This is a genomic window from Streptomyces sp. NPDC014894 (assembly GCF_043080985.1).
Taxonomy (GTDB): domain Bacteria; phylum Actinomycetota; class Actinomycetes; order Streptomycetales; family Streptomycetaceae; genus Streptomyces.
The window spans coordinates 519045-576202 of the sequence record NZ_JBIBWD010000002.1 but is presented as its reverse complement, the minus strand read 5'-3'; the positions used below and the strand labels follow the sequence as shown (position 1 = coordinate 576202).

Annotated in this window: 48 protein-coding genes and 1 pseudogene (2 of these 49 cut by a window edge); 27 read left to right on the top strand and 22 right to left on the bottom strand. The window is 73.3% G+C overall.

Going from position 1 to position 57158, the window contains the following annotated elements; genetic code table 11:
* The 3 genes from ACF089_RS06530 to ACF089_RS06520 form a co-directional block, all read left to right on the top strand.
* A protein-coding gene (locus ACF089_RS06530) for a TetR/AcrR family transcriptional regulator (RefSeq protein ID WP_392022656.1) crosses the window boundary here: on the top strand, positions 1-860 show its 3' portion. The gene continues 310 nt to the left of window position 1, outside the view; the window shows 860 of its 1170 coding nt (coding positions 311-1170); its start codon lies beyond the left edge, outside the window; its stop codon occupies positions 858-860.
* Positions 861-968: 108 nt separating this feature from the next.
* The gene (locus tag ACF089_RS06525) at positions 969-1340 is read left to right on the top strand and encodes a hypothetical protein (RefSeq protein WP_392022653.1); all 372 of its coding nucleotides are present in this window, start codon (positions 969-971) and stop codon (positions 1338-1340) included.
* A gap of 431 nt (positions 1341-1771) precedes the next feature.
* Complete coding sequence (locus ACF089_RS06520) at positions 1772-2437, top strand: DUF6461 domain-containing protein (protein ID WP_392022650.1); 666 nt, start codon at positions 1772-1774, stop codon at positions 2435-2437.
* Between the two features lie 462 nt (positions 2438-2899).
* Here ACF089_RS06520 and ACF089_RS06515 read toward each other — a convergent pair whose 3' ends face one another.
* Positions 2900-4153, bottom strand: a complete 1254-nt coding sequence (locus ACF089_RS06515; RefSeq protein WP_392022647.1) for a serine hydrolase domain-containing protein — start codon at positions 4151-4153, stop codon at positions 2900-2902.
* Positions 4154-4861: 708 nt separating this feature from the next.
* Here ACF089_RS06515 and ACF089_RS06510 point away from each other — a divergent pair.
* Positions 4862-5824 (top strand): DUF4232 domain-containing protein, encoded by a 963-nt coding sequence (locus ACF089_RS06510; RefSeq protein ID WP_392022644.1) that lies wholly within the window; start codon positions 4862-4864, stop codon positions 5822-5824.
* Here ACF089_RS06510 and ACF089_RS06505 read toward each other — a convergent pair.
* The 5 genes from ACF089_RS06505 to ACF089_RS06485 form a co-directional block, all read right to left on the bottom strand.
* The gene (locus ACF089_RS06505; RefSeq protein ID WP_392022641.1) at positions 5821-6813 is read right to left on the bottom strand and encodes a hypothetical protein; all 993 of its coding nucleotides are present in this window, start codon (positions 6811-6813) and stop codon (positions 5821-5823) included. The genes ACF089_RS06510 and ACF089_RS06505 overlap by 4 nt on opposite strands.
* Positions 6814-6924: 111 nt before the next feature.
* Complete coding sequence (locus ACF089_RS06500; RefSeq protein ID WP_392022638.1) at positions 6925-7764, bottom strand: SDR family NAD(P)-dependent oxidoreductase; 840 nt, start codon at positions 7762-7764, stop codon at positions 6925-6927.
* A gap of 294 nt (positions 7765-8058) precedes the next feature.
* Positions 8059-8484, bottom strand: coding sequence for a winged helix-turn-helix transcriptional regulator (locus tag ACF089_RS06495; protein WP_392022635.1), 426 nt, complete (start codon positions 8482-8484; stop codon positions 8059-8061).
* Positions 8485-8630: 146 nt separating this feature from the next.
* Positions 8631-9665, bottom strand: a complete 1035-nt coding sequence (locus tag ACF089_RS06490) for an esterase/lipase family protein (protein WP_392022632.1) — start codon at positions 9663-9665, stop codon at positions 8631-8633.
* Positions 9666-9846: 181 nt separating this feature from the next.
* Positions 9847-11142: a PucR family transcriptional regulator gene (locus ACF089_RS06485; protein WP_392022629.1), complete on the bottom strand. Its 1296-nt coding sequence runs from the start codon at positions 11140-11142 to the stop codon at positions 9847-9849.
* Between the two features lie 106 nt (positions 11143-11248).
* Here ACF089_RS06485 and ACF089_RS06480 point away from each other — a divergent pair, with 106 nt between their 5' ends.
* Entirely contained in the window at positions 11249-11740 is a 492-nt protein-coding gene (locus tag ACF089_RS06480) for a hypothetical protein (RefSeq protein WP_392022627.1), read from the top strand.
* 123 nt (positions 11741-11863) lie between these two features.
* On the opposite strand, the gene ACF089_RS06475 is transcribed toward ACF089_RS06480, so the two are convergent.
* Both ACF089_RS06475 and ACF089_RS06470 read right to left on the bottom strand, forming a co-directional pair.
* Entirely contained in the window at positions 11864-13735 is a 1872-nt protein-coding gene (locus ACF089_RS06475; protein ID WP_392022625.1) for a hypothetical protein, read from the bottom strand.
* 333 nt (positions 13736-14068) lie between these two features.
* Positions 14069-14962, bottom strand: coding sequence for a LysR family transcriptional regulator (locus ACF089_RS06470; RefSeq protein ID WP_392022622.1), 894 nt, complete (start codon positions 14960-14962; stop codon positions 14069-14071).
* Between the two features lie 230 nt (positions 14963-15192).
* Here ACF089_RS06470 and ACF089_RS06465 point away from each other — a divergent pair, with 230 nt between their 5' ends.
* From ACF089_RS06465 to ACF089_RS06410, 12 genes and pseudogenes are all read left to right on the top strand, one after another.
* Positions 15193-15936, top strand: coding sequence for an IclR family transcriptional regulator (locus tag ACF089_RS06465; protein ID WP_392022619.1), 744 nt, complete (start codon positions 15193-15195; stop codon positions 15934-15936).
* 106 nt (positions 15937-16042) lie between these two features.
* Positions 16043-17002 (top strand): annotated as a pseudogene (locus tag ACF089_RS06460) (acyl-CoA dehydrogenase family protein); the annotation flags it as partial.
* A 28-nt stretch (positions 17003-17030) separates the two neighbouring features.
* Entirely contained in the window at positions 17031-17228 is a 198-nt protein-coding gene (locus ACF089_RS06455) for an acyl-CoA dehydrogenase family protein (protein ID WP_392023410.1), read from the top strand.
* Positions 17225-18496 (top strand): CaiB/BaiF CoA transferase family protein, encoded by a 1272-nt coding sequence (locus tag ACF089_RS06450; protein WP_392023407.1) that lies wholly within the window; start codon positions 17225-17227, stop codon positions 18494-18496. The genes ACF089_RS06455 and ACF089_RS06450 overlap by 4 nt, the downstream gene beginning before the upstream one ends.
* 139 nt (positions 18497-18635) lie before the next feature.
* Positions 18636-19409: a citryl-CoA lyase gene (locus ACF089_RS06445; protein WP_392022617.1), complete on the top strand. Its 774-nt coding sequence runs from the start codon at positions 18636-18638 to the stop codon at positions 19407-19409.
* An 11-nt stretch (positions 19410-19420) separates the two neighbouring features.
* Positions 19421-20671, top strand: a complete 1251-nt coding sequence (locus ACF089_RS06440; protein ID WP_392022615.1) for an MmgE/PrpD family protein — start codon at positions 19421-19423, stop codon at positions 20669-20671.
* A gap of 154 nt (positions 20672-20825) precedes the next feature.
* Positions 20826-22379 (top strand): class I adenylate-forming enzyme family protein, encoded by a 1554-nt coding sequence (locus tag ACF089_RS06435; protein WP_392022612.1) that lies wholly within the window; start codon positions 20826-20828, stop codon positions 22377-22379.
* On the top strand, positions 22379-22516 hold the full coding sequence (locus tag ACF089_RS06430; RefSeq protein WP_392022609.1) for a hypothetical protein: 138 nt from the start codon (positions 22379-22381) through the stop codon (positions 22514-22516). The genes ACF089_RS06435 and ACF089_RS06430 overlap by 1 nt, the downstream gene beginning before the upstream one ends.
* Positions 22517-22670: 154 nt before the next feature.
* A complete protein-coding gene (locus ACF089_RS06425) occupies positions 22671-23810 on the top strand; it encodes an acyl-CoA dehydrogenase family protein (protein WP_392022606.1) in 1140 nt (379 codons plus the stop codon).
* Between the two features lie 30 nt (positions 23811-23840).
* Positions 23841-25706, top strand: coding sequence for an alkyl/aryl-sulfatase (locus ACF089_RS06420; RefSeq protein WP_392022603.1), 1866 nt, complete (start codon positions 23841-23843; stop codon positions 25704-25706).
* 67 nt (positions 25707-25773) lie between these two features.
* Positions 25774-27234, top strand: coding sequence for an aldehyde dehydrogenase (locus tag ACF089_RS06415; RefSeq protein WP_392022600.1), 1461 nt, complete (start codon positions 25774-25776; stop codon positions 27232-27234).
* A gap of 24 nt (positions 27235-27258) precedes the next feature.
* A complete protein-coding gene (locus ACF089_RS06410) occupies positions 27259-28335 on the top strand; it encodes an alcohol dehydrogenase catalytic domain-containing protein (protein WP_392022597.1) in 1077 nt (358 codons plus the stop codon).
* A gap of 486 nt (positions 28336-28821) precedes the next feature.
* On the opposite strand, the gene ACF089_RS06405 is transcribed toward ACF089_RS06410, so the two are convergent.
* From ACF089_RS06405 to ACF089_RS06365, 9 genes are all read right to left on the bottom strand, one after another.
* The gene (locus ACF089_RS06405; RefSeq protein ID WP_392022594.1) at positions 28822-29973 is read right to left on the bottom strand and encodes a CaiB/BaiF CoA transferase family protein; all 1152 of its coding nucleotides are present in this window, start codon (positions 29971-29973) and stop codon (positions 28822-28824) included.
* Between the two features lie 119 nt (positions 29974-30092).
* On the bottom strand, positions 30093-31250 hold the full coding sequence (locus ACF089_RS06400; RefSeq protein WP_392022591.1) for an acyl-CoA dehydrogenase family protein: 1158 nt from the start codon (positions 31248-31250) through the stop codon (positions 30093-30095).
* A gap of 172 nt (positions 31251-31422) precedes the next feature.
* Positions 31423-32226 (bottom strand): SDR family NAD(P)-dependent oxidoreductase, encoded by an 804-nt coding sequence (locus tag ACF089_RS06395; protein WP_392022588.1) that lies wholly within the window; start codon positions 32224-32226, stop codon positions 31423-31425.
* 33 nt (positions 32227-32259) lie between these two features.
* Positions 32260-32649 carry a MaoC/PaaZ C-terminal domain-containing protein gene (locus tag ACF089_RS06390; RefSeq protein ID WP_392022585.1) on the bottom strand — a complete coding sequence of 130 codons (390 nt, stop codon included), beginning with the start codon at positions 32647-32649 and terminating at the stop codon, positions 32260-32262.
* Positions 32646-33104 (bottom strand): MaoC family dehydratase N-terminal domain-containing protein, encoded by a 459-nt coding sequence (locus ACF089_RS06385; protein WP_392022582.1) that lies wholly within the window; start codon positions 33102-33104, stop codon positions 32646-32648. The genes ACF089_RS06390 and ACF089_RS06385 overlap by 4 nt, the downstream gene beginning before the upstream one ends.
* 2 nt (positions 33105-33106) lie before the next feature.
* A complete protein-coding gene (locus ACF089_RS06380) occupies positions 33107-34294 on the bottom strand; it encodes a lipid-transfer protein (RefSeq protein ID WP_392022581.1) in 1188 nt (395 codons plus the stop codon).
* A 226-nt stretch (positions 34295-34520) separates the two neighbouring features.
* Positions 34521-35612 carry a glutamate--cysteine ligase gene (locus ACF089_RS06375; RefSeq protein ID WP_392023406.1) on the bottom strand — a complete coding sequence of 364 codons (1092 nt, stop codon included), beginning with the start codon at positions 35610-35612 and terminating at the stop codon, positions 34521-34523.
* Between the two features lie 482 nt (positions 35613-36094).
* A complete protein-coding gene (locus ACF089_RS06370; protein WP_392022579.1) occupies positions 36095-37408 on the bottom strand; it encodes a helix-turn-helix domain-containing protein in 1314 nt (437 codons plus the stop codon).
* Positions 37409-37413: 5 nt separating this feature from the next.
* On the bottom strand, positions 37414-37566 hold the full coding sequence (locus ACF089_RS06365) for a hypothetical protein (RefSeq protein WP_392022577.1): 153 nt from the start codon (positions 37564-37566) through the stop codon (positions 37414-37416).
* Positions 37567-37883: 317 nt separating this feature from the next.
* Between ACF089_RS06365 and ACF089_RS06360 the strand changes: the two genes are divergently transcribed.
* The 8 genes from ACF089_RS06360 to ACF089_RS06325 all read left to right on the top strand — a co-directional run bounded on the left by ACF089_RS06360 (position 37884) and on the right by ACF089_RS06325 (position 49382).
* On the top strand, positions 37884-38879 hold the full coding sequence (locus ACF089_RS06360) for a DUF3068 domain-containing protein (RefSeq protein WP_392022575.1): 996 nt from the start codon (positions 37884-37886) through the stop codon (positions 38877-38879).
* Between the two features lie 464 nt (positions 38880-39343).
* The gene (locus ACF089_RS06355; protein ID WP_392022573.1) at positions 39344-40708 is read left to right on the top strand and encodes a glycosyltransferase family 4 protein; all 1365 of its coding nucleotides are present in this window, start codon (positions 39344-39346) and stop codon (positions 40706-40708) included.
* 6 nt (positions 40709-40714) lie between these two features.
* Positions 40715-41515, top strand: coding sequence for a class I SAM-dependent methyltransferase (locus ACF089_RS06350; RefSeq protein ID WP_392022570.1), 801 nt, complete (start codon positions 40715-40717; stop codon positions 41513-41515).
* The gene (locus ACF089_RS06345) at positions 41512-45834 is read left to right on the top strand and encodes an alpha-(1->3)-arabinofuranosyltransferase family protein (RefSeq protein ID WP_392023404.1); all 4323 of its coding nucleotides are present in this window, start codon (positions 41512-41514) and stop codon (positions 45832-45834) included. Before ACF089_RS06350 ends, ACF089_RS06345 begins: the two co-directional genes overlap by 4 nt.
* Positions 45831-47204 carry a condensation protein gene (locus tag ACF089_RS06340; protein ID WP_392022568.1) on the top strand — a complete coding sequence of 458 codons (1374 nt, stop codon included), beginning with the start codon at positions 45831-45833 and terminating at the stop codon, positions 47202-47204. The genes ACF089_RS06345 and ACF089_RS06340 overlap by 4 nt, the downstream gene beginning before the upstream one ends.
* Positions 47205-47467: 263 nt before the next feature.
* On the top strand, positions 47468-48145 hold the full coding sequence (locus tag ACF089_RS06335) for a class I SAM-dependent methyltransferase (RefSeq protein ID WP_392023402.1): 678 nt from the start codon (positions 47468-47470) through the stop codon (positions 48143-48145).
* Between the two features lie 3 nt (positions 48146-48148).
* Positions 48149-49114 (top strand): hypothetical protein, encoded by a 966-nt coding sequence (locus ACF089_RS06330; RefSeq protein ID WP_392022567.1) that lies wholly within the window; start codon positions 48149-48151, stop codon positions 49112-49114.
* Positions 49101-49382 (top strand): Trm112 family protein, encoded by a 282-nt coding sequence (locus tag ACF089_RS06325; protein ID WP_392022565.1) that lies wholly within the window; start codon positions 49101-49103, stop codon positions 49380-49382. Before ACF089_RS06330 ends, ACF089_RS06325 begins: the two co-directional genes overlap by 14 nt.
* A gap of 37 nt (positions 49383-49419) precedes the next feature.
* On the opposite strand, the gene ACF089_RS06320 is transcribed toward ACF089_RS06325, so the two are convergent.
* On the bottom strand, positions 49420-50280 hold the full coding sequence (locus ACF089_RS06320) for a GAF domain-containing protein (RefSeq protein ID WP_392022563.1): 861 nt from the start codon (positions 50278-50280) through the stop codon (positions 49420-49422).
* A gap of 426 nt (positions 50281-50706) precedes the next feature.
* On the opposite strand from ACF089_RS06320, the gene ACF089_RS06315 reads away from it, so the two are divergent.
* Together ACF089_RS06315 and ACF089_RS06310 are read left to right on the top strand one after the other, a co-directional pair.
* The gene (locus ACF089_RS06315; RefSeq protein WP_392022562.1) at positions 50707-50877 is read left to right on the top strand and encodes a hypothetical protein; all 171 of its coding nucleotides are present in this window, start codon (positions 50707-50709) and stop codon (positions 50875-50877) included.
* Positions 50874-51272: an STAS domain-containing protein gene (locus ACF089_RS06310; RefSeq protein ID WP_392022560.1), complete on the top strand. Its 399-nt coding sequence runs from the start codon at positions 50874-50876 to the stop codon at positions 51270-51272. Before ACF089_RS06315 ends, ACF089_RS06310 begins: the two co-directional genes overlap by 4 nt.
* A gap of 47 nt (positions 51273-51319) precedes the next feature.
* Here ACF089_RS06310 and ACF089_RS06305 read toward each other — a convergent pair whose 3' ends face one another.
* The 4 genes from ACF089_RS06305 to rutA form a co-directional block, all read right to left on the bottom strand.
* Positions 51320-52573: a cytochrome P450 gene (locus ACF089_RS06305; protein WP_392022558.1), complete on the bottom strand. Its 1254-nt coding sequence runs from the start codon at positions 52571-52573 to the stop codon at positions 51320-51322.
* Positions 52574-52934: 361 nt separating this feature from the next.
* The gene (locus ACF089_RS06300) at positions 52935-53483 is read right to left on the bottom strand and encodes a GNAT family N-acetyltransferase (RefSeq protein ID WP_392022556.1); all 549 of its coding nucleotides are present in this window, start codon (positions 53481-53483) and stop codon (positions 52935-52937) included.
* Positions 53484-53680: 197 nt separating this feature from the next.
* Positions 53681-55747, bottom strand: coding sequence for a M4 family metallopeptidase (locus ACF089_RS06295; RefSeq protein ID WP_392022554.1), 2067 nt, complete (start codon positions 55745-55747; stop codon positions 53681-53683).
* Between the two features lie 597 nt (positions 55748-56344).
* Positions 56345-57158: the 3' portion of a pyrimidine utilization protein A gene (rutA, locus tag ACF089_RS06290; RefSeq protein WP_392022551.1), read on the bottom strand. It continues 296 nt past the right edge of the window; the window shows 814 of its 1110 coding nt (coding positions 297-1110); the start codon falls outside the window, past its right edge — the gene reads right to left on this strand; it ends in the stop codon at positions 56345-56347.

Here is a 57158-nt window from a genome sequence, read left to right as displayed (position 1 = left end):
ATCTGGAGGACGCGCAGCGCGCGGCGATCCTGGAGCAGGAGATCGAGGTCGTCGCGCGCCTCGTCCCCCTGCTCCGCGAGGAACGGCCGGAACTGGGCGAAGCCGAAGCCCAGCTGGTGGCCCGGGCCGTGCTCGGCGCCCTGGGCAGCCGGGTCCGCCATCGCATCGCGCTGCCGAAGCGCCGCCACGAACAGCTGATGCGGCTCATCGCCTCCGCCGCCGCGCACGCCCCCGTGCGCACGGCCGCGGCGCCCCCCGCCCGGCGTCCGGGGAGCGCCGCGTCCTCACCCGGCTCCCCCGCGCTGCGGATACCCCGGCGCGAGCAGTTGCTGACCGAGGCGATCCGGCTGTTCGACGAGCGCGGTTTCCAGTCCGTCACGATGGCGGACATCGGCGAGGCGGGCGGCATCGTCGCCTCCGGCGTGTACCGCCACTTCCCCCGCAAGAGCGATCTGCTGATCGCCGCCGTCAACCGGGGCGGCGAGCGCATCAGAACGTCCGTGGAGACGGCGCTCGACCGCGCCGCCGACCCCGGGGAGGCGCTGGAGCTGCTCCTGCGCGCCCATATCGCGGTCTCCCTCGAACAGACGCACCTCATGGGCATCCTGTCCAACGAGCGGGACCAGTTGCCCGACAGGGAGCGCACGGCGCTCCGCCGGCTCCAGGCCGACTACCTCGACGTATGGGTCCAGGCCCTCGGCGCGGTCCTGCCCGGCCGCGAGTCGGCCGAACTCAAGATCATCGTCCACGCCGTGCACGGAATGATCTACTTCACCATCCGGGTCGGCCGCACCGATCCCTGGCCCGACCTCTCCCAGCACCTGATGGACCTCGGCATGGCGGTGCTGACCCAGGAGTGACCGCGCTCCGCCCGCCGAGGGTCCGGCCGCTGATCTGAGTACGCGGACCCGGTCCGCTGAGTACCGTCCCCGATGCCGGGCGGGGACGGCCGGTGCTGGGATGGCTCCATGACTTCGAGCGCTCCCGGAATCCCCGACAGCACCAGCAGCACTCCCGAGGCCGCCGGTTGGACGGCGGACCGGATCCGCCTGTGGTCCTTCGTCTGCGCCGTGCTGCTCGCTCCGGCCGCCTGGGCCGCCTCCTTCCTCTCACTGGTGAGCGCGACCGCCTCCCGCTGCCTCACCTACGGCGAGCAGTGCCCCTCCCCGGTCCCCGACCTCCTCCTGTGGACACCGCTCACCGCCGCGGGCATCGCCTTCCTCACCGTCCTCCTCCTCCCCGAACGCACCCGCCACGCCGGCACCGCCCGGCTTGCGGCGTTCACCGCGCAGCTCGTCGCGGAAGCGTTCTTTCTGACCTTGATCGCGCTGCCGGGCTGAGCCGCTGGTACGGGTGGCGTGCCGCACGAGCACGGACCGCACCTCAGCAGGACCGGTCCCGCCGCCTCGGCGCAGCTCCTCAAGTGCCCGTTCGACGTCAGCGGCCTTCCCGCCGGCCCGCTTCTCGTCCTGCGGACGCGTCTCGCCCGGCCGCCGGACCCGGCTGTTGTCGGCGCAGTGCGGCAGGGCGTCGGGGCGTCGGGGCGTCGGGGCGTCGGGGCGTCGGGGCCCAGCGTGTCCGGGGCCATGAGTGCTCATCTCGCGGCGGTCCGGTGTCGCTTCGGTGTGTCGACGCGGCGTTCGACCGTGCCCGCGTCGACGGCGGTCGGCGCTTGGCCCTCCGTGCCCGCCGTGTGCCCGCACCGGGAACGCCGCAGCGGGCGTGACCGCACAGCGACGGGTGTGTCAGTGGCCGCTGACACGATGGGCCCATGACCTACGCGACCGCGGCCGACTACAGCTGGACACACTCCCCTTCCTCACCGTTCGGTCACGCGCGGGGCGCCGGGTACTCCCTGGTGCTGGTGCGCGGTATCGGTCCCGAGGAGGTTCTGCGGCGCGCGGGCGCCGAACCGGAAGGCGTCCGCACCGGGTTCGACGCGCTCGTCGAGGAGCATGTCGGCCTCCTGGACGAGTACGACGGATGGCCGGAGTGCACCCTCGCGGGGGCCGTCGCCGTGCCGGGCGAGGGCGGGGAATGGACCCTCGTGCTGGAGCTGGGCGGTGACGCGCTGGGGATGAGCCCCCGGTTCATGGAGGCCGTCTCCTCCGGCACGCGCGCCGTGTCCCACACCGGCAACAGCGGCAAACCCATCCACCTCTTCCACTGGTACGAGGACGGGGCCCTGCGCACGGGCTTCGAGTACCCCGCCCACTGCGACGGCGACACCCCCGACGCCCTGAACGCGCTGATCACCGTCGTCGGCCTCGTCCCCGCCGACGACGAAGCGCCCGGCGCCGACCGTACAGCCGCGTTCTTCGCCCTGGCCGAACACCTCACCGGCGTTCGCGTCACCGAGGAACTGCTGGCCGGGGCCGCGTACCGGACCGGGCTGATACCGGAGGAAGCGTACGACGAGGCCGGGCCCGGACTGTGAACCGTCCCGGGGCGAAAGGGCAGCGACTCGCGCTCGCTGCCGTTCTCGACGGCGAGCGTCTCAGCCATCCACGTACGCGCCGCCCGGCACGGCGACCCGGAGCCGGCCGAGCGCTGACTGCGTCCCCTCGCCCGGCTCCGCGCCGGCCACAGACATCCCAAGCCCCGCCGCAGCGAGGCATACCGAACAAGGGGAGCGTCATGGCCTATGCGACACAGGACGAGTGGGGAAGCCATTTCGCCGAGGGGAAGTGCTTCCGGCCGCTCGGTGAGCGCGAGCGGGCGCTGCTGGCCGAACATGTCCCGGCGCCCTGGCCGTCGTCACCGACAGCGCCGGCCGGATTCTGGTCGGGCGCTCCGCCCAGGGGGCATGTGGGAGCTGCGCGGCGGGAAGAGCAGGGGCGCTGAGGGTCTCGGGGTCGCGGCGGTGCGGGAGCCGGTCGAGGACATGTGAAGGACTTCGTTACGGTTGTGACGAAGTCCCGGTCGGCCGAGCAGGTGTTACAGCGGGGATACCTTCGGCACGTGACGCATGGATGAGCTTGTGCGCATACGTCGGCGCGGGGGATGCCGGACCGTTGTGGTCATCCCGGCGGGTCCGGTGGTCGGTTCGGCACAGGGCGTGATGGATCGCCGTGTCGGTGGCCTTCTCCACCGGGTCCCAGGCCGTCACGCGGGAGGACAGGGAGAGCGCGACGGCCCGGCGGCCGTCGTCGGTGACACCGGAGCGGGTGGCGTAGCCGGGGACGCTGCCTGGGTGGGTCCAGTACCAGCCGCCGCAGGGCAGGGGGATCCGGGCGATGCCGAGGCCGTACCGTCCGCCGAGTCGCGTGTCCACGGTGGTCCTCATCTGGGCCAGTTGCGCGGGCCGCAGCAGTCGGCCGCCCATGAGCGCCTGCCAGAAGCGGGTCAGGTCGTCGGTGGTGGTGATCAGTTCACCGGCTGGACCGGCCCAGCTGTGGTTGAGCCTGGTGGTGTCGATCAGCGGCCCGCCCTCGGTGAACTGCTCGTAGCCACTGGCGTGCGGACGCGGCAGGTACGCCCGCCGCTGGGGCGCGAAGGTGTGCGTCAGGTGCAGCGGCCGCAGGATGCGGTCGGTCACCTCCGTGGACCAGTCACGACCGGTCACCTTCTTGATGATCATGCCGAGCAGGACGTAGTTGGTGTTGGAGTACGACCAGCTCCGGTCACCGGGCTTGTGCCGCATCGCCATCGCCACCAGTCGCTCCGGCGGTATGTCGTCGTTCCGGTGGCGGCGGTATCCCTCGGCGGAGGCGAGGACCGGCAGGTCGATGGTGTAGTCGTACAGGCCGCTGGTGTGCTGGAGCAGCTGCCGCAGAGTGATCCGGTTGCCGTCGTTGCCGTTGCCCCGCACGACGCCGGGCAGCCGGCTGCCGACCGTGTCGTCCAGGGACAGCCGCCGCTGTTCGGCCAGTTGCAGCACCACCGTGGCCACGAACGTCTTGGTGTTGCTGCCCATCCGGAAGTACCCGCCCTCGGGCACCGGTCGGCCGGTTTCCAGGCCGGCCGCTCCGCTGCGAGCGGACCACTGACCGCGCGGGGTGCGCACCTCTGCCTGAACCCCGGTGACACCGGCGGAGCGGATCGCGTCCACGTCGTGCCGCAACACCCGCCCGCTCCGATCGTCCACGGCCGCGGCCGACGCGGCCGGGAGCGTCCCCGCGCCGAGAAGAACGAGAACGGCCCCCAGCGCCACGCGCCTTCCCCGGCGGCGCTCCGCGCGGGCGCCGCGCCCGCTCCACCTCACGGCATTCACGTTTACCGCACCCTCTCCTCGTCGCCTCGCGGCCACCCCTGGTCCCGAGACCACGCATGGGCTGTGTGGTCACGGCGCGTCGGGGACCGTCCACCGCTCATGCAACACCCGCCCCGGCGGGACCGGCCTCCTTCCTCGGCCCGGTCCTGCCGGGGCTCGCGTGCGACGAACGATGTACTGCCGTGTCGTACTCCACGACGATGTCGTGCCACGCGGTCGCGGCCGGCGCCGACGGGTTCCCCGTAGTCGGTGGGATCCTCCTCGGCCATGCGGCGGACGGCGTCGACGAAGCCGCAGGTCGACACATGCCCAGGCCAGCGGGCTTGCCCGCCTGCACGTTGGCGAGGAGGACGATCTGTACGCGGACCTCGTCCCCGGCCCCGGAGAAGAAGACGTACGCCGGCGCACTGTCCGTCGCCCTCCACCGGGCCCCACTCCAGCTCCAGGGAAGGGCAGTCGGCGGCGGAGAGACGGCAGCCGAGGGGCTCCTTCCCGCAGGTAGCGGAGATGCCGCGTCCGGGCCGGACTGCTCAACCGCCCGAGGGCACCCGACGCTTCACCCTCCCGCCCCTGCTTGTGACACCCCTGTGACGCGGGACTGTGACCGCCATCACTCGCGAGGGATCAACTCCCTGATGGGATAACCGGATGAGCAGACTGGCCTTCCCTCGCCCGGCCCTCGCCGTGACCGCGCCCCTGCCCGTGTCCCTGGCCGCGATCGCGTTGCTGCTCACGGGCTGTGGGACGGAGCGCCCGGACGCGGGGCGCGCCGGTGCGGGTGCGGCCGGGGCGTCGTCTGCCGCGCAGGCGGAGGACGCGGGCAAGGACGGTGTGCGGATCACCTCGTTGACCCTTCCGTCGGCGTCGCCCTCCCCCAGCCGCGGTCTCTCCGTCTCGGCCGACGATCTCGATCGCGGTTCGGACTCGGGAGTCTCGGCCGCGTACGAGGTCACCAATCGCGGCGGCGAGGCACTGACCTACACGATCGTCTTCACGTTCATGAGCGGTGACAGCGGCGCCATGGCCAACCAGACCGTGACCGTGCGCGATGTCGGCCCCGGGAAGACCGTGCGAGGCACGGTACGGGCCGGAGTGCTGCCGCCCAGCGCGCCGCGGGTGACGCGGGCCGAGGTGCTCGAAGTGACCAAGGTCCCGGCGGCTGAGGCTCCGGTCGAGGCGGGCGTCTGTCCCGCCTCCGGGATCCGGGTCAGCGCCGATCAGGGCGATGCGGCGATGGGGCTGCGCGTCGTGAGCCTGCATCTCGACAACTGCGGTACGCGCGCCTACACCGTCGAGGGCTACCCGCTGCTGGAACTCCTGGACGAGAACCGCGAGCCCGTCGACGGCGTGGAGATCCTCGACGGCAGCGGCGAGATCTCCACCGGCGCGGGGCCCGACGAACAGCCCCGGCGCGTCACGCTCGCACCCGGTGAGTCAGCGACCGCCGGCCTGGTCTGGCGCAACACGACCGAGTCCGGCGCCCCCGTGAACATCCCCTATGTGAGGGTCAGGGCGAAGGCGGACGCCGACCCCGTGACCGTGACCCCGAACCTCGATCTCGGAACCACCGGAAAGCTCGGGGTCAGGCCCTGGAAGAAGGCGGAGCGCTAGCGCGCCGGGCGGATCGTCGCTCCTCCGGGCGCGTCGCCGCGTCCCCTTTCCGGTGACCGGCGGACGGGACGGCCGTCGGGGCCGTCGGTGAGCCACGAGCCGTCGCCCAGGGGCACCACCTCGTACGGGTTGGTCGCCTCGACGGTGATTTCGCCGCTGAGCGTGCCTGTGCGCACGTCGACCAGGTGGTAGCGGAACCAGTCCTCCTCGTCCTCGCTCTCACCGCCCAGGGTGACGATCGCCGTGTCCTCGGTCAGGTAGCCGCCGCTCCATTCGACGAAGGCGTCCTCCAGGTCGTGCCCGAAGGAGTCGACCGGGAGGGTGAAGAGCACCTCCCCGCCGGGGTGTTCGTGAAAGGCGACGTCCGCCTGCCCGTGGTCGACGGTCATGAACTGCCGCCCGGACGGCGCGAGGTCGATCAGGCAGCGGTCAGACCACGGGAATGTCATGAACTCCGGGGCGCTGTCCGTGCCGGCCGTGCCCCGGAGGATGACGGAGCCGTCCTGGCCCTCGCCGATGTTGAGGTAGACGCTGCCGTCCACGGGGTGCGCGTAGTGGCCGGAGCCGTGTCCGACCGTCTCCAGTGCGCGGCGGGCGAGCACCGCACCGCTGTCGGCGTCGTGCAGGACCCACTGGTCCCCGTCCCCGCGTCCCGCCATCGCGTCCGGCCGGTAGACCCACACCGTGCGGCCGTCCGAAGACAGCGCGCAGTCGGGCCGATGGCCATGGCGTACGTCGGAGCGCGGTTCGAAGTCCGACGCCCACAGCAGGTCGCCGACGCGGGTGAGGCAGACGACGCCGTTCAGCGTCGTGTACACGACGCGTTCCAAATCCTGCCGGACCGCCGACGCGACAACCTCGTCGCCGTCCCTCGGCCGGAACACCGCGACGGGCTCCAGGGCTCCGAGGACGCCGGCGGGCGCGACATAGGCATGGATCCGTCCGTGGCGGTGACGCGTGATGACCTTCGGAATCGGCGCAGGAGTCATCCGCCGAGGCTAACGACCCGGTCGGACCGATCGAGATCCAGGGCGGCGCACCTGTCGAGCGCGGCCGCTCCGGGCCGCCCGGCCCGGCAGAGCGGTCATGCCGTCGTGCGGTTATGCGGTCAAGCGGGAGGCGAGGATGGTCTCGGTGATCTCGCGCAGTCTCGTGGCGTCCGTCTCGCTGAAGGACTGATGGCCGAGGCTGATCTCCTGCCGCTTCTTGTAGGCGCTGATCGCCTTCGCGGGCGGATCGTCCAGAAGCTCGATGATCGGCTCAATTCCTTTCGCCACCGATGTGGCTCCGATCCGTTTGGCCAGATCCACGAGCAGCCGCACCGGCTTCCTGTACTCACCGGAGAAACTGGTCGCCACGAAGACCGGATTGTAAAGGACGTACCGCACCTTGCAGCTCCTGTGCGCCTTGGCCATGCCGACACCGAGCAGATCGTTCGCGCGGCTGCCCTGCATCATGGCCTTCAGACCCGTGTAACCGTGTTCCAGCTGAAGGTCGTCCCAGTGAATACCGCCGACGGGAACGCCGGGGCCGCAGATGTTGAGCACCACCGGATTGTCGGCCGATTCGAGTCGCGGCAGCAGTTCATCGCTCAGAACGTACCGGCTGAGATAATAGAGCGCGAAGGTGCTCTCGAAACCCTCCTCCGTCACGGTCCGATCGCGTCGGAAGTGCTGGGCGCCGAGCACGAGCGCGTCCACCACGGGGAAGATCTCGGCGATCTCCGCCACAGCCCGGTACTGCTCACTCACCAGGCTCAGATCGGCCCGGAGGAAGACAGCCCGGCCGGCCGCGCCGGACCGCTCGGCCTCCGCGAGGAATTCCGCGCCCTTGTCGGGATTCCGGCCGATGATCAGCACGGACCAGCCGGAATTCACGTAATGCCGGGCCAGAGCACGCCCCATGCCGTCGGTGCCGCCGGAGACGACCATGTTCTTCATGTCACCTGTCTCTTCCCCGGACGCGGGGCGCACCCGACGAGCGGACGAGCGCGCACAGCCGAGGAGTCGGGAATCGATCGGATCCCGATGCTCTCCGGGGGCCGCTGGGCGCACAAGACGGCACATTGCTGTGGGTTACCGACAGGGAGGTAACCATCGAGGTGGGCGGGGGGTGCGGACGCGCGCCACGCCGAATCGCGCGACGGCGGAGGGGCTGACGGGGGCACAGGGCACGGCACGGGTGGTCGCTCGTACGCGAGCAGGTCGCGTGTGCGGGTCGTCGCGGGCGGCGGGTCAGCCGGGCGGCCGGGCGTCGTAGCGGCTGCGGCTGTCATGGATCCGGGTGCGATGGGCGGAGGCCCAGCGGCCGAGTGCGGCGGCCGGCGCGAGCAGGGCCGTACCCGCCTCCGTCAGCGCGTACTCGACCCTCGGCGGCACCGAGGCGTGGACCGTGCGCACCAGCAGGCCGTCCCTCTCCAGCCGGCGCAGGGTCAGCGTCAGCATCCGCTGGGAGATTCCCTCGGCCGCCCGCCGCAGTTCACCGAAGCGGAGCGACCCGTCGCGGAGCTGTCCCAGCACGATCAGCGTCCACTTGTCACCGATGACCCCGAGGATCTCGTGGACCTGCCGGCACGCCTCCTGCTCGGACTGCCCCTCACCGTTCAGCCACTCGTCCGCGTCTTCGGGGGCGTCCGTGGCCGGATCGCTCGGTGGCCTCATCCGCTCCCCTGTGATCGTGACGCGCGCACACCCGTCGTCCGAGTGAGGCAACTGTACTGAACACGCCGTTCCCGCGAGAGGCGTCGTCCACCGGGTCGATGGTCCGGCGGGGTGTCACCGGAAGGCGGGGCCGGGCGCGCCGTGGCTCAGCGGTTCCGTGCGGCGTACGGGCGCAGTGGCGGCTCCTGGACGGTTCGCGGGGCGGTGGCGAGGGCCGCGGCCGCCGCGGGGATCACCACGGCCGTCGCGCGGACGACGTCGAGGGCGCCGACGCCGGGGACGTGGGGATGCCCGAGGCACGCGCCGGCCGGCAGCCGTCGCGGGTCGGCGGGGCCGGGGCGGCTCAGCGCGTCGACCGCGAGCCGGAACACCACCGAGTCGTGGACGAGTCCGATGTGGGTCACCGGCCGCGCGCCGCAGACCTCCTGGACGGCGATGTTGCGGGCCCCGTCCTTGGCGGCCGTGCGGTACGGGACGACGACCAGGTCGTGGCGGCTGTAGATCGAGGTGTACGAGACCGCGCCGGGCGTCCGGTCGCCGGAGTTCAGCGCGGCGAGGAAGGCGGAGCCCCGTCTCATCTGGTGTGCCGCCGCCGCACACGGCAGCGCGCACAGCGGCTCGCCGGCCGCGGTGCCGTGTTCGGGCGTGCCGAGGCTGACCACGTCGTCGACCATGTCCCGCAGCCCCGGCCACCAGGTCAGCGCCCAGCGGATCTGGAGGCCGCCCTGGCTGTGCGCGACGACGTCGGCTCTGCGGCCGGTGGCATTGTGCAGCGCGGCGACCGCGTGGACGACGTACTCGGAGGACTCCTGGATGTCGCCGGTCGACCGGCCGGGGAGGTCGACGGTGCATACGTCGTACCCCTGGTCCCGCAGCGCGGGGGCGTAGTTCCAGCTCCAGTTGAGGCCGGCGTCCACCCCCGTGCCGTGCACGAGGAGGACCGGCTCGCGCTGTGAGCGCGGAAATCCGGCCGGGCAGTCCAGGGCGGCCGCCGCCCGGTCGGGGGGTGTGCCCAGCGGCGGCCCTTCGACGGGGCCCGCGCCGCCGGGCCGTGGCGCGGTCCGCGCGGCCGCGGGTGTGACGAGCGTGAACACGATGGCCGTGACGAGTACGACGAGGAGTAGGCCGTGGGCGGTGAGGGCGTCGCGCAGGCGGTCGCCTCGGGGTCCGTGGGGGCGCATGGGGCTCCTTCCATCCGGTGTTCCGGCGGCTGGGGTGGGGCCGCACAGCCGAATGTCACACGGGTCCGGGGCAGCCGGAAGACGCCGGGAGGGCGTGGGCGAGGGGCGCGGGCCAGTCCTGTGCGCCCGCACACCGCGGGCGCTGTCCACGGTGTCCGGCGCACAGCCGGACCGCTCCGGGTCAGGAGACCGCGCCGGATCCGGCGTCGGGCGGGGCGCTCACCCGCCACGCCTCCAGGGCCAGGGCGAGGTCCACCACATCACGCGGGTGCGCCAGCCGTCGGCCGGTGAGCGTTTCGAGGCGACGCAGTCGGTTGCGGACGGTGTTGCGGTGGCAGTACAGCCGCTCCCCCGCCCGCCGGGTGGATCCGTCGCGGTCCAGCCAGGCCGCGAGCGTGGTCAGCAGGTCGGTCCGGTCGGCGGGCCGCAGCCGCAGTACGGGACCGAGCACCTGGTCCGCGAAGTCTCCGGCCAGCTCCGGCCGGGCCAGCGCGAGGGCCCGGGAGAGCCGGTCCCCGAGATGGTTCAGCTCCCCGTCCGCCCGGCAGGCGCCGAGCGCCAGTTCGGCGAGGCGGCGGGCCCGGCCCAGTTCGGCCGGGCCCGACACCACCGCGCTGACGCCCCCTCGCGTGTGCGCCCCCACGGGAATGAGCGCGCTCAGGGCGGTGGGCGGCCGGTCGCCGAGCAGCGCCACGATCGCCGTCCCGTCGTCCTGGGGGCACCAGTACAGCTCGACGCCGTTGCGGACCTCGTGCCCCGGCCGGGCGTCCGGGGGCCGAACGCCGGGGCCGCGCAGCAGGACGATCGTGTACCGGCCGTGCCGGGGCAGGCCCAGGGACGCGGCGAGCGCCGAGGTGTGCGCGGGGTCGGCGTGGCCCCGGAGCAGCGCCTGAAGCGCGGGCCGGTGGTGACGGCCGTCGTCGGACGGCGGCCCGGCGACGGCTCGCCGGTGGGCCTCGGCCGCCAGGGCGACATCCGCGTCGGCCCTCCGCCACAGATCGGCGGCGGCGTACGCCATGGCAGGGAGCCGCTCGGGCGACTCCCGCACCACCCGCGCGACCAGCGCGTCCCACAGGCCGGCCGTCCCGACGCGGTACGCGTCCAGCAGCGCCTGGAGCGGGACGCCGTCCCGGCCGCGCCGGTCGCCGACGGCCCAGGCGAGATCGCCCGACTCCGCCGACCGGTCCGGTGTGACGAGCCCGGCGACGAAGGCGGTGAACGCCGTCAGCGCGGACCGCGTCAGGTCGGGCGGGGAGTGCGCCGGATCGCCGTAGTACGGGCTGACCGCGCGCACTTGGGCCACCACGCCCTCCGTGAAGGCCGGCAGATCGGGGCGGAGCAGCTCGGCCGAGTGCCGGAGCACGGACTCGACGTCCGCCCCGGACGGGCTGCCGGGCCAGCAGTCCGGACGCGGCTCGAAAGCGTACGGCCCGCGCAAGGTCACCTCCGTCAGACCGACTCCACTAGCGTTAGCCATTATTCACATCATGGCTTATGTGCACTTGAATGAAAGCCTTATGATTGAGTGAATCAGGTATTGCTCATTCACTATTGACCGACTGTCACCAGGGAGGGAGGCCGCGATGCCGTCGCTCGGACCGACCGGGGGAACCGCGGACACGACGGGGGCCGGGGAAGCCGCGCCCTGCGAGCCGGACGCGCCTCATGCCGAACTCGCCGAGTTCTACCGATTGATCGATACCGTCCTGGCCCGCTGCCGTGACTTCCAGAGCACCCTGGCGAGCGTGGAGGACTCCCTCGTGGAGCTGCGCGCCGCCCGCCGCCCCGGTCCGCCGCCGGCGGTGCTCGGCGGCTCTGCCGGGCAGTCGGCGTGGGCGGATTTCTCCGTGGCGCTGCGGGCACTGAACGGGGCCATGACCCGCGCCCGGGCGGAGGGCTATCGCGCCGCCGTGGACGACGGGGGCCTCAGCCTCACCGATGTGGCCCGGGTCGCGGGCCGCTCCCGCCAACAGGTCACCCGGCTGGTCAACCGGGGCCGGGACTCCCGTGGGGCCGCGCCGGGACGCCCCGCGCCGGGGCCGGTGACGTACGCCCGGCCCCGGCGCGCTCCGTGACGCGGGCCCCGCTCCCCGGCGGACCCGGTCCCGTTCGCCGCGGTCGGCGGACGGGACCGGGTCGGCGCCGGCTTCGGTCAGGCGGCCGGCGGTACGGCGGTCAGGCGGTACGGCGGCCCGCGGTCAGAAGCCGGTGACCCCGGCGCCGGCCGCGGCCTCCCGCGCGTCCTTGGGCAGCCGGGTGTCCAGCGGCGCGCGCTTCGCGCCCGGCGTCAGCCGGTTCAGCTCCCAGCCGCCCCGGTCCTTGGCGGTCGCCCGCAGATTCCAGGACGAGGCCATGCCCGCGTACAGGAATCCCTTGTCCTCGAAGGGGAGGAAGACGCGCACGCCGTGCTGCGAACGGTTGCCGAAGCCGTTGAGCGTCTCGGCCACGGCCGGCTTGGCCGGGTCGTCCATCCGCCAGACCTCCCCACCGCCGAGGGTGGCCTTCAGCGACGGGCCGGTCACCAGTTCCAGATTCTTCTTGGCGACCTGCGACAGGCCGTTGTTGAGCGCGGTGAAGTGCGAGCCCGGGGTGATCAGGCCGGTGCCGTCGAACGTGGCCATGTACAGACGGTCCTGGAAGACCGTGAAGGTCCAGGCGTACGCGTTGCCGACATTGCCGTTGAAGCCGGACGGGCCGAACTTCGGGCGCTGGCCCAGCAGATTGGGCTTGGAGGTCCACCGCTTGGTGTTCGGGTTGTACACCGGCAGCTTCTCCTCCCCGTACAGCAGGGTGGTGCGCTGCTTCTCCGTGCCCGGATCGCTGATCCGGAAGACCGTGGCCGGGCGGGCGGCCGAGATCATGTCGCGCTTGCGCAGGGTGTCGCCCTTGGGCTGCCCGTACGCCTTCCACATGGTCTGCACCGCGCCGACCGCCGCCTGGTTGTAGCTGCCGACGTACAGCTCGCCCCGCCACTCGGTCAGCGCTCCCCAGGCGACGCCCTTGCCGAGCACCGGGTCCGGGTCGTACTGGTCCCAGGAGAAGATCGGCTGCCAGGCGGCCGCGCCGTCGAAGGTGAGCCCCGCCGACGGGATCGGCGGGCTCATCCACACCTTGGACGCGCCGCCGCTGACGGCGCCGCGCTCGCCGGGCACCTGGGTGCCCCAGCCGGAGGCGACGAGACGGTCCTTGAACGTGGTGAGGTAGCCGGGGTCGTTCTCCAGCTGGGCGACGACGTCGAAGGCGAACGGATTCCCCTTGTCGCCGGTCCAGCGCAGCACCCGGCCGCCGTTGACTCCGGGCGCGCGGCCCGCCAGGTACAGATTGCCGTCCGCGGCCACCACTCCGCCGCGCGCGCTGACCAGGTCGGTGTACGCCTTGGAGCCGAGGAACTCGCCGGTGCTGCCCTCGAAGGCGAACATCGACAGACCCTGGCCCACGGTCTGCCCCTCGTTCACCGTCTGCCCGAAGAGGAAGACCACGTCGTTGTGGGCGGCGGCGCCCCGAAGGCCCACGGTGCGCTTGAGCAGCGGGTCCGAGACCGGGGTCAGATCCTCGACCTTCTGGGTGTCGGCGTTGACGCGCAGCACCTGGGGGGTGCGGGCGTCGCCGTAGATCTCGCCCAGCGTCCCCGCGCCGGCCCCCTTGCCGAACTCGCACACGTCCGCGTTCCTCACCAGGTACGGGGTGGTGTCGCCGGAGTAGGTGGAGGAGGCGTTGCAGGCGATGTTGGAGAGGGTGCCGAAGTACGCGTGGTCACCGGACCGGGCCGCGCTCCAGACGTACGCGCCGTTGATCTTCGGCTGGAATCCGGACGGGCAGCTGCCGGCCCGGGGCTGCGGGCGCGGGCCGCCGATGGACTTGAAGCACTCGTCCACCTGGGCGCGGGCCGCCTGCCGGACGTCGAGGACCGGTCCGCGGTGGGCCGAGACCGACGGGCGATCGCGCTCCTGGGGCGCGGCGGGCGCGGCCGTGGCGTACGGCGTGACGAACGCCGCGAGCGCGGTGGCGCTCGTGGCCAGCAGCGCGAGACGGCGGCCGCGCGACGGCCGGCCGGTTCTGGACAGTTTCATGACAGATACACCTCTGTGTCGTCGTCCGCTCCCGATGGGGGCGTGACAGAGCATCAGGGCGCACCTCGGGGGTGCGTCAACGGCCTCCGGCGCGGAGACGGGGCGCGGTGGTGTGGTGCTCGTCACGGTCGCGGGCGCGACTGCGGCCGCCCGGGTCTGTCCGTCCCGGCGCGGCGGTGGTCCGGGCCGGGCGCGTGACGGGGATGTGGGCCGGACGCCCGGCGGCGGTCCGGGCGGGGCGCGCGGCGGGGTGGCGGGCCGGGCGGGCGGTGGCCGACGGCGTCGACCGCCGCGTACGGGAGCCGGCCGACACGGCGGCGGCGGCGGCGGAGGTCATGTGCCCGTTCCTCCACGAGGCGGCTCCTCCACCAGGTCGACGAACGCCCGTGCCGTCGGCGAGAGTTCCCCGGTCCGGTGGTACAGGTACGCCTGGCGCGGAACGCTGAAGCCGACCGGCCGGATCACCGCGCCGAGCAGTCCCGCCGCGCGCGCGGCGGGCTCGGGCAGGACCGTCGCCCCGGCGCCCGCGAGCACGAGGGGGATGACGGCGTCGCGATGGGCGGAGTCCACGGCGACCGTGAGGGAGGGCAGCTGGAGGGCGGCCAGTTCGACGGTGATCCAGGTGCCGACGGCGGATTCCGCGGCGGCGCCCATGACCACGTCGTGCCGGGCCAGCTCCGGGAGTCCGACCGGGCCCTCGGGCAGGGGGGTGCCGGGCGGGAAGACCGCCATCAGCTCGCTGAGGGCGAGCGGGACCGCGCGGTGTTTGGGGTAGGGGGCCGGATGGTCGTGGAGCAGGAGTTCGGCCTCGGCGCGCCGGAGCGAGGTGAATCCCTCCGCGCCGTTGGCCGCGTCGCGCACCCGGATCCGGACGCCGGGATAGCGCGCGCGGAACTCCGTCACGATCCGGACCGCGGGGTCCACCGCGAGGGCGGGGACGACGGCCAGATCCAGCCGTCCGGTCGCCAGCACGCCCACTCCCTCGACCGCCGCCCGGACGCCGTCGAAGGCCCGTAGCGTCCGTCGGGCGGGGCCGAGCAGGGCCCGCCCCGCGGGGGTGAGGGACAGCTTCCGTCCCCGTACGACGAGCGGGGTCCGCAGCTCGCGTTCGAGTTCCTGGATCGCCTGGGAGACCGAGGGCTGGCTCAGATGCAGCCGCCGGGCCGCCTCGGAGATGCTGCCGGCCTCGACGGCGGCGACGAAGTAGCTCAGATGACGCCGTTCCATAGGCACTGCCTATCACATCCAAAGGAATCCCAAGGCTTCTCCGGTGCCGTTGGGCGGCATAGCGTGCCGGTCATCGGGACACCGGCCACCGGCCACCGGGCCACCGCGTCGTCAGGCGGTCGGGCCGCCGTCACCGCATCGTCGGGCCGCCGAAACATCGGGCCGCCGGGGCGTCGAGACATCGAGGCGTCGAGGCGTCGAGGCGTCGAGGCGTCGAGCGAAGGGATCTCATGCAGGGCATCCAGCGCGGTCTGCGCATTCTCGAAGCGGTCGCCGCCCACCAGCCCGTCGGGGTCGGCGAGATCTCCCGGATCTGCGAGCTGCCCAAATCCTCGGTCCAGCGGATTCTGCGGGCCCTGGCCGAGTCCGGCTGGATCCGCGCGGCCGACGAGGAGCACACCCGCTGGACGCTGACCTCCCGGATGCTCACCCTCGCCGGGACCGCCTCCGGGGAGCGGGGCATCCGCGAGGCGGCGCTCGGCCCCATGCGCGAACTGGGCGCGCTGACCGGGGAGACGGTCACGCTCCAGGTCCCGGACGGCCCCTTTCGCATGGTGCTGATCGAGCGGATCGACTGCCGGCATCCCGTCCGGACCCACAACCGGCTGGGCGCGACCTCCCCGATCACCGCCACCTCCACCGGCCTCGCCGTCCTCGCGCTGCTGCCGGACGAGGAGGCGGAGCGGATCCTGGCGCGACCGGTGCCGCGGCTCACCGCGAACACCCTCACCGAGCCGGGCCTGATCAGAGCGCGGCTGCGAGAGGCCCGCGCCCAGGGCTTCGCCGTCAACCGGGGCCAGAACCGGGACGGGGTCTGCGCCGTGGGCGCCGCCGTGACCGGACCGGCCGGCGCCCCGGTCGGCGGGATCGGGCTGTCGCTGCCCGACAGCCGCTTCGACGCCCGCCGCGTCCCGTGGTGGGCACGGCAGGTCCGGGCGACCGCCGAGGCGGTGTCCGCGGCGCTCGCCGACTGAGCCCCCTGAGCCCCCGGCCGGCGACCGCGCCCGGCCGAAGAGACCACGGCCGCCCAGAACACGTCCGCCGGCAGACGGCGCGCAACCACCCGAGGGAGCTGTACGCATGAGCACGCGCATCGAGGTCCCGACAGGGGTCTTCCTCACCGAGGACCGGCTGGCGATCCAGGCCCTGGCCCGCGAATTCGTGGCCAGGGAGGTGCTGCCGGCGGCCGCCGAACTCGATCCGGTCGCCGGACAGATCCCGATGGAGCTGCGCCAGAGGATGGCCGGTCTCGGATTCTTCGGCATTCTCATCCCCGAGGAACACGGCGGCCTGGGCCTCGGCGTCTGCGAGTACGCGCTGGTCGTGGAGGAGCTGGCGCGCGGCTGGATGAGCGTGGCGAGCCTGATCGCCCGGGGTCAGCAGTTCACGCACGGATTCAGCGCGGAGCAGCGGGCCGCGTATCTGCCGCGTATGGCGCGGGGCGAGTTCCTCGGCGCGTTCGCCCTGTCGGAGGCCGACGCCGGTTCGGACGTGGCGAATCTGCGCTGCCGTGCCGAGCGGGAGGCGGACGGCGGCTGGCGGATCACCGGACAGAAGATGTGGTGCACCTTCGCCGACGGTTCCGACTACCTCCAGGTGTTCGCGAGGACCGAGCCGGTCGATCCGGCGCGGCGCTCGCGCGGCATCACCTGCTTCCTCATGCCGAAGGAGCGCGGCACTCTGCCCGAGGGGGTGAGCGGCAGCCCCGTACGCAAGATCGGGTACCACGGCTGGCGGACCTGGGAGCTGTCGTTCGACCGCGCCCGGGTCGAGCCCGGAATGATCGTCGGCGAGGAGGGCCGCGGCTTCGGCGTCGCCATGGGCGACCTCGTCCTCGCCCGCGTTCACACGGCCGCCCGCTCCATCGGCCTGGCGCGGGCCGCGCTGGAGGACTCGATCGCCTACGCGAAGGAGCGGGTGCAGTTCGGCAGGCCGATCGCGGAGAAACAGGCCATCCGGTTCAAGATCGCCGACATGGCCGCGCAGATCGAGGCGTCGCGAGCGCTGCTGCACCGGATCTGCGCGGACCACGACGCCGGCCGGCCGGCCGGCCGGCGTCCAGGCGTCCATGGTGAAACTGCACGCGAGCGAGATGGCCGAGCGGGTCACCAGCGAAGGGGTGCAGATCCACGGCGGCGCCGGTTTCACCACGGACTTCGCGGTCGAACGGCACTGGCGCGACGCCCGTCTGACCAAGATCTTCGAGGGCACCTCGGAGATCCAGATGAAGATCATCTCCGACGCCCTGCTGGGACGCTCACGATGACGGCCGTCCCGCCGCACGCGTCCGGGCCCCTGCGCGGTCTGACGGTGCTCGATCTGAGCCGGATGCTCGCGGGCCCCTTCTGCACGGTGGTCCTCGCCGACCTCGGCGCCACCGTCCTCAAGGTGGAGCCGCCGTTCGGCGACATGACCCGCGCGCAGGGGCCGTACGCCGAGGGCGACGAGCTCAAGGCGTACGGCGGCTACTTCCAGTCCGTGAACCGCAACAAGCAGGGCCTGGTCGTCGACCTGACGAAGCCCGAGGGCGCCGAGGTGATCCGCCGGCTCGTCGCCACCGCCGACATCCTGGTGGAGAACTACCGGCCGGGCGTGATGGAACGGCACGGACTCGGCTACGAGCGGCTCGCCGCGATCAATCCGCGCCTGATCTACACGGCGGTACGCGGATTCGGCGATCCGCGCACCGGCGTCAGCCCGATCCAGGACTGGCCGAGCTACGACATCGTGTCCCAGGCGATGGGCGGTCTGCTCGGGATCACCGGCCCGGCCGGCGGACCGCCCGTCAAGGCGGGTCCCGGCCTCGGCGACACCCTGCCCGCCCTGTTCGCGGCGGTCGGCGCGCTCGCGGCCGTACGGGAGCGCGAGATCACCGGGCTCGGCCGGTTCGTGGACGTGGGGATGTACGACGCGGTCGTCGCCGCCTGCGAGCGGATCGTCTACCAGTACTCGTACCAGGGCGTCGTGCCCGGACCGGAGGGCAACGCGCATCCTCTGCTCTGCCCCTTCGGGCTCTTCCCCGCGTCGGACGGTTTCGTCGCGCTGGCCGCCGCGCCCGCCGACCACCACTGGGTCCTGCTGTGCGAGGTGATGGGACGCCCGGAGCTGGGCCGGGACGCGCGCTACGCGCGCAACACCGACCGGGTGGCCCGCCGGGCCGAGGTGCTCGGCCTGGTCGGTGAGTGGACCGGGCGTCACACCCGCGCCGAACTCGCCGGACTCCTGGGCGGAAGAGTGCCCTTCGGGCCGGTCAACACCGCGGACTCGCTCTTCGAGGATCCGCATCTGCGCGCACGTTCCATGCTTCAGCGGGTCGAACACCCGGGACTGGACCGTCCGGTCACCGTCGCCGCGGGGCCGATCCGCTTCGCGGGCGGGGCCGAGCCCGTCGTCCGGCGCGCGCCGCTGCTCGGCGAGCACACCGACGCCGTCCTGCGCGGGTACGGCTACTCCGGCGAGGACATCGCACGGCTGCGCGCGGCGGGCGCGGTGGGCGGCGGGACGGACGCCGTCCCCCCGGCTCCCCCGCTCTGAGCGATGCCACCGGCACACCGTCCCCGCTCCCTCTCCCCGAGGCCCGGCCCGGACGCCGTCCTCGCCGCGCGGCCGCGCTCCCCTCCCCCGCCGGCCCCCTCCCTCCGCACCAGCCCCGCCCGTCATCCGAAAGGCAGCCATGTACACCACCCATATCGGCACCTCGACGCCGGACTCCATCGACATCTACGGGTACGACCTGTGCTCCGAGGTCATCGGGCACGCCGGTCTGGCCGACCTCGTCTTCCTCGGGGCCCAGGGGCGGCTGCCCACGGGCGATGAGTCGAAGATGCTCAACGCCCTGATGGTGGGCATCGCGGAACACGGTTTCACGCCCAGCTCCCTGGCCGCCCGGCTGACCTGGCTCGGCGCTCCCGAGGCGACGCAGGCCGCCGTCGCGGCCGGGCTGCTCGGCGCGGGCAGCGTCTATCTCGGCGCCATGGAGCTGACGGCCCGTACGCTCCAGGAGGCGCTGAAGGCCGGGACCGGCGAGCGGAGCGCCGAGGAGACGGCGGGCGCGATTCTGGACCGCTTCGAGGCCTCCGGCGAGAAGGTGCCCGGGTTCGGACATCCGACCCATCGGCCGCGCGATCCGCGGACGGCCCGCTTCTTCGCACTCGCCGAGGAGTGGGGCTTCCTCGGGCCGCACAGCGTGCTGCTCCAGGCGGTCCACGCCGAGATGGAGCGACGGCGCTCCCGGCTCATCACGCTGAACGGCGCGGGCGCCTTCGGCGCGGTCATGTCGGATCTGGGGTTCGGCTGGCGGCAGGTGCGCACCGTCGTGGTGGCCGCCCGGGCCGTGGGCCTGGTCGGCCATATCGCCGAGGAGGCGGCGCGGGGCACGGCCGACAGCACCGCCCAGGCGCTCTTCCGGCATGTCGAGCACCAGACCGACTACCGGCCGCGGCGCTGAGGGCCCCGGCGATGGAGACGGGGACCGCCGAGGCCCTCGCCCGCTGGGCCTGGTCGTACGAGCCGGACGCGGACGATCTCGCCCTGGCCGACCGCTCTCTGCGGGACACCCTCGCCGTGACGCTCGCGGCGCGGGGGCACGAAGTGGCGGCGCTCGCCGCCGCCCTGCCCGAGGCCGCCCGCTGGGCCTCGGTGGGCCATGTGCTGGACTTCGACGACGTCCATGTGGGGTCGACGAGCCATGTCAGTGTGGTCGCGGTCGCCGCGACGCTGGCGGCGCGGGGCGACGCCCGCGCGTATCTCGCCGGGGCCGGTGTCATGACCAGGCTCGGCAGGCTGCTCGGCTGGCCGCACTACGCGGCCGGCTGGCACGCCACCTGCACCCAGGGCGCGCCCGCCGCGGCCGTCGCGGCCGGTGTCGCGCTGGGGCTGCCGCCCGAACGGCTGGCGGCCGCGATGGCGCTCGCCGTCCCCTCGGCGGGCGGTGTGCAGAGGGCGTTCGGTACGCACGGCAAGGCGCTGCAGGTCGGCTTCGCGGCCGAGGCGGGGGTGCGGGCGGCGCGTCTCGCCCGCGCCGGGGCGACGGCGGACCCGCGCGCCCTGGACGCCTGGCTGGAGCTGGTCGGCGGCGTCCGCGCCGGGATCGGAGCGGATCCACAGGACCGCCCGGCCGTGGCCGACGGGCTCGCCGTCAAGCTCCATCCCTGCTGCTACGCGATGCAGCGCCCGATCGCCGCCGTCCGCGAGCTGCGGGAACGGCACGGCGGCCTCGACCCGGCGGACGTCGTCAGCATCGAGGTCACCACGCCCGGGGCGAGCATGCGGCCCTTGATCCACGATCGGCCGCGCACGGGGCTGGAGGCCAGATTCAGCATGCCGTACGCCGTAGCGACCGCCCTCCTCGACCGCTTCCCGGACTTCACGTCCTTCACCGACGCGGCGGTCCGCAGACCCGAGGCCCGGCGTCTCGCGGCCGCCACCGAGATCGTGCGCACGCCGGGCGGCGACGGCCTGCTCTCCGGTGAAGTGCGCCTCCGTCTGGGGCTGGCCGACGGCGGTGTGCTGCGTACGAGCCTCGCGCGGCCGCCGGGCTCGCCGCTGCGCCCGCCGACCCCGCGCGACCTGGCGAAGAAGTTCGCGGCCTGCGGCGACGACGTGCCGGGACTGCTGGACGGCGTCACCTGGTCCTCGGCGCCCGGGCTCCTCGCCTCAGCGCTTCGGAACCCGTCGCAAACACTGGACACGCCCGTTAGTGCGGATTAACTTATCTCCCACCCGGCAATATCTCGCCATCGCGAGAACAGTGGCTTGATGCAGCTAATACCGCGCCGGAGACGATTTCGATCGCCGCACCGGAACCTGACGCCACGGAAGACATATTCAGCGCTAGTTCACTTTTAAGCTGCCAGGAGATCTCGTGCCTCACGCTTGGCCGAAGAACATGCCGCCGTCCCTCGACCTCCCGCGAGTGGGGGCCGACGCCCTGCTCGCGGGGGCGGCCCGCGCGTATCCGGACCGGGTCGCGCTTCTGGACGGCGAGGAATCGCTGACCTTCGCCGAACTGCGCGCGGCGGCGCTCCGGGTGGCCGGCGGTCTGCGCGCACGGGGTCTGGAGCCCGGCGACGCGGTGGCACTGCACATGCCCAACACCTACTGGTACGTCGTCGCCTACTACGGCGCCCTGTGCGCAGGACTCGCGGTCGCCCCGATCAACCCCGCCCAGCCGGCCGGCGCGCTGCGCGCCCAGCTCGCCGACTGCGGCGCCAAGGCCGTCTTCACCCACCCGGCCAACGCCGCCGTGCTGTCCGAGGCGGCCCCGGAGACGAACCGTCTCCTCGTGCACGTCCCCGGCACCGCCGCCGGCCCGGCTCCCGCGGACGCGGTCCTTCCCGCCGGCTCCGTCCCCCTCGGCGAACTGCTGGCCGCCGATCCGCTGGAGGGCTACGCCGTCGATCCGGACCTCGTCGCGCACCTCCAGCTCACCGGCGGCACCACCGGCCGCTCCAAGGCCGTACGGGTCCTGCACCGCAATCTCGTCGCCAACGTGCTCCAGACCAGTTGCTGGCGCGCCGCTTCCCTGCCGGGTCTCGACGAGCACGGCGGCGTCCGCGTCACACGCGTCGACGACCCCGCGCCGGGGACCATCGTGCCCGGCGAGGGCTGCAACATCGCCATCGCGCCCTTCTTCCACGGCCTCGGCCTGGTCGGCCACAACGCCAACACCCTGCTCGGCGTCACCGCGGTGATCACCGGCGGCCGGTTCGACGCCGACCAGTTCATCCGCGACATCGAGCGTTACGGCGTCACCCACATGTCCGGATCCCCCGCCATGTACTACGGGATGCTGCGCAGCCCCGAACTGGGCAAGCGGGACCTGTCCTCCGTACGCATGATCACCTCGGGCACCGCGCCGATCGACACCACCGCGCTGCGCAGGCTGCGCGAGATCCTGCCCGGCGCCGGCGTCACCGAGGGGTACGGGCTGAGCGAGGCGACCATGGCCCTGACCATGTCGCCTCCCGGGGCGGAGATCGAGACCCCGATCGGCAGCGTGGGCGTGCCGATCGCCGGCACCGAGGTCGAGATCCGGGCCGAGGACGGGGTCACCGTGCGGCGGCGGGGCGAGACCGGTGAGATCTGGGCGCGCGGCCCGCAGATCACCGACGGCTATCAGGACGACCCGGAGCTGACCCGGGTGCAGTTCGCGGGCGGCTGGCTGCGCACCGGCGACATGGGCTATCTCGACGAGGACGGCTTTCTGTTCCTGGTGGGCCGGGCGAAGGACATGCTCATCTACAAGGGGTACAACGTCTATCCGCAGCCGCTGGAAGAGCTTCTGTGCTCCCATCCCGCGATCGCCCAGGCGTCGGTGGTCGGCCGCCCGCATCCGGAGTTCGGCGAGATCCCGGTCGGCTTCGTCGTCCTGCGCCCGTCCTTCGAGGCCGGCGGCAGGAGTTCCTCGACGAGGTGATGGCGCATGTCGCCGCGCGGGTCGCCCCGTATCAGAAGATCCGTGAGCTGCGGGTGGTGGACGCGCTGCCGCTGACGCCGACCGGGAAGATCCTCAAGACGCGGCTCAGAGAGCGTCTTCGCGACAGCCCGCGCTGAAGCCTCCGCCCGTCCGGAGCCTCGGACTTCCCGACCTGCTCCGGGCCTCCGGATTCGGATTCCCCGACCTCCGGATCCCCAGACCTACGAGTCCCACGACACCTGCGAGTCCTGCGGGACCTACAGGAGCTACGGGACCTACGAGAGGAACACCGTGGACAGCGCCGCGTTCGAAGAGATGCTGGGAGCGGTCCGCCGCTTCATCCACAAGGACGTCGTGCCGCGCGAGCGCGAGATCGAGCTGGCCGACGAGGTCCCCGCCGAGATCCGCCGCAAGGCCGTGGACATGGGCCTCTTCGGCTACACCCTCCCCGAGGAGTACGGCGGCATGGCCGCCTGCGTCGAGGAGGACGTCCGGCTGTGCTTCGAGTTCGGCCACACCAGCCTCGCGTTCCGTTCGATGTTCGGCACCAACATCGGCATCGCCGGCCAGGTGCTGGTGAACCACGGCACCCGGGAACAGCGGGAGACCTGGCTGCCGAGACTGGCCGGGGGAGCGGTGGCCTCGTTCGCCCTGACCGAGGCCGAGGCCGGCTCCGATCCGTCCGGCATGACGACCCGCGCCGCGGACACCGGCGACGGCCACTACGAGATCAGCGGCGCCAAGCGGTTCATCACCAACGCGGCGGTCGCCGACGTCTTCATGGTCTTCGCCCGTTCGGGTGATGGCGGGAGGGCGACCGACGGCATCTCCTGCTTCCTGGTGGAGAAGGGCGCCCCGGGACTGACCGTCGGTCCCAAGGACGCCAAGACCGGCCAGGCCGGCGCGTGGACCTCCGAGGTCTTCTTCGACCGGGTCAGGGTCCCGCACTCGGCTCTCGTCGGCGGAACGGCCGGCCGGGGCTTCGACGCCGCCATGCGCTCGCTCGCCAAGGGCCGGATCCATGTGGCCGCGCTCTGCGTCGGCCAGGCCGCCCGGGCGCTGGAGGAGTCCGTCGAGTACGCCCGTCACAGCAAGCAGGGCGGGGAGCCCATCGGGCGCTTCCAGCTGGTGCAGGCGATGCTCGCCGAGAGCCGGGCCGAACTGGACGCCGCCCGCGCCCTGGTCCTCGACGTCGCCCGCCGGTACGACTCCGGGGAGGACACCAGGATCGGCCCGTCGACGGCGAAGCTGTTCGCCAGCGAGACGGCCGGCCGGGTCGCCGACCGCGCCGTGCAGATCCACGGCGGCATGGGCTACATGCGGGACACCGCCGTCGAGCGCATCTCCCGCGATGTCCGCGTGATGCGCATCTACGAAGGCACCAGCGAGGTCCAGAAGCTCATCATCGGCCGCGCGCTCCTCCGCGGCTGACCCACGACCCCAGCGAGAGACGGACACGCCATGACCACCGCACAGGACCTCGACTGGAACGACGGCGCCGACCGGGAGAACGCGAACCGGGGGCTGATCGACAGGCTGGACCCCTGCGTCGTACGCGACGACACGGGCCGGGTCGTCTGGGACAACGACCGCTGGGACTTCCTCACCCGGGACGAGCGCCCGAAGACCGTGCACCCCGGTCTCTGGCGGCAGGCGGGCCACAACACCGCACAGGGGCTGTTCGAGGTCGCCCCCGGCTTCTACCAGGTGCGCGGCCTCGACGTCTCCAACATGACCATCGTCGAGGGCGACACCGGCGTGGTGGTCGTCGACCCCCTGGTCTCCAAGGAGTGCGCGGCCGCGGCGATGGAGCTGTACCGCCGCAACCGCGGCGACCGTCCCGTCCGGGCCGTCGTCTACACCCACAGCCACGGCGACCACTTCGGCGGCGCGCTGGGGGTGACCACGGCCGAGGACGCCGCCGCCGGGCGGGTGGAGATCGTCGCCCCCGAGGGATTCATGGAGCACGCGGTCAGCGAGAACGTCTTCGCCGGTCCCGCGATGCGCCGCCGCGCCGTCTACATGTACGGCAAGTCCCTGGCCCCGGGCGCCACCGGCACGGTGGGGTTCGGCATCGCCCAGGGGCTGTCGACCGGCTCCATCGGCCTGCTCCCTCCGACGCGGACGGTCACCCGCACCGGCGAGGAGCTGGTGCTCGACGGTGTGCGGTTCGTCTTCCAGCTCGCGCCCGACGCCGAGGCCCCCTCGGAGATGAACTTCTACTTCCCGGACCACAAGGTCCTGCTCATCGCCGAGATGGTCAACCACACCCTGCACAACGTCCTGACGCTGCGCGGCGCGCTCGTCCGCGACGCCCGCGCCTGGGCCTCGTACATCACCGAGTGCGTCCGGCTCTTCGCCGACGCCGACGTCCTCATGGGCTCGCACAACTGGCCGACCTGGGGTCACGCCGAGGTGCGCCGCGTCCTCACGGAACAGCGGGACGCGTACGCGTACCTGCACGACCAGACCGTACGGCTGATGAACCGCGGGATGACCGGCCCGGAGATCGCCGAGGAGATCACCGCCTTCCCCGGCGAGCTGGGCTCGGCCTGGAGCGTCCGCGGCTACTACGGCTCCCTCAGCCACAACGTCAAGGCCGTCTACCAGCGCTACATGGGCTGGTTCGACGGCAACCCGGCCCATCTGTGGCAGCATCCGCCGGTCGAACAGGCCAGGCGGTACGTGGACTTCATGGGCGGCGCGGACGCCGTGACGGCCAGGGCCCGCCGGTCGTTCGACGAGGGCGACTGGCGCTGGGTCGCCGAGGTCCTCAACCATGTGCTCTTCGCCGAACCCGATCACTCCGAGGCCCGGGAACTCCAGGCGCTGACCTTCGAGAAGCTGGGGTACGCCCAGGAGAACGGCGTCTGGCGCAACTTCTACCTCACCGGCGCCCAGGAGCTGCGCGCCGGATCCGACGGGCCCGCCGGCAGCGAACCGCACCACCGGAGCCCGGACATGCTCGCCGGTCTGACGACGGAGCAGATCTTCCAGTCCCTGGCCGTCCGCCTGGACGGACCGCGCGCCGCGGCCCACCGGCTGCTCCTGCGGTGGGAGTTCGGGGACGTCGGCGAGGTGTGGACGCTCCTGGTCCGCAACGGCGTGCTCACCCCGATGCCCGGCGACGCCCCCGACGGGGAGGCCCCGCAGCTCACCCTGCGGCTGCACCGCGTCGCGTTCGACCGGATCCTGGCCGGGCGGGCGACCTTCGCCGACGGAATAGGCTCCGGCTCGGTGATCGTGGAGGGGGACGCCGGCGTGCTCACCACCTTGTACGGGCTGCTGGAGGAGCCCCCGGCGCACTTCCCGATCGCCCTTCCGTGACCAGGCCGCCGACAGCACGGCGGCCGGCTCATCATCCGCTCCATCGCAACGAAGCGAGGCTGACGCCATGACCGACATCGTGGAACACCACCGGCTCTTCATCGGGGGCGCCTGGGTCGAGCCCTCGGGCCCCGACACCATCGAGATCGTCTCCCCCGTCACCGAACAGGTCGTCGGGCGGGTGCCGCACGCCACGCCCGCCGACGTGGACCGGGCCGTCGCCGTCGCCCGGGAGGCGTTCGACCACGGACCGTGGCCCCGGACGACGCTCGCCGAGCGCGTCGAGGTCGTGACCCGGATCAAGGACGCGCTCGCCGCCCGCCACCGGGAACTGGCCGAGCTGATCACCCTCCAGAACGGCTCCCCCATGCTGTTCTCCGTCCGCGGGCAGGCGCTCTCCGCCGTCGGCGCGTTCGGGGTGGCGCTCGCCGCCGCGGCGGAGTTCTCCGAGGAGGACGAGCGTCAGGGCCTGGGCGGACCGGTCCTGGTACGCCGCGAGGCGGTCGGGGTGGTCGCCGCCGTCACGCCGTGGAACGTGCCGCAGCTGACCATCGCCGGAAAGCTGGCGCCGGCGCTGCTCGCGGGCTGCGCCGTCATCCTCAAACCGTCCCCCGAGACCCCGCTCGACGCGCTGTGGCTCGCCGAGCTGTGCGCGGAGGCCGGGGTGCCCGAGGGCGTGCTCAGCGTCCTGCCCGCCGGCCGTGAGACCGGCGCGCATCTGGTGTCCCACCCGGGCGTCGACAAGGTCGCCTTCACCGGGTCCGTCGACGCGGGCAAGGCCATCATGGCCGCCGCCGCGGTGAATCTGACCCGGGTCTCCCTGGAGCTGGGCGGCAAGTCCGCCGCCATCCTCCTCGACGACGCCGATCTGTCCGTCGCCGTCCCCGCGCTCGTCGGCGGCACCTGCGCCGCCAACAGCGGCCAGGCGTGCGTGGCCCTGACCCGCGTGCTGGCGCCCGCCTCCCGCTACGACGAGGTCGCCGCCGCCCTGACCGCCGCGTTCTCGCAGCTCAAGGTCGGCGATCCGGCCGACCCCGCCACCGTGGTCGGCCCGATGGTGACGAGGAGTCAGCGCGACCGGAACCTCGACTACATCCGCGTCGGCCAGGAGGAAGGCGCCAAGCTGCTGACCGGCGGCGGGGTCCCCGAGGGCCTGTCCACCGGCTGGTACGTCGAGCCGACGCTCTTCGGCGACGTCACCAACGACATGCGGATCGCCCGCGAGGAGATCTTCGGCCCCGTCGTCTGCCTCATCCGCTACGAGGACGAGGACGAGGCCGTCGCGATCGCCAACGACTCCGAGTTCGGCCTCTCCGGCGCGGTGTTCGGCGCCGACGGAGAACGCGCGACCGCCGTCGCCCGCCGCGTACGCACCGGAACCATCACCGTCAACGGCTTCCGTCTCGACCTGGCGGCCCCCTTCGGCGGCTACAAGAACTCCGGCATCGGCCGGGAGTTCGGCCCCGAGGGGCTGGCCGGCTACTTCGAGTACAAGTCCATCAACCTTCCCGCGCCCGCGCGGGGCTGATCACCCGACCGAGGAGTTCCCCTCATGCACGCAGCGATACTGCACCGGACCGGCGACGAGACCCTCGACGTCAGGGACGTCGAATCCGTGTCCTTCGGACCGGGCCGGGTCCGTGTGAAGATGCACAGGGCCGGGCTGTGCCACTCCGACCTGTCCGCCATGAACGGCGTGCTGAATCACCCCGCGCCGTTCGTCCCCGGCCATGAGGGCGCGGGCGAGGTCGTCGAGGTCGGCGACGGCGTCACCCATGTGAAGCCCGGTGACCGCGTCATCGTCTGCTGGATGCCGCCGTGCGACGCCTGTCGCTCCTGCAAGGCGGGCGACGGCCATCTGTGCCGCAGCGGCTACCGCAATCTCGCGAACCCGAACTTCAAGAACGGCGACACCGTGTTCCCCGGCATGCTGGGCGCCGGCACCTTCGCCGAAGAGGTCGTGATCGCGGCGTACGCGGCCATCCCGATCCCGGACGACGTGCCCTACGACATCGCCGCCCTGGTCGGCTGCGGTGTCACCACCGGCATCGGCGCGGCCCTCAACACCGCCAGGGTGCGGCCGGGCTCCTCGGTCGTCGTCATCGGCCTCGGCGGCGTGGGGATCAGCATCCTCCAGGGCGCGAAGGTCGCCGGAGCCGCCCGGATCATCGCGGTCGACCCGACGGCGAACCGACGGGAGCTGGCGCTGAAGTTCGGCGCCTCCGAGGCGATCGCCCCGGAGGAGCTGGCCGAGGTGACCAAGCAGGTCACCGGCGGCTTCGGCGTCGACTACGCCTTCGAGGCCGTCGGCAAGGCCGGCACCCTGCGGGCGGCGTACGACGCGACCCGTCTCGGCGGCACGGTCTGCCTGGTCGGCGCGGGCTCGCGCACGGATCTCACCGATCTGAGCATGGCGGAGCTGGTCCTCAACGAGAAGAAGGTCCTCCCCTCCTTCTACGGCGGGGACGACATCCGCCGCACCTACGCGACGATCTTCGACCTGTGGCGGGCGGGCCGTATCGACCTGGAGTCGATGATCACCCACCGCGTACCGCTCACGGACATCAACGAGGCGATCCGCCAGATGCACACCGGCGAGGCCCTGCGCACCGTCATCGACATCGCCTGAGCCGGTCGGGTCCCGTCGGTCCGGCGCCGTACGCCGGCCCGCCGGCCGCGGCTCACCCGCCGGGCGCGCGCTCCTCGTGGAGCGCGCGCCCGGCGGGCGTCGTCTCCGGGCGGTACGAGGGGGCCGTGGCGTCGGGGACGGCCGTCCCGCTCAACGCGGCCGGACGCGACGGCCGCCGCGGCGAAGCCCCTCGGCCCCGGCGTCCCGCGGCCGCGCGCCCCACGCCGCCGCCCGGAGAGCCGCGCCGGCCGTCCTCTGCACCACGAACGCCGACCCGCCGGAGCGCCTCGCGAGGAGCCCGCGCGGCGAGACCCGGGCCGTCACAGTCCGGAGGCCCGGACCCGGAGCGTCACAGCGCTCCGGGTCCGGGCCGGGGCGGCTCGGGGCTCGGGGCTCGGGGCTCGGGGCCCGCGAGGGAATCGTTCCGCCGGCGCGCCCGGCCGTGCCGCCGCCGGACGCGGCTGGCCGAGACGCCGGCGTCCTCGGCTATGCCTTCGGCGCGAGGGCGTCGACGGTCGCCGCGTCGACGCCGGCCTCGGTGAGCACCTGGCGGGTGTGGACGCCGATGACGGGCGCGGGGCGGGGAACGGCCGCGGGGGTGCCCCGGAAGCGGGGCGCCGGCGCGGGCTGGAGCAGGCCGTTCTCGGTGTAGTAGGTGCCCCGCGCCGCGTTGTGCGGATGGCTCGCGGCCTCGGTGAGGCCGTACACCGGGGTCACGCAGGACTGGGTGCCGTCGAAGGCGGCGGTCCACTCCTCGCGGGTGCGTCCGGCGAAGATCTCCGCGAGCCGGAGGCTCATCGCGGGCCAGGAGCCCCGGTCGTGCTGCCGGGCGAAGAGCGGGTCGCCGGTGAGTCCGAGGACGCCGAGCAGCGCCGCGTAGAACTGCGGCTCGACGCTGCCGACGGCCAGATGCCCGCCGTCGGAGGCTCGATAGGTCCGGTAGAAGGGCGCGCCGCCGTCGAAGAGGTTGACGCCTCGCGCGTCCTCCCAGCGGCCGGTCGCGAGCAGGCCGTGGATCAGGGCGAGCTGTACGGCGGTGCCGTCGGTCATGGCGGCGTCGACGACCTGGCCCGCGCCGGTGCGTTCCGCGCTGACCAGGGCGGTGGTGATGCCGAGGGCGAGCAGCATGCCGCCCCCGCCCATGTCGCCGACGAGGTTCAGCGGGACGGGCGGGTGCTCGTCGGCCGCGCCGAGCGCGCCGAGCGCGCCCGCGACGGCGATGTAGTTGATGTCGTGTCCGGGGGCCTGGGCGAGGGGGCCGTCCTGGCCCCAGCCGGTCATCCGGCCGTAGACCAGGCGCGGATTGCGGGCGAGGCAGATGTCCGGGCCGAGTCCGAGGCGTTCGGTGACGCCGGGGCGGAAGCCCTCGATCAGGGCGTCGGCGGTCTCGGTGATCGCGAGGACGGCCTCGACGCCCGCGGGGTCCTTGAGGTCGAGTGCGACCGAGCGGCGGCCCCGGTGCAGGATCGGGTGCTTGGAGGCGGTGCCGGCCTCGGCGGGGCGGTCGACGCGGATGACCTCGGCGCCCTGGTCGGCGAGGAGCATGCCGGCGAAGGGGCCGGGGCCGATGCCGCCCAGTTCGACGACGCGGATGCCGGACAGCGGGCCGGCTGCGGCGGTGGTGGGTTCGTTGCTCACGGGGCTCGGCTCCCTTGGCTCACGGGTGCGGTACGGGACCGGCCGCCCCGGGGACGGGGCGGCCGGGCGAAGGGCTGGGCAGGGCGCGGGGGCGGCGGCGGGATCCGGCGCCGCGGCCGTCAGAGCCCCAGGTCCTTGGCGATGATGGTCTTCATGACCTCGCTGGTGCCGCCGTAGATGCGGGAGACCCGGGTGTCCGCGTAGAGGCGGGCGATCGGGTACTCCAGCATGTAGCCGTAGCCGCCGTGCAGCTGGAGGCACTTGTCGATGACCCGGCCGGCGACCTCGGTGCCGAACAGTTTGATCTTCGCGGCGTCCGGGCCGGTCAGCTCGCCCGCGTCGTCGAGTTCGATGCCACGGTCCACCATGGCCTGGAGGGCCTCGACCTCGGCGGCGCACTCGGCGAGGACGAACTTGGTGTTCTGGAAGGCCGCCACCGGCTTGCCGAAGACCTGGCGTTCGCGCACGTAGTCACGGGCGAAGCCGATCGCGGCGGAGGCGGAGGAGACCGCGCCGACGCCGATCTGGAGGCGCTCGCGGGCGAGGTTCCGCCCGAGGTAGGAGAAGCCGAGGTCCGGCTCGCCGAGGACGTTCTCCACCGGGACCCGGACGTCGGTGAAGGACAGCTCGGAGGTGTCGGAGGACTTCAGGCCGATCTTGTCGAGCTTGCGGCCGTACGCGAAGCCCTCGCTGTCGGTGGGGACGACCAGCAGGCTCAGGCCGTGCCGGCGGTCCTCGGCGGTCGCGGGCGAGGTACGGGCGGCGACGACGCACAGCTCGGAGTTGCGGGCGCCGGTGATGAAGGTCTTGGAGCCGTTGAGGACGTAGTGGGAGCCGTCGTCGGAGAGCCTGGCCGTGGTGCGGATGCCGGCCAGGTCGGAGCCGGTGCCCGGCTCGGTCATGGCGATGCACAGCATGGTGTCGCCGGTGGCGATGCCCGGCAGCCAGCGCTTCCGCTGGTCGTCGTCGGCGAGGTTCAGCAGATACGGCAGGACGATGCCGGTGGAGACTCCGTAGTGGCCCAGCGAGACCGCGGCCCGCGCGCACTCCTCGGTGATGACGACCTGGAACTTGTAGCTGATGTCGCCGGAGCCGCCGTACTCCTCCGGTATGTCGAAGCCCATGACGCCGAGCGCGCCGAGCTTGCGGAAGATCTCGCGGTCGACGAGGTTCTCCTTCTCCCACCGCTCGAAGTGGGGCGTCACCTCCTTGGCGATGAAGTCCCGGATCATCGCCCGGAATGCCTCGTGCTCCTGGGTGTAGAGAGTGCGCTTCATGACGGTTCCCTGGGTTCGTGCGCGGTCGGCGAGGGGCGCGGCCCGCCGGGCCTCGGCGGACCGGCGGCGCGTACGGGTCGGGGCGGGGCGGTGTCGTGCGGTGCGCCGCCGTCGATGGCGATGGCGATGGCCGACGGCGGCGCGGGGTGCTTCGGCCGGTGGGCGACCCGCGTCAGCGGGAGCCGCCGTCGACGGTGAGGACCTGCGCGCTGATGTAGTCGGCCTCCGGGGTGCAGAGCAGATAGATCGCGCCGGCGGCCTCGGCGGGAGTGCCGGGACGGCCGAACGGATTGGTCCGTTTGACGGCCTCGGCGATCCGCGGGCTGACGCCGACCTTGATCTGCCGCCCCTCGATCTCGACGGTCGCGTCGTCGTCGGCGGTGGCCTCGGTCATCCGGGTCAGGATGAAGCCGTACGCGACGGCGTTGACGTTGACCTTGTAGCGGCCCCACTCCTTGGCCATGGTCTTCGTCAGACCGATGATCCCGGCCTTGGCGGAGGAGTAGTTCGCCTGTCCCGGGTTGCCGTACTGGCCGGAGACCGAGGAGACGTTGACGACCTTGCGGTGGTATTCGGTCGGGTTCGCCCGGATGTACGGCTGGGCGGCGCGCAGGATCCGGAAGGGGGCCTTGAGGTGGACGTCGAGGATGGCGTCCCACTGCTCGTCGGTCATCTTCTGGATGACGGTGTCCCAGGTGTATCCGGCGTTGTTGACGATGATGTCCAGGCCGCCGAAGGAATCGACGGCGGTGTTCACGAACCGCTCGGCGAAGCCCTCCTCGGTGACGGAGCCGACGCAGGCGACGGCCCGGCCGCCGGCGGCCGTGATGTCGGCGACCGTCTCCTCGGCCGGCTCCTTGTCCAGGTCGTTGATCACGACGCTCGCGCCCTCGGAGGCCAGCTTGAGCGCGACCTCGCGGCCGATGCCCCGGCCCGAGCCGGAGACGAGGGCGGCCTTGCCGTCCAGGGTTCCCATGATGTGCGGTGTCCTTAGGCTCGTTGTGGCACGTCAGTCGACGGTGACGGCGGCGGACCCCTTGAGGGTCACGGTGCCGTCGGGAAGGGTGACCGTGAGGTCCAGCCGGGCGACGCCGTTCTCGACGCCGGTGACCGTGCCCGTGCAGACCGGGGCGGCGTTGACCGGGGTGATCGCGGCGAAACGCACCCCGTAGGAGACGATCCGCTCCTGGGGGAACGAGTCGGTGAGCAGCCGGCCCAGATACGCCATGGAGAGCATGCCGTGGGCGAAGACGTCCGGGATGCCGACCTCGCGGCAGGCGTCGGTGTCGATGTGCACCGGATTGTGGTCGCCCGAGGCCCCCGCGTACAGCGCGAGCACGGTACGGGTGATCCTCGGGGCTTCGAGGCTCAGGCTGTCGCCCGGCTCCAGGGTCGTCATCGCCGGTCCGCCTTCGGGTCGCGCACCACGGTGGTGCTGGTGAGCGTGGCGATCGGCGTGCCGTCGCGGGTGACGTGGGTGTCGCGCACGATGAACTCCAGCGCGCCGCCCTTCTTCGTGTACACGTCTCTCACCTCTGTCTCGAAGGTCAGCCGGTCGCCGGCGTACGCGGGGGCGTGGTAGGCGAACTCCTGGCCGCCGTGCAGGACCGTGCGGATGTCGATGCCGAGGTCGGTGAGGAACGAGCCCCGGTCGGGGCGGTCCAGCTCCAGGCAGAAGAGGAAGGTCGGCGGCAGGGGCAGGTCCGGGTGGCCGGCGGCCCTGGCGGCGGCCGGATCCGTGTACACGGGGTCGCTCTGGCCGGTCGCGCGTGCGAAGAAGCGGAGCCGGCCGGGCTCGGCCACGGTCTCGAACGCGTCGGTGCGGGCGCCGATGACGGCGGGATCGATGGGCACGGTCAGGACACCTTCTCGAAGAGGGTGACGACCCCGGCGGTGCCGAGGCCGAGATTGTGCTGGAGGCCGAGGGTCGCGTTCTCGACCTGGCGGGCCCCGGCCTCGCCGCGCAGCTGCCAGGTGATCTCGGCGGTCTGCGCGAGTCCGGTGGCGCCGAGCGGATGGCCCTTGGAGAGCAGTCCGCCGGACGGATTCGTGACGACCCGCCCTCCGTAGGTGTTGTCGCCGTCGAGGACGAACTTCTCGGCGCCGCCCTCCTCGCACAGGCCCAGGCCCTCGTAGGCGAGGATCTCGTTGACGGTGAAGCAGTCGTGGAGTTCGGCCACCCGGACGTCCCGGGGGTCGACGCCCGCCGTCTCGTAGACCTCGTTCGCCGCGGCGCGTGTCACATCGCTGCCGACCAGGGACATCGCGCTCTTCTTGGCGAAGAGGTCGCTCGCGTCCGACTGGAGGGTCTGGGCGGCGATCGCGACCTTCGGGGTGAGTCCGTGGCGCCGGGCGAAGTCCTCGCTGCACACGATGGCGGCGGCCGCCCCGCAGGTCGGCGGGCAGCACTGGAGGCGGGTCAGCACTCCGGCGATCCGGGGCGAGCCCAGCACCTCGTCCAGGGTGATCGGGTCGCGGAAGACGGCGTACGGGTTGTTCGCCGCGTGGGTGCGCGCCTTGACCGCGACCCGGGCGAAGGTGTCCGGTCGTATGCCGTACTTCTCCAGGTACTCGGCCCCGGCGGCGGCGAAGTACTGGGGTGTCGCCGGGAGGTCGGGGTCGAGGTCGTGGACGGCCCGGAGCCCCTCGGCGAAGTCGGTCAGCGGGGCCGGGCGATCGGTCCACTTGGCACCGAGGGCGCCGGGCGGCATCTGCTCGAAGCCGAGCGCGAGGGCGCACTCGACCGCGCCGCTCCCGACGGCCTGCCGGGCCAGCCACAGCGCCGAGGAGCCCGACGCGCAGTTGTTGTTGACGTTGAGCACGGGGACCCGGGTCATCCCGAACCGGTAGACCACGCGCTGACCGCAGGTGGAGTCGCCGTAGACGTACCCCGCGTACACCTGCTCGATCCGGTCGTACGACAGTCCCGCGTCCGCCAGCACGGCCGCGACGGCGCCCGCGCCCATGTCGTCATAGGTCTTGGCGGCACTGGGCTTGGCGAAGGGGACCATGCCCACTCCGGCCACCAGCACTCTGCGGCTCATGAAGTCCTCCAGATCTAGGTTAGCGCCCCTTCACTTTTCTCGGTCCCATGCCTACTGTCAAGGGATAGCTGTATCCACTGAATGGTTTCCATCGAAAATCTCTCCCCCAGCGCTCCGCGACCTGCGCCGCGCAGGCCGACGCAGGGACGGAGGTACGCGTACGGGGCGGGGGCGGAAGGACGCCCGCCGTCCCCGCCCCCGCCCCCGTCCCCGCCCGGCTCGCGGTCTACCCGCTGGTGCGCCGTACGCACGCGCCGACCACGGCGCGCAGATCACCGGTGCGGGCCAGCAGCTCACGCTGGACGCGCGCGCCGCTCCCCGTCTTCAGCAGCACGGCCAGCGCCTCCTGAACGGAAACGAGGTCCCCGCTGTCCTCCAGCGCTTCCCGCACATGGTCGAACAGCGCGCGCACCACCGCGTCGGCGGGAGCGGGCCGCATGGTGAGGGGGTGGAGCAGCTCGCCCTCCAGGCCCGACCGCGCCGCCCGCCACGCGGCCAGGCGCAGCAGCTCCACCCGGTGGCGGGCGGGCGGCATGCCCTCCTTCCACTGCCGGGCGGCGGTCTCCACCAGGGCGCGGGCCAGCGCGGCCAGAAGCACGGTGGTGGAGGAGTCGAGACAGACGTCGGCGACCCGGAACTCGACCGTGGGGTACGCGGCCGAGAGGCGCGCGTCGAAGTAGACCATGCCCTCGTCCAGCAGCGCGCCGGTGCCGACCATGTCCCGTACCTGCTCGTGATACCGCTCCGCCGAGCCGAACAGCTCCACCGGTCCCGCCGACGGCCACCGTCCCCACACCCGGCTGCGGTAGCTGCTGTACTCGCTGTCCTTGCCCTGCCAGAAGGGGGAGTTCGCGCTCATCGCGAGCAGTACGGAGAGCCAGGGGCGGATCCGGTCGAGGACCCCGACGCCCTCCTCGTCGGACTCGACCGACACATGGACGTGGCAGCCGCAGGTGAGCTGCTCCTGTGTGGTCAGTCCGAAGTGCTCCTCCAGCCAGCGGTGCCGTTCTCCGAAGCCGATGGAGGGGCTGACCGGCAGCGGAGAGGTCGCGAGCGCGGCGACCGCCGCGCCGAGCCGCTCCGCGTGGCGGGACGCCTCGGCCCGGCAGCGGTCGATCTCGGCCGCCAGCTCGCCCATTCCGGTCTGCGGCCGGGTGGCGAACTCCACCTGTTCCCGGTGCAGCTCCGCCTCGAACATCTCCTCCCGCCCGTCGGCCTCCCGCGAGGCGGCGGCCAGCACCGCCGTCGCCAGCGCCCTCGGCTCCCCGCTGTCCGCGTCCACCAGGAGAAGTTCCTCCTCCACGCCCACACTCCGCACCATGACCGCCTTCCCGCCGCCGGCCGTCCCGCACGGAAGGAGGGGACCGCCGGGCATCGCCATCGAATCCGTGTTCATCCTGCTGTCCCCGAACGGGGTTCCCGCGAGCCGCCTCCGACGCCGCCGCGCAACCACCCGCACGGCAGGCACGCCGGCGGCCGGCTCCGGCAGCCGGCCGTCGCTCCGCTCCCGCTTCCCGGTCCCGGAGCGCGTTCCCTCACGGAGCCGGCCGGGGCCCTGGGCGGAACGTGACGCTCGTCATCGCGGCCGGACTCCCTTCGAGCGGGGCGAGATGTGTGACCCCGCGCCTTCCCGCACTCGGAGCGCGTACACGCGCCGCGCCGCTCCTCCGGCCCGGAGGCGACCGGCGGGTGCTCGTCCGTGCCGCGGGGCCGGGCCGGGGATCCGTCCGGAGGCCCGTGGCACGGGGCGGCGCACCGGGGGTACGCGGTGGTCCGGGGCAAGGAGGGGCGGTACGCGGATCAGGGGACGAGGCGGCCCAGCTCCCCGCGCAAGCGCTGTGCGCGGAGGACCAGTTCGAGTTCGAAGCGGCGGTCGGGGTCGTCGATCTCCTCGCCCCACAGCTCCCGGATCTGGCGGAGCCGGTAGCGGACGGTCTGGGGGTGGACCCCGAGGCGGCCCGCGATCTCGGGGGCGCCGCCCCGGGTCTCCAGCCAGGCGAGAAGGGTCTCGGCGAGGCGGCGGGCATGGGTCCGGCCGCAGTGGGCGAGCGGGGCGAGGGCGCGGCGGGCGAGGTCGTCGATCAGCTCCTCGGGCTGGAGGAGGACGAGGGCCTCGGTGTGCTCGGTGCAGTGCAGCACCTCCCCCGCCGGGAGCAGTCCGCGTTCCATCAGGCGTACGGCCGCCTCGGCCCAGCGCAGCGACTTCGCCGCGTCGACCAGCGGCACCGGCGGGCCGATCGCGCCGGCCCAGCCGGTCATGGCGCGCCGCAGCAGTTCGGGGCGGCCCGCCGCGTCCGGGTCGGGCACGACCATGCGGGGCCGCTCGGCCTCCATGTCCAGGAGGACGCCCTCGCCGACGGCGGGCGCGACGGCCTGGCGGGCGGGGCGCAGCAGCACCCCGGCGGCGACCTTGGCGGGCAGCGGCCAGCCGATCCGGGCGGCGCGTTCCGCGAGGGCGGCGGCGATCTCGTGCGGGCTGGCGGCGGGGCGGGTGTGGTGTTCGGCGAGGAGGAGTTCCATCAGCTCGCGCTGGAGCCGGAGGCGTTCGCCGGCCTGTCGGGCGGCGGCCTCCGCGTAGCCGCGCACCGACTCGTCGACGAGGCCGTCGAGGTACTCGTACCCCGCGTCGACCAGTTCGTACATGGCGGGCGGCGGGATGTCGACGCGCTGGCCTATCTCGGCGAGGCGTCGCCAGGTGAGCCGGACGCCGAGGCGGTAGATGGCCTGGAGGGAGTCGAGGCTGCGGCCGCCGATGCCCTCGCCCCGGCCGAAGTCCTGGAAGACCTCGGGGTGGACGCGGGGCCGGTCCTCGGCCGTCCCCAGATGCAGGACGAAGATCTCGATGGCGCGCCGGATGCCGATGAGGGACTTGGGTTCGCCGGAGTCGTCGAGGATGACCGGGACGTGCGGGTACTCGCGGCGGATCTCCAGCAGGATCTCCTCGGCCAGCGTGGGCGCCTCGGCCATGGCGAGCGCCGCGAACCGGCGCACCTGGCTGCGCGGTACGTCGTGCCAGGCCGAGCGGGCGCCGAGCGGCGGCAGGGCGCGTTCGCCCAGCGGGTCGGCGGCCGGGGCGGCGCCCGGGGGGCCGAGGGCCGGAGTGGGAGAGGGCATCCGGATCAGCGCTCCCCGGAGGCCTTCTCATAGGTGACGAGGGGCGTGTTGGGCTGGTCCGGGGTGGCGTTGAGCAGGGCCACGATCCCGAGGGCGGCGCCCACGGCGAGGGCCGCGGAGGCCGCGACGGTGAGTGCGGCGGCGAGCAGTCTGGGCATGCTGGGGATCCAGCCTCTCCGGTCGAAAGGTCGTCCCCACCCTGGATGATCCACACGATCCGCGCCAGTGCCCACGAGTCCCTGTTCGTGCGTGGTCACGGGTCCCCGGTCCCGCTTCCGCGTGGTGGTGCGCGCCGGCCCCGACCGGCTGGGGCCAGTGTCGGCAATGCATTGACACCTAGTCAAGGGTGCGCCTACGGTTCCCGGCCCATACCGCGCCTGCACTTTCTCTTCTCGCGCGCTCACGTTCCGTCACCTTGTGACCTCGTTCTCCCGACCCTGTGTCGAGCCGCCCCGAACCCTTCTGGAGTGCCCGGATGCGCCGTACCGCCTCACCCGTCCCGCTCGTTCTGCTGGGCGTCGGCACCTTTTTGCTGGTGCTGGCCGCGATGCTCGCCTGGTATGTCGAGCCGCGCGCCCAGCGCACCCCGATCGACACCGACGCGACCACGGTCTTCACTGGTCAGGGGAGTTATTTCGACACCAAGAAGGTCAAGCCCGTCGATGACGCGGAGCTGACCATCACCCGGCAGGTCCGCGGGGACGTGGCCGACAGCGAGGCCAGCGGCCGGGCCGTCTGGGACGTGTCGACGAGCGTCGACACGAAGGACACCCTGCCGGCGTCCGACCCCCACGACTCGTTCCAGTGGACCGTGGAACGCTGGGTGACCGACCGGAAGACCAACACGCCCGTGCACTGCTGCCAGGAGAGCCCGCGTTTCGAGGGCGAGGCGTATCTGAAGTTCCCGTTCAACGTGGAGAAGCGCTCGTACCGCTGGTGGGACAGCACGCTGGGCTCCACCGTGGAACTCCGGTTCAAGGAGAGGACCGAGGTCCAGGGCCACGAGGGGTATCTGTTCACCGGCACGGTCGACCCGGTGCGGACCGGGACGCGGCAGGTCCCGGGGGTGCTCGTGGGCCGGCCGGAGCGGGGCCAGGTCCTCGCCGAGGAGTGGTACGCCAACCACGGCATCGAGCTGGTCGCGGACCGGAAGACCGGGCGGATCCTGTTCGCGGCGATCGGGCCGAGGAAGACGCTGCGGGCCCCGGGCGCGGAGTCCGCCGCGAACGAGGTGGTGCTGCTGGAGAGCAGGCGCATCGCGTTCACCGAGGAGACGCAGAAGAAGCAGGTCGAGCTGGCCAGGGCCGACAACCGCAAGTTCCGGCTGGTGGGGCTGACGGGGCCGGTGGGAGCGGGCGGTCTGGGGCTGCTGCTGGCCGTGGCGGGATCGGTGATGCTGTTCCGGAGGCGTCCTGAGGACGCCTCCGCCGCCCCGGCTCCGGCCCCGTCGCCGGATTTCGTCGCCGAGTGATGAAGTACGGCCGGTAACAGGTGCGGAATTTATCACCCCGGTGAGTAGCCGCGGCGAACCGCTGGGCGAAAACTGTCCATCCCACCCACCCGAACACACCATCCGTGCCAGTCCCGGCACATCCGAGCGCGATCCCGGCACCCTCCGGGGCACGCTCGCCCCGGGCCGGAACCCCGCCGGAACCGCGCGTCAGCAGTCACTCCCCGGCGCGGTTCCGGACCCGGCCCGCGGGTCCCGTACCGCTCGAAAACCCTCGCTCGAACCCGTACCACTCGAAACCATCCCGCTCGAATCCGTACCGCCGTGTACCTCCCCGGGTACCGCCTCACCTCGTACCGCCTCGTATCCCCTCGTACCACTCCGTACGACTCACGCTTTCCGTTTGTACGCCCTCCCGTGCCGAACGTGATCCTCGCACCACGGTCTCCGCACGGTTCCGCACCCTCAGACGAGTCGGAGCACCAATGCCCCAGCACGTGCCCGCTTCGCTGCGCACGGCCGGTCCCCGGCCCGCTCAGCTCCCCGCGGCGCCGCCCGCAGAACCGCGCCGCATCGTGTTCCTCTCCCGCCGGGACCTCGGCAATCCCGCCGCCGGCGGTTCCGAACTCCTGGTGGACCGGCTGGCCGACGGCCTCAGCCGGCTCGGCCATCAGGTCACCCTGGTCTGCGGCGGCCCGGCGGCCCGGCGCGACTACCGTGTGGTGTCGGCGGGCGGCGACCTCGGTCACTTCCTGCGGGCCCGCAGGACCCTGGCCCAGCGAGTCGGCGACTGCGATCTGCTGGTCGAGGTCTGCAACGGCCTGCCGTATCTGGCACCGCTGTGGCATCGCGGTCCGACGCTGTGTCTGGTCAACCATGTCCACACCGATCTGTGGGACATGCGCTTCGGCGGCCGGGCCCTCGCACCCGCCGGCCGGCTCGGGCGCCGGCTGGAGCACTGGGCCCTCAAGGAGGCGCAGCGGCACAATCTGATGGTCGCGGTGTCCCCGTCGACGGCCGGGGCGCTGCGCGGGATAGGCGTCGGCGAGGACCGGATACGCGTGGTCCACAACGGTGTCGCGGAGCCAGGGCCTCCGCATCCGCGTTCGCCCACGCCGCTCTTCCTGGCGCTGGGGCGGCTCGTGGAGTACAAGCGGATCGATCTGCTGCTGCGACTGTGGGAGCGGGTCAGGCCGGTGACCGGCGGCCGGCTCGTCATCGTCGGGGACGGTCCGGAGCGGGCCCGGCTGGAGAGGCTCGCGGGCGCCGGAGTGGAGTTCGCGGGCCATGTCACCGAGGCGGAGAAACACCGGCTGCTCGGCTCGGCCTGGCTGCTGCTGCATCCGTCGGCCGTGGAGGGCTGGGGCCTGGTGGTCACGGAGGCCGCGATCCGGTCGACCCCGACGGTCGGCTTCGATGTGCCGGGGCTGCGGGACTCGGTCGAGGACGGCGTGAGCGGGGTGCTGGCCCGGGGCGAGAGTTCGTTCGCCGCCGCCTGGTCCTCGCTGGCGCTCAGCGAGGAGCGCCGGGCGGTCATGGGACGGGCCGCGCGGGAGTCGGCGTCCGGGTACACCTGGGCCAATACGGTACGGGCGTTCCGCGACGTCGCCGTGGAGGCCGCGACCCAGCCCGGCCGTGCGGCCGGCCGTGAGAGCGGTGACGGTGCCGCCGGCCGTGCGGCCGGTGACCTCGCCGGGGGCCGTGATCCCGCCGGCCTCGTCGGCCGTGAGGCCGGTGACCGCCCCGTCGGAGCGGCCGTCCGGCCGGGAGTCCGGCGATTCGAGAGCACTCAGGGCCCGCGCCCCGCGCGGATCGCCCCGCGGCCCGGCGCGCGCTCCCGGCGGAAGTGAGGATCGATGCCGCCCTCCGGTCCGAGAGCCGGCTCCGCCACGGGAGCACCCGGCGTCCCGCGCACGGCGGACCGCCCTGCGTCGCCGAAAGACCCTTCCCTCAGACGCTCGTGGTCCCTGCTCCGCGCCTTCGCGCGGGAGCAGGAGGAACCGGAGAGGTGCTACACGCTGCTGGCACGGGACGCCGCCGACCAGGTCGAGGCGTACGGCGGGCCCGTCGCCGGGCGGACCGTCGTCGACATCGGCGGGGGCGGCGGACACGTCACCGAGGAGTTCCGCCGGCGCGGCGCGCTCGGTCTCCTCTTCGAGCTGGACGCACGGGAGCTGGGTCCCGCGCCGCCCGAGGGGGCGGTCGTCGCGGACGGCTATCTGCTGCCGCTCGCGGACGGCTCCGCCGACGTGTGCTTCTCCTCCAACGTCCTGGAGCATGTGGACGATCCGCAGACCTTCCTCAGCGAGATGATCCGCGTGACCCGCCCGGGCGGGCTGATCTACGTCTCGTTCACCAACTGGCTGTCCCCCTGGGGCGGTCACGAGTGGGCGCCCTGGCACTATCTGGGCGCCGCGAGGGCACGGGCCCGCTACGAGCGGCGCACCGGCCGCCCCGCCAAGCACACCCTCGGCGAGAACCTCTTCGCCGTGCACATCGGTCCCACCCTGCGCCAGGTACGGGCCAGAACCGACGTCACGGTGGTCTCCGCCCGCTCCCGCTACTGGCCGTTCCTGGCCGGGGCGGTGACCCGGGTGCCGGGCCTGCGTGAGTTCGCTACCTGGAATCTCCTTCTCATTCTTCGGCGGTGTCCATGACCAGTACGGCCCCAGCGGCCCAGGCTCCCCCTCCGGCGAACGTCCGGACGACCGGCGCGGCCCAGGACCCTCCCGAAGGGCCCCGGTCGCGGCGGTGGCTGCTGGGTTTCTGGGCCGTGGTCCTCGTGCTCTTCCTGGCGGCCGCGCCGGGACGCATGACCTTCGAGACCAAGCTCGGCGTCGCCGCCGACCCCTGGCGGTTCATGGCCGACCTCGGGCAGCTGTGGCAGGACACCGGCGGTTTCGGCGGGCTCACCAACCAGTACATCGGGTACGCGTTCCCGATGCTCCCGTTCTACGGCCTCGCCGATCTGGCGCAGCTGCCGGTGTGGCTGGCGGAGCGGCTGTGGCTGTCGCTGGTGGTGACCACCGCCTTCTGGGGTGCGCTGCGGCTGGCCGAGCGCCTCGGCGCCGGCACCCGTTCGACGCGGCTGCTCGGCGCCGCGGTGTACGCGCTGTGGCCGACGTTCACCATCGTCGTCGGGTCCACGTCGGCCGCCGCGCTGCCCGGCGCGCTGCTGCCGTGGGTGCTGCTGCCGCTCACCGACGACCGGTACAGCGCGCGGGTCGCGGCGCTGCGCTCCGCGCTGCTGATCCCGTTCATGGGCGGGGTCAACGCGGTGTCGGCCCTCGCGTCGCTGCTGCCGGTGGGGCTGTATCTGCTGTCCCGGCCGAACGGTCCGCGGAAGCTGAAGCTCGTGCTGTGGTGGGTGCCGGGAGTCCTCCTGGCCACGCTGTGGTGGGTGATCCCGCTGCTGCTCCTGCGCGCGTACGGGGAGAACTTCCTGCCGTACGTGGAGACCTCGCGGGTCACCACGGACACGATGGCGGCGACCGAGGCCCTGCGGGGCGCGGGGAACTGGGTGGCGTATCTGAACTTCGGCGAGGCCTGGCTGCCCGCCGGGTGGAGCGTCGCGGCGTCGGTCCCGGTCATCGTGGGTTCGGCGCTGGCCGCCGCGCTGGGGCTGGCGGGGCTCGCCCGGCGGGATCTGCCGGAGCGCCGCTGGCTGGTGCTGACCGTGCTGACGGTGGCGCTGCTCACCCTCGCCGGGTACGCGGGGAAGTTCGGCGCGCCGTTCGCCGGGCCCGTACAGGATCTGCTGGACGGGGCGCTGGCTCCGTTCCGGAACATCTACAAGTTCCAGCCCGGTCTCGCGCTCGCGCTGGTGCTCGGGCTCGTCCATCTCACCGCCGTCGCGCGGCGGGCGCGCGGGGCGCGACCGGGGCACGGGGTGCGGTGGGGGCGGCGGTACGCTCCCCTGATCGCGACGCTGCTGGTGCTGCCCGGGCTCGCCCTGCCGTATGTCAGCGGGGCCGTCCTGCAGCCGGGTTCGTTCAAGAAGCTGCCGACGTACTGGGAGGACACGGCCGGCTGGCTGAAGAAGCACTCGCCCGAGAGCCGGGCCCTGGTGGTCCCGGCGACCGCGCACGGGATCTACACCTGGGGCTCCCCCATCGACCAGCCCCTCGACGTGCTCGCCGACTCCCCCTGGGCCCAGCGCGACTATGTGCCGTTCGGCACGCCCGGGAACCGGCGCGCCATGGACGCCGTGGAACAGGCCCTGCTCACCGGCGCCGAGATTCCGGGGCTGCGGGACTATCTGGGCCGGGCGGGACTGCACTACGTCGTGGTCCGCAACGACCTGGATCCGGACCAGATCGGCCATGTGCCGACACCGACCGTGAAGCGGGCGCTGGAGCAGTCCGGCTATGAGCGGGTCCACGGACTCGGACCGGTCATGACCGGCGGGCGGATCGCGGACGACACCCCGCTCCAGGTCGAGGGGCTGTACCCGCGCCAGCGGGCGGTGGAGATCTTCGCGCCCGCCGGGGGCTCCCCGGAGCCCGGCCGGGCCGGGATCCACGCCGCCGCGGACACGGCGGCGGTGTCCGGCGGACCGGAGTCGCTGCTGCCGCTCTCGGCCGACCCCTCGCTCCGCGGCCGTCCCACCGTGCTGACCGGCGACGCGCACCCCGGCGTGGACAGGCCGGCGGTGCAGATCACCGGTGACGGACTGCGGCGCGCCGACACCCGGTTCGGCCTGGTGAACACCAACACCTCGTACACGTACACCGAGGACGAGCGCAATCATCCCGACAGCGTGCAGGCCCCCGGGGACGCGCCGCACCAGATCCTGCCGACGAAGGGCGTCGAGCGCCAGACGGTCGCGGAGCTGCGCGGGGCGCGTGAGGTGACGGCGTCGTCCAGCGGCAACTGGCTGTTCCATCTGCCGCAGTACGACCCGGTGAACGCCTTCGACGGGAACCCGGACACGGCGTGGGCCGAGGGCTCGCCCGACGGCGCGAAGGGGCAGTGGCTGCGGATCGCCTTCGACGGGGAGCAGCGGATGCCGTCGACGCTGAAGGTGACCCCGCTTCCCCAGGACGGGGTGCGGTCCGCCGCGACGCGGGTGCGGGTGGAGACCGAGCAGGGCAGCGAGACCAGCCCGCTGGCGACCAACGGCATGACCCAGGACATCGCGGCGCCCCGCGGTGTGACGAGCTGGGTGAAGCTCACCATGGTGGAGGTCGAGGCCGGGCGGCCCGGACTGACCGGCGCCGGGTTCTCCGAGATCCGCATTCCCGGGGTCAGCGTGACCCGGATGCTGAAGCTGCCCGAGGACGGCGCGGGCTCGGACGCGGCGGCCGAGATCGTGTCGCTGCACCGGCGGTCGGACCCGGGCGGGCTCTCCCCGTCCGGCGCCGAGTCGGGGCTGCACCGCTCCTTCGTCACGGACACGGCCGGAGCGCGGGACATCGAGGTCGGCGCGGTGCCGGTGCCCGGCGAGAAGCTGGACGAGCTGTTGTACAAGGTCGCGCCCGAGCGGGCGGGGCGGATCGTCGCCACCGCGGGCTCCACGGCCCGGCTCGGCACGGGGCTGTCGGCGCGGAATCTGACCGACGGCGATCTGACGACCGCGTGGATCGCCGGGAACAGGCCGGTGATCCATCTGAAGTGGTCCGGCAGGAAGCGGGTGGACTCGCTGGTGCTGGCCGGCGCGGGCGGGCTCTCGGCCCGGCCGACGAAGATCGAGATCAGCTCCCCGCACGGCGCGGCGATCGCCGACGTCGACGGCAACGGCTGGGCCCGCTTCGACGCGATCACCACCGACCGGCTCGACATCACGGTCACCCGGACCGCGCCGGTGACCCTGCACAATCCGATCGCCGACGACTCTCTCCAGCTCCCCGTGGGCCTCAGCGAGCTGCACGTCCCGGCGCTCGCCGACCGCCGTACCGAGCAGCCCTCCGCCGACCGGCCGTTCACCCTGAAGTGCGGCGAGGGGCCGGATCTGGCCATCGACGGCACCCTGCACGCGACCAGCGCCCAGGGCACCGTGAGGGATCTGGTCGAGCGCCGGCCCGTCGAGGTGACGCTCTGCCAACGAGGGGAGAAGAAGCCGACGCTGGCCCTCGGCGCGGGCACGCACCAGGTGGAGGCCGGGGACGCGGGCCCGCTCGCGATCACCGAGGTGACCCTCACCCGGGGCGAGCCGGCCGCACCGGCCGGGAACAGCCGGGAACTCACCGTCGGCGACTGGCCCGCCGACCGCCGCGAGGTGACGGTCGGCCCGGGCGCCGCCTCGTACCTGACGACGTACGAGAACTTCAACGACGGCTGGAAGGCCACGCTGAACGGCGAGGAACTCTCGCCGCTCCGGCTCGACGGCTGGCAGCAGGGCTTCGAGATCCCCGAGGGCGAGGGCGGCACGGTCACGCTGTCGTACGAGCCGTCCCGGGTGTACGACGCGGGGCTGATCGCCGGTGGTGTCGCGCTGCTGGCGCTCATCGGTCTGGTGCTGTACCGCAGGCGGGAGGAGAACCCCGAGCACGCGGCGGGGACCGCTCCCGCGCGGGCCCCGGACGGACCGGGGACGGTTCTCGGGGTGGTGGCGCTGACCCTGGCGGCCGTGGTGGTCGCGGGCTGGTTCGCGCTGCTGGTCCCGGCGCTCGCGCTGATCGCCCTGCGGCGTCACACCCTGCTGGCGCCGATCGCGTTCGCCGCGATGGCGGGTGCGGGAATCGTGGCGGCCACCGGCGCGGGCGAGGCCCCGGCCGCCGGGCAAGGGGCGTTCGGGTACGCCGCCCAGCTCCTGGCGTTCGTCGCGCTGTTCGCCGCGCTGGTGACCGTCGGAGGGACCGGACGGCGCGGGCGGGAGCGCGACGCCGAGGACGATTCGGGATCCGGCTCCGGCCACGCGTCCACGAAGCCGGGTTCGGGCGCCGGGCACTCGGACCCGCCCGCGGGTCCCGGGGCCCGCGTGCTCCCCCGCCCGCCCGGTACTGCCCCGGGCGCTCCCGGAGGCGGCGTCCGGTGACCGCCGTGGACGATCCGACGCGCTCCGTCCCGGCGGAGCGGCCCGCCCTCGTGCCGTTCCCCGTCGTGGACGAGTTCACACGGCACTGTCTCCGGGAGGAGGAGCCCGAGACCATCCACATCGAGATCCGGCTCCCGGGGCGGCCCGACCCGGCGCGGCTGCGGCGGGCGTTCACCGACGCGCTCCGTCACCACCCGCGCGCCCAGGTACGCCAGGCGCCGGGCCCCTGGCACCGGCGGCGCTACTTCTGGGAGCTGACCGACGAGCCGGACCCCGGCGTGGACGTGGTGACGGTCCCGGCGGCGGAGCCGGGGGCGCTGGAGCGGGCCAGGGAGCGCTGTCTGGCCTCGGCTCCCCCGCTGTCGGCGTCGCCGCCCGTCCGGCTCGAAATCGTCGGCGACCCCGCGCGGCCCGGCGGTACGGCCCTGTTCCTGACCGTCAACCACACCGCGCTGGACGGCCCCGCGTCCCTGCGGGTCCTGGCGACGGCCGCCGAGCTGTACGGCGGCCGGGGCGACGCGGCGGCCGCGCCCCCGGTCCGTACCGCCCCCGAGGGCCGGGGCGCGGCCGCGGGGCCGTCCCCGTGGGCGCGTCCCGCCCGGGTGGCGCGCGGCCGCCCGTCCGGGGGGCCTGGCAATGGCGTCCTGGTGGCCGACCTGGCCGTACCACGCCGCCCGCCCGGTGCCGCGTACACCGTGAACGATCAGCTTCTGGCCGCCACCGCGCTGACGATCGCGCACTGGAACCGGGAGCGCGGGGCCCCGCCGCGCCCGATGCGGATCACGATGCCGGTGGACGACCGGCCGCGCGCCGCCGACATGCCCATCGGGAACGGCACCCGGCTCGTCGAAGTCCCCTTCGCCGCGGCCGAGCTGGCGTTCGGCGGGCGGGGCGGCGCGGCGCGGGACCGGGACGCCATGGGCGAGCTGCTGCGCCGGACCGCCCGGCGCACTCGCGCCCTCAAGGCCGCGCCCCGCCCGCAGCTCGGTTACGGAGCCGCCCTGCTGACCGCGCCGGTGCTGCCGGTGGCGTGGCGGGCGGCCGTGACCCGCGGTCTGCGCCGGGCGGCGGGGCCGTGGACGTCCACGGCGCTGCTGAGCAACATCGGCCGCGTTCCGTACGCCCTGGACTTCGGCGACGCGGGCCGCTCGGACGCCGTCTGGTTCTCGGCGCCCGCCCGGATGCCCCGGGGGCTCAATGTGACGACGGCGTCCACCGGCGGGCGGCTGCATCTCGCGCTGCGCTGGTCGCGGGCGCTGCTCGCCCAGCGGGACGGGGCGAGGCTGCTGGAGCTGTTCGGCGGATACCTGGACGCGACGGAGACCGCCGCGGCCGGGAACGGCGGGGCGGCGGAACGGGGTCCGGCATGACGAAGACCACCGGGGCGGGGAGTCCAACGAACACGGACACGAGCGCGGGCGCGGGCACGAGCGCGGACACGAGCGCAGGCGCGGGCACGAGCGCAGGCACGGGCACGAGCGCAGGCACGGGCACGAGCGCGGACACGAGCGCAGGCGCGGGCACCGGCACCGGCACCGGCACCGGCACCGGCACCGGCACCGGCACACGGTCCTCCGGCCCGGCCGCCGCCGCCGCGCCCCCGGGGCTCCGGGAGTTCTACGAGAACCCCGCCGTGCCCGTCGCCTCCGGGGACGCCCGCAGCCTGCGGCAGGCCCGGATGCTCGCCGCCGCGCTCGGCCCCGCCGCCGCACGGCCCGCCGTAGTCCTCGACGTCGGCTGCGGCGACGGCACGGCGGCGGCCGCCGCGGCCCCGCTGCTCGCCGGACACCGCGTCATCGGCGTCGACTGGTCGCAGGACGCCCTGCGCCGGGCCCGGACCCGGCTCCCGGACGTGGTACGCGGGGAGCTCACCGCGGGCCGGCTGCCGTTCCGGTCCGGCGTGGCCGACGCCGTGCTGTTCAGCGAGGTCGTCGAGCATCTGGTCGACCCGGACAGCGCCCTGGACGAACTGCGGCGCGTTCTGCGCCCCGGCGGCCATCTGATGCTGTCCACCCCGAATCTGGCCGCCTGGTACAACCGGGCCCTGCTGCTCGCCGGGGTCCAGCCCGTCTTCTCCGAGGTCAGCCTGCGCGGCATCCACGGCCGCCCCGGCAGCGAGGTCGTCGGGCACCTGCGGCTCTACACGGCCCGCGCGCTGCGGGAGTTCGTGGCCGCGTCCGGCTTCGAGGTGGTCCGGGTCGCGGGCGCGCCCTTCCACGGGGTGCCGCGCCCGCTGCGGCCCCTGGACAGGCTGGCGTGCGCGGCCCCCTCGCTCTCCTCGATCCTGCTGCTGCACGCGCGGAGGATGTAGTCCATGGGGTGGGGTGTGGCCGCCGCGCTGCTGGCGAACGCGTTCTACAGCGCGGGATTCGTCCTGCAGAAGCGGGCGCTCGGCGGCATGCCCGCCGTCTCGGTCCGGGAGCCCGCGCGGCTGCTGCGGCTGGTCCTCGGGAGCCCGCTGTGGATCGGCGGCGCGCTGGCGCTGGCCGCCGGGTTCGCGGCGCAGCTCGTCGTCTACCGGACGCTGCCGATCGCCGCCGCGCAGGGCGTCTTCGTCTCCGGCCTGGTGCTGCTCCTGCTGCTCTCGTCGAAGCTGCTCGGCGAACGGATCTCGGGAGGGGAGCGGTTCGCAATCGGGGCCGTTCTCGCCGCCCTGGTGATGGTGGTCCTCTCCCTGTCCCCCGGCGCCGACACGGTCGGCGCCGGCGCGCCGGCGCCGCTGGTCCTGCTGGTCTGCGTGCCCTCGCTCGCGGCCGGGCTGTGGCTGTACGCCGCCGCCGAGCGCCGGGCACGGCGGCCGCACCGGAAGCTGACGACGGGGGTCGAGTACGGGGTCGCCCTGGGGCTTCTGTACGGGGTGAGTTCGCTGGCGATCAAGGGGGTGTCGGGCCTGACGGCCGGGCTGCCCGACCGGCCCGGCGCCGTGCTGCTCGGCGTGCTGGGGTCCCCGTACCCGTATCTGCTCCTCTTCACCGGCGTCTTCGGGCTGATCTTCTCGCAGGCGGCGCTGCAGCGCTTCCGGGTCTCGCTGATCGTGCCGGTGTGCACGACGGTGACGAGCGTGTTCACGGCCGTCCTGGGGACGTTCGCGTTCGGTGAGACGCTGCCCGGCGATCCGGTGCGGCTGGCGCTGCGGGTCGCGGGGACCGTGCTGGCCGTGTCGGTGCTTCTCGCGATGCCGAAGCACGACCCGCCGGAGCGGCCGGAGGCGACCGATCCGACCGGCCCGCCGTCCCCGACGAATTCCGCTGAGGAGCTGACCGCCCATGAACCCCGATGACCCGCTGCTGAGCATTCTCGTCTGCCCGCTGGACAAGGGGCCGTTGCGGCTGGTGAGGAGCGGCGCGGGCCCGGACGCCGACGCGGCGCCGGCCGGTGACGCCCTGTACAACCCCCGGCTGCGGCGGCTCTATCCGATCGTCGACGGCGTCCCGCAGTTGCGTCCGGCGTCCGGGGCGCAGGTGTCCGCCGAGGAGGGCGAGCGGCTGGCCCTCGGGGGCGGCGCGGGGACGGGGCCCGCGGCCGGGCACGGCGGTGGCGGGCCCTGACCGGCGGCTGCCGCGCCGGCCGTCCGCCGTCGCGTGTTCACGGCGTTCGGCGGGCGGTCCGGTGCAGGTGTTCCAGGGCGTCGAGGACGACGGTCCGGCGGTGCCAGGAGAGCCATTGGCCGACGGCGGCGGAGGCCGTCCGCAAGGCTTCGAGCTGCGACTGGGTGAGTCCGGCGGTGAGCGGGCGGGCGTGGTGCGAGGAGATGACTCCCCGCAGGATGCCCTGTTCGTCCAGGAGGGGGACGCTGTGGCAGGCGCGGCTGCCGGCGTGGAGTATCACCTGCCGGGATCTCTCGTCGAAGACCGTCGCCGTCTCCACATCCCGCACGGTGACCTGCTGCCGGGCCTGGGCCGCCTGTGAGCAGGAGGTCTCGGCGTGATCGACGAAGGCGAAGAAGTCGGTGAACCGGCGGCTCAGCCCCTGGTGCTTGTCCAGCCGCAGCAGCTGCCGTTCGGCGAGCTGCACATTGCCCATGTCCGTCTCGGTGATGTCCAGCACCCGTTCGAGTACGGCGCTCAGCACGGCTCCCTGGGGCACGGCGGGGCCCGCGTCACGGGCCAGGGTGATCCCGGGGAGCGGCGGCGCGCCGGTACGGGCCCGGCCCGGGAACCAGGCGACGGACCGGGGTTCGGGGCCGGGGATCCGGATGACCGCGTCGGCGAGGGTGTGCAGTCTGATGTTGTACGTCTGCGAGGTGCCGCGCAACAGGTCGAAGGCGGCCTGCAGGCCCGGCAGCCGGTAGCGCTCCTTGAGTATTCCCTGGGCGGCCGACACCGTGGGGTGGGCGAGCGCCCGATTGCGCAGGGCGAGGTTCTCCTCCGTCAACTGCTGGAGTTCGTCATTCCGCGCGTCCGGCTCCTGTGTGGTGCCGGCTCCGGCGTCGGGTTCCTGGCCCACTGTGCAACCGTCCTTCTCACCGCGGCCACGGGAGCGCACCCGCAGCGGCCCTCTTCTTCGTCTCTTCGTACGACCGGGGCCATAGTGTCAAACTCCGGTGTGGGCCCGCTCCCCGGATCTCCATATTCCCGCGCGCGGGCCGGGCCGCGCGGAGCGGTCCGCCGGCCGTCGGCCGCTCCGGCGCGGGGCCGCCCCGGTACACCGCGGGCATCCGTGCCCATCAGGGACGATGCGCGGAGCGGGGGTTTGGTCCCTCTCCCCGGCGGGCAGACGTGCAGCACCGCCTCGGGAAGTGGGGCAGTCCTTGTTGGCCGTGGTGCTTCGGCACGCCCTCGGTTCGTCAGCGCGGTTGCTGAGGTACCGGCGTGCCCGGCTGCCCCGGGGAGACAGGACAGCCATCGAACCTTCCCCCTGAGAGCAGGTCTCATGAACACATGCGAGGCGGCCCTCCTGGTCGTTCTCCCCGCGGGCTCCTCCGGCGACTCCGGCGGGCTCGGCCGGCCCGGCGCTCCCGCCGGGGGCCGGGAACGACGGCGGTCCGGCGCGGACGGCGCCGTCCGCGCCGGAGCGGCACGGCACGCGCGGGGTCTGCTGTGACCGCCGCCGCGCCGCGCCCGATCCTCTCTCACCGCACCGAGTTCAGGGCATGCCCGGGAGGCGGGGAGCGGGCCGTCATCAGGCTGGTCGGGGAACTGGACCTGGATTCGGGCGCGCTGGTCGCCGATGTCGTGGAGCTGTGTCTGAGCTGCCGCCCGGTCGGCGTCCGGGTCGACGTCAGCGGGCTCACGCTGATGGACTGCGCCGGACTCGGCCGGCTCCACGGAGCCGCCCGCGCCGTGGCCGCGGCCGGCGCGGACTTCGCCCTCGTCGGCGACCCTCAGCCGCTCGTCAGGCGGGTCCTCGACCTCACCGGCACCTCGCTCGGCACGCTCGCGGAACCCCCGTCGCCGACCGCCGTCCCCCTGGAACCGGGCCCGGCGCACACCGGATGAGACCGGCCGTCGTGTCGGGCCGCGTTCGGGGGCGGCGGCGGGAGCGCTCAGCCGCCGTCCCCGGCGGTCACCTCCAGCACGCAGTCGCGCAGCTCGTAGCCGCCGATGGCCTCCATGAAGCCGACCGTCGGCGGACCGGTCATCCGTACTCCGGGCAGGGCGAGCAGCCGGCTGAGGAAGACGTCCGTCTCCAGGAGGGCGATGTGCTGGCCCGGGCAGGTGTGCGGGCCGTCGCCGAAGGCCAGCCCCGGCCCTTTGGCGTCCTTCATGGCGCGGCCCGGCCGCAGACGGAGCGGCCGGGTCCCGACGGTCCGTTCGTCGGTGTTGACGTGGTCGACCAGGATGTCGATCCGGTCGCCGGCGGGGACGGTGAGCCTCCCGCCGTCGGCGCCGGGCAGTTCGAGGGGCTGGGTGGTGCGGCGGCTGAGGCGGCCCAGGACCGGTTCGAGCCGCAGGATCTCCCCGAGCACCGCGAGCCTGCCCGGCTCGTCCGCCGCCCGGTAGTGCGCCCGCAGACCGGGGTCGGAGAACAGGTGCCAGGCCGCCGCGCTGATGAACTCGCGGGTGGTGACCATGCCCGCCGCCGCGAAGGTGAGGCACTCGCCGAGGATCTCCGCGTTCGAGCAGCCGTCGTCGATGAGGTGGGAGATGAGATCGTCCCGCCGGGCGCGGCGGCGGGCCCGTACGGCGGGGCGCACATCGCCGGCGTACACGCGCAGCCAGTTGATGTTCTGCCGCAGCGTCCAGTAGACGCCGCTCGGGCTGGTCAGTCCCGGTGTGCCGAACCGTTCCGGGAAGAAGCGCTCCAGCCGTCTCTTGATGCCGGGTCTGCTGTCCGTCAGGCCGATGACCGCGCAGGCCACCTCGATCGCGAGGTCGAAGCTGAGATCGGACAGCAGGGCCCGGCCGTCGGCCCGCAGCCGGTCGATCCGGTCCTGCGCGACGCGGACCATGAGGTCGCGGTAGTGCTCGTCGACGCGGCGCGGGGTGAAGAACCGCGCGGTCTGGCGGCGGTGTTCGCGGTGCTCGGGGCCGTCCCGGTAGAGCACCGGCCGCCGGATGCGCCGGGGCAGCTTCGACACCGTCTCGATCCCGAGCCCGGCCTGCACCGTCGACGTACCGCGCAGCACGGCACGCGCCTCGGCGTACCCGCGCACTTCCCACACCCCGTCGGGGCCCCGCGCCACGGGACAGCCGCCCGTCGTGCCGCCGCGTTCGATCCGGCGGAATCCGAACCCCTCGTCCGTCCCGGCGCCGGCCGTCTCACCGGCATCACGGAACTCACCGGACTCGTCGCCCATGGGCGACACCCCCTCTCTTCCCGAAGCCCGTGCCGGGCCGTCGCGCTCCCGGCCTCCCCGCCCTGGCGGACGGCGCGCTCCCGCCGGTCGCGGGGCGGGTGCGGTGGGCCGTTCCGGGTGGTTCCTTCCCCCCGCGACGGCGCGGGAAGCGGCCGTCCGGGCGGGGGCTCGGGAAGGCGAGCGGGCCGATCCCGGGCCGGGTGAGGCCCAAGACGCCGAAGACGCTGGAAATGCCGAAGGGGCCGGAGACGCCGAAGAGGCCGGGGCGGCGGCCGGCGGGCGCGGGGCGGCGCCGTACGAGGCCCGGGCGTCGAGGGGACTCCCCCGCGCGAGCCGGCGGGCAAGGAGCGGTCCGGCCCGGCTACTCGCTGCCTGTCCACTCGTCGGCGAGCAGCGCCCACACCTGAAGGTCCTGGCGCACTCCGTGCATCTCAAAGACACCGCGCGAGACGCCCTCCAGCGTCATGCCCAGCCTTCCGGCGACGGCGATGCTCGCGTCGTTGGCCGGTGAGACCAGCCACTCCACCCGCGACATCCCCCGCACCCCGACGGCCCAGTCGATCATCGCACTCGCCGCGCGGGTCACCAGCCCGCGCCCCTGCGCTTCGGGCGCCAGCCACGCCCCCAGCTCGCAGACGCCCTGCCGAGGATCGAAGACCCGGAACAGGGCTCCGCCGACCAGGACGTCGTCCGACCAGATCCCGTAGATCCGTCCGCCGTCCGCGGCCTGGCTGTCGGCGTACCGCTGCAGGAACCGCCGAGCGCTCTCCGTGTCCACGACCGTATGGGCCCAGGGCAGCCAGGGAGTCAGATGCGCGCGCGTCCGATCGGTGAACGCGGACAGCTCCGCCGCGCACCAGGGCTCCAGCGGACGGAGTTCCGCGCGGTCGCCGAGGGATCTGCCGAGCATGTCGTCTCCGATCGTGAGGCCGCGTCGCGCCGGCCCTGGTGGTTCTTCTCCCGGACCTTGCCGACTCGTCCGGGAGAAGGACCCTAGCCGGGGCGCGGGAGCCGACGACAGGGAATTACGCCGTGGTGGCGGGTGGCGGGGCCGCCGGGGCGGGCCCCCGCGCTCCCCTCGCGCGGGGAACGCGGGGGCGTCCGGGGTCAGAAGGAGAGCTTCCAGTTGTTGACGCGGGTGGTGTCCGTGTTGTATAGGTCCTGGGCCGTCAGCTTCCAGGTGCCGTCGGCGGTCTCCGACGAGGCGTCGACGACGTAGGTGACGGGCTGGACGAGTCCGTAGTTGCCCCGCAGGAAGTACTGGGTGCCGTCCGGTGCGACCAGGTGCAGGGCGACGTCCGACTGCCAGCCGGTGTGGGAGGCGTCCACCGTGACCTTCAGCAGGGCGGGGGCCCTGCCGGGCACCGAGGTGACGGTGACCGAGGAGGAGACCAGCTCGCCGGGGCCGCCGTTCACGGGGGCGTCCGGGACCGGGAGGGGGGTGTTGTTCGCGAAGACGGGGCCGGGCGTCGTCGGGGGGTTCGGGTCGCCGGAGCGGGTGCCGACGTTGACCGCGCCCCAGGCCTCCCTGACGTTGGCGTGCACGGCGGAGTTCGCGCCGAAGAGGTCCGCGGCGGCCGTGAGGGTGGCGGTGCGGGCGTCCGCGTAGGTGGAGTTGGAGGTGAGATAGCGGGTGAGCGCCCGGTACCAGATCCGTTCGGCGGCGGCCCTGCCGATGGCGGTGACCGGAAGCCCGTCGACGGTGGGGCTGTCGTACGCCACCCCGTTGACGGTCTTCGCGCCGCTGCCCTCGGAGACCAGGTAGAACCAGTGGTTGGCGGGGCCCGCGGCGTTGGAACCGTCGAAGCGGCCGAGGCCGGCGTGCCAGTAGTTGGCGAGTCCGCCGATCCGGGCGGGCCGGTCCTGGGCGCGCATCGGCCTGCCGTCCCCGTGGAAGTCCACCTGCTCGCCGATCAGATAGTCGCCCCGGTCGGCCGACTTGTCGTTGGCGAACTCGATGGACGTGGCGAAGATGTCGCTCGTGGCCTCGGCGAGTCCGCCGGCCTCGCCGTAGTAGACCAGCCGGGCGGTGCTCGCGGTGACGCCGTGCGCCATCTCGTGCGCCGTGATGTCGAGCGAGGTGAAGGGCTTGACGGTGGCGGACCCCGCGCCGAAGACGGCGCAGAAGCAGTCCTCCGACCAGGAGGCGCTGCGGTCTCCGTAGCCGGCGCCCGCGACGATCCGGGTGGACGCGCCGTCGCCGTCGTCGCGTACGCCGTGGCGGGCGTGGGTGTCCTCGAAGTAGTCCCAGGTGGCGCGTGCGCCGTACGCGGCGTCGGCGGCGGCGGTCTGGGGGTTCGCGGACGTGCCGTCGCCCCAGATGTCGTCGGCGTCCGTGAAGAGCGTGCCCTGGGTGCTGTGGCTGTGGGTGCGGTACGTCTTGTGGCCGCCCCGGCCGGCGTCCACCAGGCCGTGGTGGGCGCCGTACCGGGTGGATTCCAGCCGGACCTTTCCGCTGTACTGGGTGTCTCCGGTGGCGTGCTTGACCGCGTCGTACCGGTACAGCTCCGCGCCGGTGGCGGCGTTCGTGATCACATGGAGGTCGCTGGGCGCGCCGTCGGCCCGGCGGCCGCCGACCACGGACTCCCAGGCGAGGACGGGCTTTCCCGAAGCGGCCCAGATCACCGCGCGCGGTGCGCGGGACGCCTTGGCCTCCTTCGTGCCCGTCCGCTTCGCCCGGCCGAGCGCGAAGGCGTTCGCGGCCTCGGCGGTTCGGGAGGGGGTGGTGCCTGGGACGGTGATCCGGGCGCTCGTCGCCCTGTTCACGCCCTGTACGGCTCCTGTCGGCCCCGTGCGCACGACCAGGTCGCCGCCGAGGACGGGCAGTCCCGCGTAGGTGCGTTCGTAGCGGGTGTGCAGGGTGCCGTCGGCGTCCTTGAGCACGCTGGTGGGCGCCAGTCGCTCCTTGGCCCCGAGTCCGAGCGCGCGTGCCGTCCCGTCGCGCCGGTCGACGGCGTCGGCGAGGAGGCGGGCCTTCTGGGCGGGGCTCAGGCGCGCGGGCAGCGCCCCGGGCCGGGGAACGGCGTCCGGTACGGCGGAGGTTCCGGCGGCCTCGGAGGACGCGGCGGCCTCGGTGGAGGCTCCCGCGGTCGCGGGCGGGAGGACGACGGCGAGCAGCGCGGTGGCGGCCGCGAGCGCGCCGAGGGCTGTCACCGTGCGGGGTGATCGTCTCAAGAGGACTCCTTCTGCGGCGACCGCCTGGATCGGCGGTCGGAAAAGGACCCGGTCGGCCGGGTGTGCCGGCCGGGGACGGCTCTGGTGGTGCGGGTCGCCGCCCTTCTCGGGCGGGAGCCTGGTACGAGAGCTTCGTCCGCGTCGTGCACCATGCGGTGGGGCACGCGGTGCGGTGTGGGGTGTGCGGTGTGGAACGGGACGTGCGGGACTGAACGCGTCGCGCGGTGCGACACGGGAGAAGCGTGACACCAAAGCCCGCTCGGCCGTCGGGGGAATGGGGCGGTGTGGCCATAACCTGTCCGTCGTTCCTCGCCCGCTCCGTCGCGCACGGCTCCCGGGCGCGCCGCCGCCGTACCGCCCGGACGTCGCCCGCGCGTCGGCGTGCGGCCGCGGAAGCGCAGGTGGGGCGTCCTTCGGCCGCGGGCGCGGGCACGGGACCGCTTCGGGGACGCCTCTGCCGCCGGGGCCCTCGCGCACCGGCGGCGCGGCGATATCACGGTGGACATCGCGCCGCCCGCCGACTCCGTCACGCCCCGTCGGAGAGTCGGGGCCGGTACGCCGCTGTCGCGGTGACGGCGGCGGGCGTTCGGGGATTCCTCAGTCCCGTGAACGGTCCTCCGCCGGTCGTGACTTCCCTGTCACGGAGGTGCGGGACTTCATGAGCGGCTGAACGCGGGTGCCGAAATTCTCGATTCCTTCGAGGAATTCGTCGAAGACCAGGATGATCCCCTTGACGCCATGGATCTCGCTGATCTGGTCGAGCATCCGCGCGACGGTCCCGTAGGACCCGACGAGCGTTCCCATGTTGAGGTTCACCGCGCCCTCGGGCAGTGCCACCGTCTTCGCGGTCGAGGCGTCGTCGGCGTCCTGGTCCTGTGCCGTCTGCGCGGTCAGATATCCCAGTGCCGCGAGGTCGGCGTGATCGTGGTAGTCCTTCCACTTGGCCAGCGCGGCGTGGTCGGTCTCGTCCGCGATGACCATGAAGAGGGCGAGTGCGCCGACGTCGCGGCCGGTCGCGCGCGCTTGTCCGGCGAGCGTGGCGGTGGCCGCGGAGAGCGCGAGCGGAGTGTTGACCCCGCTGCCCAGGATGAAGTTGCCGTCGGCGTACTCGGCGGCGAATCTCATCCCCGTGCCGCTCTGCCCCGCCGCGAGGATGTCGATGTGGCCGTTCGCCGGGCGCGGCGACAGCACGCAGCCGTCCATGGTGTAGAACTCGCCCCGGAAGTCGCTGACGCCCTCGCTCCACAACTGCCGGAGCACGGTGACGTATTCGGCGGCCCGCCGGTAGCGGTCGGCGAAGTGCTCGTCCCCGGGCCACAGGCCCATCTGGGCGTACTCGGCGGGCGCCCAGCCGCTGACGATGTTGACGCCGGCCCGGCCGGGGGCGATCGAGTCGACGGTCACCGCCATC

Bases quoted from the DNA above. Each gene is read 5' to 3' on its own strand.
- ACF089_RS06420 (WP_392022603.1), top strand. From the start codon at position 23,841: ATGACCACCGCACAGGACCTCGACTGGAACGACGGCGCCGACCGGGAG.
- ACF089_RS06470 (WP_392022622.1), bottom strand. From the start codon at position 14,962: ATGGAACGGCGTCATCTGAGCTACTTCGTCGCCGCCGTCGAGGCCGGC.
- ACF089_RS06440 (WP_392022615.1), top strand. From the start codon at position 19,421: ATGGAGACGGGGACCGCCGAGGCCCTCGCCCGCTGGGCCTGGTCGTAC.
- ACF089_RS06350 (WP_392022570.1), top strand. From the start codon at position 40,715: ATGCCGCCCTCCGGTCCGAGAGCCGGCTCCGCCACGGGAGCACCCGGC.
- ACF089_RS06325 (WP_392022565.1), top strand. From the start codon at position 49,101: ATGAACCCCGATGACCCGCTGCTGAGCATTCTCGTCTGCCCGCTGGAC.
- ACF089_RS06315 (WP_392022562.1), top strand. From the start codon at position 50,707: ATGAACACATGCGAGGCGGCCCTCCTGGTCGTTCTCCCCGCGGGCTCC.
- ACF089_RS06510 (WP_392022644.1), top strand. From the start codon at position 4,862: ATGAGCAGACTGGCCTTCCCTCGCCCGGCCCTCGCCGTGACCGCGCCC.
- ACF089_RS06430 (WP_392022609.1), top strand. From the start codon at position 22,379: ATGGCGCATGTCGCCGCGCGGGTCGCCCCGTATCAGAAGATCCGTGAG.
- ACF089_RS06330 (WP_392022567.1), top strand. From the start codon at position 48,149: ATGGGGTGGGGTGTGGCCGCCGCGCTGCTGGCGAACGCGTTCTACAGC.
- ACF089_RS06485 (WP_392022629.1), bottom strand. From the start codon at position 11,142: ATGGCTAACGCTAGTGGAGTCGGTCTGACGGAGGTGACCTTGCGCGGG.
- ACF089_RS06465 (WP_392022619.1), top strand. From the start codon at position 15,193: ATGCAGGGCATCCAGCGCGGTCTGCGCATTCTCGAAGCGGTCGCCGCC.
- ACF089_RS06495 (WP_392022635.1), bottom strand. From the start codon at position 8,484: ATGAGGCCACCGAGCGATCCGGCCACGGACGCCCCCGAAGACGCGGAC.
- ACF089_RS06415 (WP_392022600.1), top strand. From the start codon at position 25,774: ATGACCGACATCGTGGAACACCACCGGCTCTTCATCGGGGGCGCCTGG.
- ACF089_RS06365 (WP_392022577.1), bottom strand. From the start codon at position 37,566: ATGCCCAGACTGCTCGCCGCCGCACTCACCGTCGCGGCCTCCGCGGCC.
- ACF089_RS06360 (WP_392022575.1), top strand. From the start codon at position 37,884: ATGCGCCGTACCGCCTCACCCGTCCCGCTCGTTCTGCTGGGCGTCGGC.
- ACF089_RS06480 (WP_392022627.1), top strand. From the start codon at position 11,249: ATGCCGTCGCTCGGACCGACCGGGGGAACCGCGGACACGACGGGGGCC.
- ACF089_RS06410 (WP_392022597.1), top strand. From the start codon at position 27,259: ATGCACGCAGCGATACTGCACCGGACCGGCGACGAGACCCTCGACGTC.
- ACF089_RS06305 (WP_392022558.1), bottom strand. From the start codon at position 52,573: ATGGGCGACGAGTCCGGTGAGTTCCGTGATGCCGGTGAGACGGCCGGC.
- ACF089_RS06490 (WP_392022632.1), bottom strand. From the start codon at position 9,665: ATGCGCCCCCACGGACCCCGAGGCGACCGCCTGCGCGACGCCCTCACC.
- ACF089_RS06505 (WP_392022641.1), bottom strand. From the start codon at position 6,813: ATGACTCCTGCGCCGATTCCGAAGGTCATCACGCGTCACCGCCACGGA.
- ACF089_RS06395 (WP_392022588.1), bottom strand. From the start codon at position 32,226: ATGGGAACCCTGGACGGCAAGGCCGCCCTCGTCTCCGGCTCGGGCCGG.
- ACF089_RS06380 (WP_392022581.1), bottom strand. From the start codon at position 34,294: ATGAGCCGCAGAGTGCTGGTGGCCGGAGTGGGCATGGTCCCCTTCGCC.
- ACF089_RS06500 (WP_392022638.1), bottom strand. From the start codon at position 7,764: ATGAAGAACATGGTCGTCTCCGGCGGCACCGACGGCATGGGGCGTGCT.
- ACF089_RS06475 (WP_392022625.1), bottom strand. From the start codon at position 13,735: ATGAAACTGTCCAGAACCGGCCGGCCGTCGCGCGGCCGCCGTCTCGCG.
- ACF089_RS06445 (WP_392022617.1), top strand. From the start codon at position 18,636: ATGTACACCACCCATATCGGCACCTCGACGCCGGACTCCATCGACATC.
- ACF089_RS06525 (WP_392022653.1), top strand. From the start codon at position 969: ATGACTTCGAGCGCTCCCGGAATCCCCGACAGCACCAGCAGCACTCCC.
- ACF089_RS06300 (WP_392022556.1), bottom strand. From the start codon at position 53,483: ATGCTCGGCAGATCCCTCGGCGACCGCGCGGAACTCCGTCCGCTGGAG.
- ACF089_RS06345 (WP_392023404.1), top strand. From the start codon at position 41,512: ATGACCAGTACGGCCCCAGCGGCCCAGGCTCCCCCTCCGGCGAACGTC.
- ACF089_RS06390 (WP_392022585.1), bottom strand. From the start codon at position 32,649: ATGACGACCCTGGAGCCGGGCGACAGCCTGAGCCTCGAAGCCCCGAGG.
- ACF089_RS06355 (WP_392022573.1), top strand. From the start codon at position 39,344: ATGCCCCAGCACGTGCCCGCTTCGCTGCGCACGGCCGGTCCCCGGCCC.
- ACF089_RS06400 (WP_392022591.1), bottom strand. From the start codon at position 31,250: ATGAAGCGCACTCTCTACACCCAGGAGCACGAGGCATTCCGGGCGATG.
- ACF089_RS06370 (WP_392022579.1), bottom strand. From the start codon at position 37,408: ATGCCCTCTCCCACTCCGGCCCTCGGCCCCCCGGGCGCCGCCCCGGCC.
- ACF089_RS06455 (WP_392023410.1), top strand. From the start codon at position 17,031: ATGGTGAAACTGCACGCGAGCGAGATGGCCGAGCGGGTCACCAGCGAA.
- ACF089_RS06450 (WP_392023407.1), top strand. From the start codon at position 17,225: ATGACGGCCGTCCCGCCGCACGCGTCCGGGCCCCTGCGCGGTCTGACG.
- ACF089_RS06520 (WP_392022650.1), top strand. From the start codon at position 1,772: ATGACCTACGCGACCGCGGCCGACTACAGCTGGACACACTCCCCTTCC.